Source organism: Streptomyces sp. NPDC048565 (genome assembly GCF_040650935.1).
GTDB lineage: Bacteria > Actinomycetota > Actinomycetes > Streptomycetales > Streptomycetaceae > Streptomyces.
Window position 1 is genome coordinate 1 of record NZ_JBEZIH010000032.1, and the last position, 55,863, is coordinate 55,863.

The window sequence follows — 55,863 nt, forward strand, 5'->3', positions numbered from 1 at the left end:
TGCCTGTGCTTCCCCCCGGGCCCACCCCCCCCTCGCGCGCCCGCCCCCCCCCACACGCCGCCGCCCCCCCCCCCCCCCCCCGGGGGGCCCCGGGCCACAGTCCTTGTGCGGCTCCCTGACGGCTCCTAGCTGTTGCCGCCGGTGAAGTAGTTCTGCAGTCCGGGGACCTTGAGCGAGCCGCCGAACTGGCCTGCCTGCTTCACCGTGGCGTTGGTGAAGAAGGCGAAGGGCACATTCAGCGGCGGCGGGGTCTCCGGGCTGAAGGTGACGGGGATGAGGCCGAAGAGGTTGCCCTTCAGCTCTTCCGTGTACATCGTCACCGTGCCGTTGCGGATCGTGGAGGTGGAGCCCTCCTCCGCCTTGACGTGGCCGGTGGAGCCGGCCGGCCCCTTCGTCAGCTGGTGAAGGTCCTTGATGTCGACGGTGTCGGCGGTGAACTTCAGCACCTTCTTGACCGTGCCGTTGTACGTCTTCACCTCGACGATGCCCGCGTAGTCGAGCCCGGTGAGCGTGAGCTTCGACGTCTCCAGCGTCCACGGGTCGTCCGGGAGCAGCGGGACGCCCTGCTCCAGGTCGGCCGCGGCGAGCGCCTCGGGGTCGGCGGTCGGGCAGGGGAAGCGCTCCTTGGCGCCGTCCGGGATGTCCTCGTCCTTCACGGGGTCGAGGCCCTTGACGTCGTCGTCGAGCTCCTCGACGTCCTCGCCCGCCTTCCCCGCGGCGTCACGGATGGCGTCGGTGGTCTTGTCGACCGTGCCCTTCACCGCGTCCGTGGCCTTCTTCGCGGGCTTGGTGGTGGCGCTCTCCGACGGCTTCGGGGACTCGGTGGTGGCACTGGCACTGGGGGACGGCTCGGCCGTCTCCTTGTCCTTGTCCTTGCCGCCGCCCAGGAGGTCCTTGAGCGCGTCGCCGACACCCAGCGGGTCGAGGGGGTTCTTCGACTCGGTGGGCGTGGGGGTCGCCGACGAGGCGGCCTTGTCGTCAGAGGACTCCTGGGAGGACTCCGTGGAGGACTCCGTGGACTTGTCCGCGTCGGAGGCACTCGCACTCGCGGAGGGCTTCGGGGTCGTAGCCCCGTCGTCCTTCCCCTTGTCACCCTTGTCGTCCTTGCCGCCCTTGTCGGCCTTGCCGTCCTCGGACGCCGTGGCGCTCGGGGTCGGATCCTGCGACTCGGACGGCTCGTCGGAGCGGGTCACACAGGGCCCGGGCGCGAAGGGGATGTCCGAGTTGTCGTCGGCCATGGCCAGCTTGGGGGTGAGCCCCATACCCACGAAGACGGCCGTCGGCATCGCGGCGAGCGCGAACGCCTTCTTGCCCGCGGGCATGTGCAGCTTCGTCAGGAGTGACTTCCTGGGCGCCGCGTGACGGCGCCCGCCTCGCCCTGGAATGTCCTCCGGGCCGAGGTCGTTCATCTGCCCGTCGTCACCCGGCACGATGCCTCCCACCGTCGGCCTCCACCGCCGCCTTGAACAGCAGAGGCCTTCGCGGGGCCTCAGCCGTGTCCTGGGACTCCCGACGGGGCTCAGGCACCTCGGCGGCGTCGTCAGCCGTCCGCTGGGCCTCAGCACCCTCCGGGGCCGGTGCCGCTGTCGCCTCGGCCGGAGCCCAGGAGACCGAGAGTGCTCCACCGAGGAGGGAGAACAGGAAGCCGACGATGAAGCCGCCTATGTTGGCGACGGGGATGGAGATGAGCGCGAGCAGGATCGCGGCGATACCGGCGAACACCCGCACGATGTGGTGGAACCACATCGTCAGGCCCAGCGTGATGAGCAGGACCCCGATGATCAGCGACCCCGCACCCGCGGTGGTGGACATCGCGATCGTCATGTTGCCGAGGTGCATGTTGGCGTACGGGAAGTACGCGATGGGTAGACCACCCAAAATGGTGAACAGTCCCGCCCAGAACGGCCGGTTACCCCGCCAGGTGCGGAATCCCCGCCGGTAGACGGTGAGGTAGTGCTCGTTCTGCCCTGTGGACTCGGGGCTCATGGAAAACAGCTCCCTGGAACCGGTACTGCTGTGAGAAGAGAAGGGGTGGGCAGCCGGAGGCCTCACGAGGCTCCGGCCACCCGGGCGAGTACTAGAAGCACTCCTTGACGCCCTTGTGCAGCTTCAGGCTCAGGTTGCTGAGCTTGAAGGTGCCGGCCGTGGTGGCCCACGCCGTCTGCTCCACGTTGGACAGCGTGGCCGTGTCGGCACGCTGCGAGAAGCCGTTCGGGTTGACGGACTTCTCGGTACCGGACTGGATGCCGGGCTTCCCCATCGAACCGGCGGCGACGCCGATGTCGATGTTCTCGAAGTACGCGTCCGCGTCGAGCTGAGCGACGTCGAGGTACAGGTTCGTCGCCTCGACGGGCTTCTTCGGGTCGGTACCGGCCTTCAGCTCCAGGCTGACGCTGCCGAGACCGAAGGGAAGGTCAGGCGTGACCACCGACTGGCACATGTTGGTGATCGTCGCGCTGCTGAAGCCGGAGACGGCGACCGGGTGCGCCGCGTCCTTGCCCTTGAGGTCCTTGCCGACAGCGACGCTGCCGTACTGGACGAAGTCCTTACCGACGAGCTTGTCGGTGCTGACCTTGAAGCTCTGGCCGGAGACGCTGAACGACGCGGCGAGCGCACCCTGCGCGAGGCCGACGCCGACTGCGGCGGTCGCGACGACGCTCGGCACCATGACCAGAGCGAAACGCTTCCATCTGGTACCACCGCGAACCTGCGAACTCATAAATTTCCTCCTTCTCGGACGTACATCTCCGGTACGGGCATGGTGCCCGTCCTGGGATGGGAGAAGTGCTACGTCCTCGGGAAGGAGAGCGCCCTGACCGGAGGCGCGTACCGCATCCGAATCACCGGCGATCACCCCCGAGCGACAACCACTGGCCGCGCGTCTGCGCGACCGGTTCGGACAGGCCCTGCCAGGGCAGGAACCCCCCTGTCCGCGATCGGCGCCACTGCCGCCGACCACCCGGTGGGGACCCAAGAAGCCCACCTGCGCCGACTGGCCGTCGGGCTGGCGGGTATTGGACCGAGCGTGGCCGATCGTGGTGCATTCGCGGCCGTGACACAAGGGGGGTCGTTACCGGCTAGTAACGACACGATAACCAGGATGCGACAGGCGGGCACCGCGCGGCCACACAGGGTGGCCTCGACGGGACGTGCGAACGGCGGGATTACAGCCCGAAACCGGACAGACCTCCGTAGACGATTTACTGCGAGTAACAGCGCGTACTTTTATCAAGTTTTGGTAAAGCGGAGGTGTTTCCCGGCGTTCGCCCGCGAAAACGGCCGTGGGGCCCGATGGGGGCCACCCGGGGGGGTGTGACAAAAGAACAACACACGCGCCAGGGCGGTCCGGGCGGCGGCGACCCGTGGATCGTCGGGGCCGATCACCTCGAAGAGCTCCAGGAGCCGCACCCGGACGGTGTCGCGGTCGTCGCCGAAGTTACGGCGGACGGTCTCGACGAGCCGGCCGAAGGCATCCTCCACATGGCCGCCCACGAGGTCCAGGTCCGCGGCCGCCAGCTGCGCCGCGGGATCGGCCGGCTTCTCCGCCGCGTCCTTGCGGACCTGCTGCGGGTCCAGGCCGGAGACACGGCCCAGCAGTTCGGCCTGGGCGAGGCCCAGCTTCGCCTCGGTGTTCAGCGGGTCGTCGGCCAGGACGCGCTTGTACGCCTTGACGGCACCATCGAAGTCGTTGGCGTCGAGCGCCTGGGCGGCGGCTTCGAGCTGCGCGTCGTAGGGCCCGGCGGGCACCTCGGCGGGGGCGCTCTCCGCGCCTTCGGCCCCTGCCTCGGGGTCGACGACGATCCCGGTGAGGCCGAACCGCTCCTCACCGACCTGGATCAGCTGGTCCAGCGTCTGGCGGATCTGGCTCTCGGGGGCCGCGCCCTGGAAGAGCGGAAGCGCCTGTCCCGCCACCACGGCGAAGACGGCGGGGATGCCCTGGACCCCGAACTGCTGCATCAGCATCTGGTTGGCGTCGACATCGACCTTGGCCAGGACGAAACGGCCGTTGTACTCGGCGGCGAGGCGCTCGAGGAGCGGGCTGAGCTGCTTGCACGGCTCGCACCACTCGGCCCAGAAGTCGATCACGACGGGGACTTCGGAGGAGCGCTGGAGGACCTCGGCCTCGAAGCCGGCCTCATCGACGTCGATCACCAGGGAGGCGGGTGCCACGGCACCGCTTCCCCCCTGTCGGGCGGACTCCGCGCGGGCCTGCTCCGCCTTCGCCTTGGCGTCGCCGGCCGCCTTCACAGCGGCGAGGTCGACGACGCCGCTCATGGACATGTTCCTAGGCTGCATACGTACATCCTCCCCCCTGCGCGCACTGTTCCGGAAAGCGATCCGCGAACCGCTTCCGCCCACAGCCACGCCGGTGTGCGCGGCGGGTGGACGGAAACGGCCCAGGGGCCCTGAAAAACCCCGAGATCGGCACCGGATCCCCACCCGGCGCCTGTGGCTGTCGATCAGTGTGGCGTGGACGACGGAAGATCCGTCGCTCCTTACGCTACGACCCGTAGCGTAACTGCCAGGACCCCCTGCGATGCAAGAGTGCGCGGTGATCTGTCTCACGAGCTCCAGGGCCGGTCAGCACTACTTACCGGCCGGTATGGTCGCCGCATGCTGAGCCGCAGCCACACCGAACCCTCCCGGTCCGGACGTCCCCGCAGTGCCGAAGCGGATGCCGCGATCCTAGAGGCGACCCGTGCCTCGCTGGTCGACCTCGGCTGGTCGAAGCTGACGATGGGCGATGTGGCGACGCGCGCGGGGGTCGCCAAGACGACGCTCTACCGCCGCTGGGCCGGCAAGAACGAGCTGGTGGTGGACGCGGTCGCCGTCCTCTTCGACGAGCTCGAACTGCCCGACCTCGGCAGCCTCTCGGCCGATGTGGAGGCCGTGGTCCTCCAGTTCGCGGCCCTGCTGGAGCGCCCCGAGACCAAGACGGCGCTGATGGCCGTGGTCGCCGAGTCGACGCGGGACGAGGCCCTGCGGGACCGGATACGCGACTCCATCGTGGCCCGCCAGAAGCGCCTCGTGCTCCAGGGGCGCGAGCGTGCGCAGGAGCGCGGCGAACTGCCCGCCGAGCCTGACGCGGTGATGGCGGCCCGCACCGCGGACCTGGTCTTCGACGTGATCGCCGGCGCGGTGGTGCACCGCGCGCTGGTGAGCGCCGAGCCCGTCGACACCGACTGGGCCAGGCGCTTCACCCTGCTGCTGCTCCTGGGCCTGGGAGCGGCCTCCGCCCAGGAGGAGCAGCCTCAGAAGCCCGGCGGCTCCGTGTAGACGCCCCACTCGTCGCGCAGCACCCCGCAGATCTCGCCGAGCGTCGCCTCCGCCCGTACGGCCTCCAGCATCGGCCCGATCATGTTCGAGCCGTCGCGCGCGGCGGCCAGCATCGCGTCCAGCGCGCCCTGCACCTTCGCGTCCTCGCGGCCCGTCTTACGGCCGGTGAGCTCACGCACCTGATCGCGCTCGACCTCGTGACTGACCCGCAGGATCTCCAGGTCGCCGGTGACCGACCCGTGGTGGACGTTGACGCCGACGACCCGCTTCTCGCCCTTCTCCAGCGACTGCTGGTAGCGGAAGGCGGATTCAGCCGTCTCACCGGTGAACCAGCCGTCCTCGATGCCGCGCAGGATGCCGGAGGTCATGGGCCCGATGGGGTGCCTGCCGTCCGCGTGCGCCCGGGTGCCGCGCTCCCTGATCTGCTCGAAGATCTTCTCGGCGTCGGCCTCGATGCGGTCGGTGAGCTGCTCGACGTACCACGAACCGCCCAGCGGGTCCGCGACGTTGGCGACGCCGGTCTCCTCCATGAGCACCTGCTGGGTGCGCAGCGCGATCTCGGCGGCCTGCTCGGACGGCAGGGCGAGGGTCTCGTCCAGGGCGTTGGTGTGCAGGGAGTTGGTGCCTCCGAGTACGGCGGACAGCGCCTCCACGGCGGTGCGTACGACGTTGTTGTACGGCTGCTGGGCGGTGAGCGAGACACCGGCGGTCTGGGTGTGGAAGCGGAGCCACTGGGCCTTGTCGGTCTTCGCGCCGTACGTCTCCTTCATCCAGCGCGCCCAGATCCGGCGGGCGGCACGGAATTTGGCGATCTCCTCGAAGAAGTCGAGGTGCGCGTCGAAGAAGAAGGAGAGCCCGGGGGCGAAGGTGTCGACGTCCATGCCTCGGGAGAGCCCGAGCTCCACGTATCCGAAGCCGTCGGCGAGGGTGTAGGCGAGCTCCTGCGCGGCCGTGGCCCCGGCCTCTCGGATGTGGTAGCCGGAGACCGACAGCGGCTTGTACGCGGGGATGTCGCGCGCGCAGTGCTCCATCAGGTCGCCGATGAGGCGCAGATGGGGCTCTGGCTGGAAGAGCCACTCCTTCTGTGCGATGTACTCCTTGAAGATGTCGGTCTGGAGCGTGCCGTTGAGCACACCCGGATCGATGCCCTGGCGCTCGGCGGCGACCAGGTACATGCAGAAGACGGGGACGGCGGGCCCGCTGATCGTCATCGAGGTGGTGACGTCGCCCAGCGGGATGTCCTGGAACAGCACCTCCATGTCGGCGGCGGAGTCGATGGCGACGCCGCAGTGGCCGACCTCGCCGAGCGAGCGCGGGTCGTCGGAGTCGCGGCCCATCAGGGTCGGCATGTCGAAGGCGACGCTGAGCCCGCCCCCGCCGTTGGCCAGGATGGTCTTGTACCGCTCGTTGGTCTGCTGGGCGTTGCCGAAGCCGGCGAACTGTCGGATGGTCCAGCTGCGGCCCCGGTAGCCGGTGGGGTGGAGTCCCCGGGTGAAGGGGTACTCGCCCGGCCAGCCGATCCGTTCGAAGCCCTCGTACGTGTCGCCCGGCCGGGGCCCGTACACGGGCTCCACCGGGTCACCGGAGAGCGTGGTGAAGTCCGCGTCACGCTTGCGGGCCTTGTCGTAACGGGCCTGCCAGCGGCGGCGGCCTTCCTCGATCGCATGAGCATCCATGCTTCAAATTTACTAGGACGTCCTAGTAAATGTCGACGGCAAACCGCCCTGCGCTTCACGCGGGGCGGTCGGGTACTGCCTGGATCAGGCCTTGACGGTCTGCGGGGAGCCGTCGGTGATCAGCGGCTCGACCTCCTGGACCACCTTGCGCTCGACGAAGAACGCGGCGGTCGGGATCGTGCCGGAGATCAGCACCCAGAGCAGCTTGCCGACCGGCCACTTCGCCTTGGAACCGAGGTCGAAGGCGAAGATCAGATAGATGATGTAGAGGACACCGTGGATCTGCGAGACGACGAGCGTCACACCCTCACCGGTGTCGAAGCCGTACTTGAAGACCATGGAGACACACAGGATCAACAGCATCACGGCGGTGACATAGGCCATCACCCGGTAGCGGGTCAGCACACTGCGTTTCATGGCATCGAGCGTAACCGGACGACCTGGGCGATCTTGCGGCGCCCCGCTCCCCCCACGGGACAGCCCTCAGGCGTCGTCGAAGTCCTGGGCGGCCACCCGCAGCGGGCGCAGCATCGCGAAGATCTCGGCGCACTCCTCGGCGTCGTACGCCCCGAGCCCGAAGTCCATCGCCATCAGGTCCTGGCTGGCCGCCTCGACGACCTCACGGCCCTTGTCCGTGATGGAGGCGAGGGTTCCGCGGCCGTCGTTGGGGTTGGGTCGCTTGTCGACGAGCCCCGAGCGCACCAGCCGGTCGACGGTGTTCGTCACGGAGGTGGGGTGCACCATCAGACGCTCGCCGATCTTGGACATCGGCAGCTCGCCGGCCTGCGAGAAGGTCAGCAGGACCAGCGCCTCGTAGCGGGCGAACGTCAGCCCGTACGGTTTCACCACCGCGTCCACCTCGGCGAGCAGGATCTGCTGCGCACGCATGATCGAGGTGATGGCGCCCATGGAGGGCACCGGCCCCCAGCGCCGGTGCCAGAGTTCCTCGGCACGGGCGATGGGATCGAAGGGGAGGCTGAGCGGCTTCGGCACGGCACGACCTTACCCACTGGTCACATGACGGTCAGCACCGTCTCGCACTTCGGTACCGGACACGTGTTCCATGCACCTCCACGACGAGCAGAAGCGTGCAGACCGTGCCGAGCACTCCCGAGTACGCGACGACCTGGTGCACCGGAACGAACTCGGCGGCCAGCCCCGCGAGGGCCATACCGATCCCCTGGAACGTCATCAGTCCCGCGGTGAGCAGGGTCATGGCCCGCCCCCGCAGGTGCTCGGGGACCGCCTCGACGAACCACTGGTCGAGCCCGATGACGTACGCCGCCCCCGCCCCGGCCAGCAGGAGGGCGCCGACGGCCAGGGCCGTCCCCGGGCGGAACGCGTACAGCAGGAGGGGCAGCAGCCCGAGAGCGGCGACCGGCAGCACGATCCGGGAGCGGGTGAGCGGGCCGAGCGCGGTGCCGACGTACAGCTCGGCGCCGATGTGGCCGACGGCCATCGCGCACATCAGCAGCCCCACCGCGGCGGGGCCGGCGCCGATCGCGTCCGCGTACGGCGCCGCGAGCGCCTCGGGGGCGACCACGAAGAAGGCCGGCACCCAGAAGAGCAGCAGCAGCCCCAGGATCCGGCGGTCGCCGAGTACGGCCCTGGTCCCGGCGAGCGACTCCCGGACCAGCGCGCCACGGGTGCCCCCCGTCGCACGGGCGGGGCGGTCCAGGGTGCCCACGCGCAGCAGCGTCGCCGAGCAGAGGAACGTCACCACGGTGATCGTGATCGCCCCGCGCGGGGACAGCACGGTGAGCAGCACCCCGCCCGCGCCGAAGCCGATGAGCATGGCGCTCTGGGACACCAGGCGCAGCAGCGAGCGTCCGAGTACGTAGAGGTCGCCGTCGCCGAGGATGTCGGTGAGGGCGGCCGTCCGTGTCCCGGTGAAGACGGGGGCGACCGCGGCCACCGCACAGCGCAGGGCCAGCAGCCAGCCGACCGGGGTGCCGGGGAACACCATCACGGCGACGCAGCCGGCGCAGATCAGGTCGCAGGTGACGAGGACACGGCGGGCGGGGTAGCGGTCGGCAGCCCCGGCGAGGAGTGTGCCGCCGACGATGTACGGGAGGAAGCCGAGCGCGAAGGTGAGGGCGGACAGCAGGGGTGAGCCGGTGAGGTCGTAGACGAGCAGGGTGAGGGCCAGCTCGCTGACGGTCACCCCGAGCAGGGAGAGCAGATGCGCGGCGAAGACCGCGCGGAACTCCCGTACGGCGAACACCGCACGGTATCCGCCGGACGTGGGGCCCGCCCCCGGGGCTGAGCCCGGGTCGGACGAGGAGGCGTGCTCCGGGGGCGGGATCCGCCGAATCGTGGCCATCGCATCGGCGGCGGGCTCTTCGCGGGGTGTACCCGCCGGGACGGTGGTGTCACTCGGCATGGACGCAGCTTGACCGAACAGGCGGGCCCCTCCGTAGACTTTCGGCTCACCCCGAAAGTTGGCCTCGTCCCCCATGCCCTTCCATCTGCACTTCGACGAGAGCGACCTGCTCCGCTGCCGCTTCGCGCTCTCCCCGCTCTTCGAGACGCAGGAGGCCGTACGCACGCTCCACCGCCCCGCACGGCACGGCTACCACCTGCCCTGGCTACGGCGGATCAGGGAGGGCGCCGCCGGACTCGACCTCACCGCGTTGTGGCTGCTGATGCCGGACCCCGGCCACAACCCGGACTTCATCTGTCCGCCGCCGCTCGGTCCCCTCGCCACCTTCGCCGAGGAGATCGAGGTCGTACGCGCGACGGATCCGGCGACCGCCCGCGACGACATCGCGCTCGCGCTCGCCGACACCCCCGGCGGCCTCCGCTCCCCCGCGGGACAGCGGATGCTGGCCGAGCCCGACCGGGCGGTCCAGGAACTGGCCGACCTGCTGGAGCGCGCCTGGGAGGTGATGGTCGCACCGCACTGGCCCCGGCTGCGCGCCCTGCTGGAGGCGGACATCGCCTACCACTCGCGGCGCCTGGCCGAGGTGGGCTTCGAGCGGCTGCTCGGCGAGATCAGCCCACGGCTGCGCTGGGCGGACTCGACCCTGACGGTGGCCGGCACCAGCGGGAACCACAGCCGGGTCCTGGGCGGGCAGGGCCTGGTCCTGATGCCCTGTGTCTTCGTCTGGCCGGATGTGGTCGGGGGCTACGAACCTCCGTGGCAGCCCGCCGTGATCTACCCCGCGCGCGGCATCGGCGGGCTGTGGACGGAGTCCGGTGACCGGACCCCGGACGCGCTCGCCCGGCTGCTGGGCAGGGCCCGCGCCGATGTGCTGTGCGCCCTCGGTGAACCGGCAGGGACGAGCGCCCTGGCGCACCGGCTCTCGCTCGCCCCGTCCTCCGTGTCCGCGCATCTGTCGGCACTGCGCGCGGCGGGCCTGCTCACCTCGCGGCGGTACGGGCATCAGGTGCTGTACGAGCGCACCCCGCTCGGGATGGCGCTGGCCGCGCAGGACCACTGAGCGCAGGGGCCTCCCGCGCCCCGCGCCCGCGCAGCAGCGCGAAGGAGCGCACCACGGCAGGCGCGAGGGCGGTCGCCAGGGCCGCGTACGCCCAGCCGCGCATGTCGGCCTGGGTGAAGGCCAGCAGACAGCTGAGCACGCCGAACAGACAGGTCGCGGCCACCAGGGGGCGGCGGACCAGCGCCAGTGTGTAGCCGGCGGCCCGTCCTGGCTCCACCCGGAACAGCGCCGTAGCGTACTGCCGCGTCAGCGCCTCGTACGTCCCCCGGGGTCGGCGCGGCGGCCGGGCGAGCCCGTCCGTCCGGGCTGCGGGGGCGTCCGGGGTGTGGACGGAGCGCCAGTGCTCTCCGGTCAGGGGATTGCGCAGGCGGTGGATCTCGAAGCCGGTGGCGATGTCGCCGGTGACGGAGTCGTGGAAACCGCCGGCCTGGCGCAGGGCGGCGACCCGTACGACGTGGGCGGTGCCGGCCAGCACGGGCGCACCGTAGCGGTTGCCCGCCCGCTGGCCCAGCGCGTGCAGAAGGCCGCGGGCCGTCCCCTTGCCCGCGGGTGCGTCTCCCGCGTGGAGCGGCGGGCCGACGACGAAGGCGATGTCCGGGTCGCGGAAGTAGCCCGTCGTCCGGCCCAGAAAGCCCGGCCGCGGGATCCCGCCGGTGTCCACGCGGGCGACGAGGTCGTAGGCGTCACCGTGCTTGGCGAGCCAGGCGTTGTGGTTGCCGTGCCTCGTCCCGGCCTCGTGCGGACCCTGGTCCCGGTTCCACTCGGGCACCCCGAGGCGGGTGAAGTGGTGCACACCCAGCTCGGCGCAGAGCATCCTGGCCTCCGGGTCGTCGCCCTCGTCGAGCAGCCAGACGTCCAGCGGTCCGGGGTGCCGCACCCGTACGGCACCCTCCAGGGCGGCCCGCACCGTGGTGAGGGGTTCCGCGCCGGGCACGTACGTGAGCAGGAAGGCGAGCGCGGTGCCGGGCTCGGGCGTCACCGGCACCGGGTCCCTGGCCACGCACACGGCGTGGGCGACGGCGGCCACCCCGACGAGCACGAACAGTTCGATCACTCCGACGGAGACCAGTGCCAGGGAGTCGGCGAGCACCAGCCACCTCCGGCCTTCCCCGCGCACGGCCCAGTGGCTGGGCCACAGCACGTGGAGCAGCAGCAGTCCGGCGACCGCGGGGGCGAGTGCCATCAGGAGGACCGCTCGTATTCGGTACCTCTCGGTGCGCCGGGGGCGGCGGAACCGCACCCGGTACCGCGTCGCCGGCGGCTTCGCGAGCGGACCCGCGAGACGGCTGCGGCTGTCGTGACCCTCCGACGGCATCACGCCTCCCATGGTCGGATATGCCGGTGTTCCCGCATGTCCCCACAGAAGGGGAGACGGGACCACCTGTCGACCCGGCAGGTCCGACCGAGGGCGTTCTTCGCCCGAACGGCAAGAGCCCCCGCGTACGGGGGCTCTTCGTGAGTGTGGGCGGGTCAGCCCGCCAGGTGTCGCTCCACCGTCTCGACCTTGAAGGTCAGACCGTCGGTGACACCGGGCCTGATGTCGGCCTTCAGCACCAGGGAGACGCGGCCCGCACGGGCCTCCACGGCGGCGACGGCGCGCTTCACGACGTCCATGACCTCGTCCCACTCACCCTCGACGGAGGTGAACATCGCGTCGGTGCGGTTGGGCAGCCCGGACTCACGGACGACACGGACGGCGTCGGCGACGTACTCACCGACGTCCTCGCCGACACCCAGGGGGCTGACGGAGAAGGCGACGATCATGCGCTGACCGTCCCCTGAGCACGGGCACGGGCGGCGATGACGCCGTCGCTCTCGTACCTCTTGAGCAGCTTCTCGCCGTAGAGACCGCCGAAGGGCAGGACCGCCAGGAGGAAGAACAGCGCGACGCGCTTGAACGGCCACTTGGCCTTGGACCACACGTCCAGCAGGAACACCAGGTAGATCGTGAAGAGGATGCCGTGCAGCATGCCGAGCGGCATCATCAGGAAGTCGATGTCCGAGACCCGGCTGAGCACCGAGCCGAAGATGATCAGCGCCGGGAAGGACAGCGCCTCGGGGAGCGAGATGAGGCGCAGCCGGTGCAGGGCGGAAGCGGTCTTGATGTCCACGAGGGCACCTTCGGTGGGAGGGGGCATAAGGCTTGTGAACGCAGGCACAAGCACTGCCATTGTGGCATCGCTCCCGGGCCCACCGGGCAGCGGGTCGGGCCGCCGGGCCCTGTGCGCGGGACGCGACTGCCGCTAACGTCGCACCGTGGCGATGTTCCGACTCCAAGGCAGCAAGATGCTCTCCGTCGACCTGACGGGTGATGCCGTCAAGGCGAAGAACGGCTCGATGGTCGCGTACGAGGGCCGGATGACGTTCAAGAAGATGACCGGCGGCGGTGAGGGTCTGCGCGGCATGGTGACCCGCCGGCTGGCCGGCGAGCGGATGGTGATGATGGAGGTGAAGGGGCAGGGCACCTGCTATTTCGCCGACCGGGCGAGCGAGATCAACCTCGTCTCGCTGCACGGCGACAAGCTGTACGTCGAGGCGAGCAATCTGCTGGCCACCGACGCCGGGCTGCGCACCGGCACCACCTTCACCGGGCTCCGTGGCGGGGCGAGCGGCAACGGCCTGTTCACCACGACCGTCGAGGGCACCGGACAGGCTGCGATCATGTCGGACGGCTCCGCCGTGGTGCTGCGCGTGTCGCCCCAGTACCCGCTGAACGTCGACCCCGGCGCCTACATCGCCCACCAGGGCAGACTCCAGCAGCACTTCCAGTCCGGGGTGAACTTCCGCACGTTCATGGGTGAGAGCTCGGGCGAGTCCTTCCAGATCCGCTTCGAGGGCGACGGCCTGGTCTACGTACAGCCCAGTGAGCGGAACACCATCGGGGGCGATGTCTGATGCCGTTCCGCGAGATCAACTCTCGGATGGTCGAGGCCGTGGTGGAGCCCGGCCGGACGATGTACAGCCAGCGGGGCGCGATGCTCGCGTACCGCGGTGATGTCTCGTTCACCCCCAACATCCAGGGCGGACAGGGCGGCCTCGGGTCGATGATCGGCCGGCGGGTGACGAACGAGGCCACCCCGCTGATGACGGTCGAGGGGAACGGCACGGTGATGTTCGGCCACGGCGGCCATCACATCCAGGTGATCAATCTGTCCGGCGACACCCTCTACGTGGAGGCCGACCGGCTGCTCGCCTTCGACGGGACCCTTCAGCAGGGCACGATGTTCATGGGCTCGCAGGGCGGTGTGATGGGCATGGTGCGCGGCCAGGTGACCGGGCAGGGGCTGTTCACGACGACGCTCAAGGGGCACGGCGCGGTCGCCGTGATGGCGCACGGCGGGGTGATCGAGCTCCCGATCGCGCCGGGCCGGCCGGTGCATGTGGACCCGCAGGCCTACGTCGCCCACCACGGGGACGTGACCAACAAGCTCTCCACTGCGCTCGGCTGGCGCGAGATGGTGGGCCGCGGTTCAGGTGAGGCGTTCCAGCTGGAGCTCAGCGGCAACGGAGCGGTGTACGTCCAGGCGTCGGAGGAGAAGCTGTGAGCACACCGGTGATCCACGACCCGATGACGCTGCCGTCCGACGACAGCGTCGACTCGTACACCTTCTGCGTGGAGCTCAAGGGGAGCCAGTGGTTCCTGCAGAAGGGCAAGATGATCGCCTACTACGGGCAGATCGAGTTCAACGGCATCGGGCACGGCCGCTTCGAGCGGCTGATCCGTTCGAGCTTCCACTCACCGCTGCACGCGAGCGACTGGGTGGTGGCCGAGGGCAGCGGCAAGATGCTGCTGGCCGACCGGGCCTTCGATGTGAACTCCTTCGACCTGGACGACGGCAATCTGACGATCCGCTCCGGCAATCTGCTGGCCTACCAGCCGACGCTGGCGCTGAAGCAGTCGATCGTGCCGGGCTTCCTGACGCTGATCGGGACGGGGAAGTTCGTCGCCGCGTCCAACGGCCCCGTGGTCTTCATGGAGCCGCCGCTGCGGGTGGACCCACAGGCGCTGGTGGGGTGGGCCGACTGCCCGTCGCCGTGCCACCACTACGACCACGGCTATATGACGGGCGTGCTCGGCGGGCTGCGCTCGCTCACCGGGATCGGCGGCACCTCAGGGGAGGAGCACCAGTTCGAGTTCGTCGGGGCGGGGACGGTGCTGCTCCAGTCGACCGAGGCGCTGCTGCCCGACCAGGCAACGGGCGCGGTCCCGCACGAGGCGGGTGTGCCCGGCGGCGGTCAACAGCGTCCGTCCCGCTAGCCCGGGGACCTGCGCCGTCACTCCGGGCCGTGAACGGTAGTCTGCGGAGTGTGACGTCCGGCAGGCGCGTGCGCGGGGTCACATCAGCAGAATTCGTCCGGCTTTCAACATCTTAGGTAGAATCCATACATGGAGACCGAGACGGCCACACGCTGGCTGACCGATGCGGAGCAGTGCGCCTGGCGCACCCACCTGGACGTCAGCAGGCTGCTGACGCATCAGCTGGAGAAGGACCTTCAGCCGTTCGGCCTGACCATGAACGACTACGAGATCCTGGTCAACCTCTCGGAGTCGGAGGACCAGCGCATGCGGATGAGCGATCTGGCCGCCGCCACCCTGCAGTCCAAGAGCCGGCTCTCGCACCAGATCACCCGCATGGAGAACGCCGGCCTGGTCCGCCGCGAGAACTGTGAGTCGGACCGGCGCGGACTGTTCGCGGTCCTCACCGATGTGGGCGGCGAGACGATGCGCAAGGTCGCCCCGCACCATGTCGAGTCGGTGCGCAGGCACTTCATGGATCTGCTCTCCCCCGAGGAGCTCACCCAGCTGCACGCGGCGCTCACCCCGATCGCGGAGCATCTGCGCGGCCGGCGCGGCAAGCCGTAGCGCCCAGGGCCCTTCGTCCGGATCGTGCCCAGGGCCCTTCGTCCGGATCATGCCCCGGGCCGCCGCCCCGGCAGCCGCAGGGTGAACCGCGCCCCGCCGCCCGGCCCTTCGCCGACCGTGAGTGTGCCTCCGTGCCGGGAGGCCACATCACGGGCGATGGCCAGGCCGAGCCCGGCCCCGCCGTCGTCCCGGCTGCGGGCGTCGTCGAGGCGTACGAAGCGCTCGAAGATCCGCTCCTGTTCGGCCTCGGGCACGCCCGCCCCGTCGTCGGTGACCTCCACCAGTACGTCGCCCCGGTCCGCCCGCACCGAGACGGCGACCGAACACTCCGCGTGGCGCTGGGCGTTGTCCAGCAGATTGCCGACGACCCGGGCCAGCTGACCGCGCGAGCCCGTGACGTCGAGCGACCCGGTGTCCGCAACCGACACCTCAGGACCGATCCGGTCCGCCGCGCGCTGGGACACCTCCTCGCGGACCAGCGCTCCCAGATCGACCGCCGTACGCCCCGGCCGCTCCCCCGCGTCGAGCCGGGCGAGCAGCAGCAGGTCGGCGGCCAGCACCTGCAGCCGTACGGTGTCGGCGACCGCTCCGGGCACGTCCAGCAGCTCCGGGTGGGCGTCCCCCACCTCCAGCTGGATGCGGAGGGAGGCGATGGGGCTGCGCAGCTCGTGCGAGGCGTCGGCGACGAAACGCCGCTGCCGGTCGACGGAGGCCTCCAGGACGGTGAGGGTCTCGTTGGTCGTGCGCGCCAGCCGCGCGATCTCGTCCCGCGAGTCCGGCTCCGGCACACGCCGCCCGAGATCCTCGGACGCGGTGATCGCGGCCAGCTCCCGTCTGATGCCCTCGACCGGGCGCAGCGCGCGCCGGGTCACCAGCCAGGTGATCCCCGCGACGACGAACAGCAGGAAGGGCAGCCCGGTCAGCATGGTGGTGCGTACGGAGCCCACGGCCTCCTGTTCGGCGGCGAGCGGGGCGCCCGCATGGACGATCACCGGGAGGCCCGCCCGTGTGACGGCCTCGACGGCGGCGAAGCGGAAGTCGGCCGTGTAGCCCTCGACGGTGGCGCTGCCGTTGCTGAAGTCGGGGTCGTCGGACGACACTTCACCGCGGTCCGTGTCGTCGCCGTCGTCGCCGTCGTCGCTGTCGTCGCCGTCGCCGTCGCCGTCGCCGTCGCCCGAGTGGTCATCGGGGCTCCCGACCGACCCCGATCCCGAGCGCCCCGGGGTGACGTCCGACGTCGCGGTCCCCGAAACGGCCTCAAGACCCTCCGAGACGAACAGCACGTGCTCTTCCTCGTCGGTCACCTGGACCGGGTGGACGTCCTCGTCGCTCAGGTCGAGATCCTCGTACGGCACATCCAGAGCGACCTGCCCGGCCACCTCGCGCGCCACGACCTCCGCCTCAAGACCGGCCCGGTCCGTCAGGTTGTCGCGCAGCACCTGGAGCACGACAAGCCCGGCGGCCACCAGGGCCACGGTGACCACCAGGGCCGCGCCTAGGGCGGCCCGGGCCCGTACGGACCTCACGACGACTCCAGGCGGTAGCCGGCACCGCGCACCGTACTGATGGAATCCGCGCCGAGTTTGCGGCGCAGGGCGCTGATGTAGACCTCGACGATGTTCGGGTCGCCGTCGTAGGCGAAGTCCCAGACGTGCTCCAGTATGTCGGCCTTGCTGACCACCTCACCGGCCCGCAGCGCGAGCTGCTCCAGTACGGCGAACTCCTTGTTCGTGAGGGCGACTTCGTCGTCCTCACGGTGAACCCGGCGGGCGGCGGTCTCCACCCGCAGCGTGCCCACGGTCAGCACCGGAGAGGCGGTGCTGCTGCCCCGGCGGCGCAGCAGCGCCCGCACCCGGGCCACGAGCACGACGTACGAGAACGGCTTGGTCAGATAGTCGTCGGCGCCGGTGTCGAGGCCCTCGGCCTCGTCGTACTCCCCGTCCTTGGCGGTCAGCATCAGGATCGGCACGTCGTGGCCGGCGGCACGCAGCTCGGCACAGACCCGGTAGCCGTTCATGCCGGGCAGCATGATGTCCAGGACCACGAGATCGTGGACGCCCTCGCGGGCCCGGTACAGCCCTTCGAGGCCATCGTGCACGACATCCACGGCGAAGCCCTCGGCGGTGAGTCCCCTGGCCAGGGACACCGCAAGACGCTTCTCGTCCTCCACGATCAACAGGCGCATGGGGACAGCCTCCCAAAGACAACCTGAAGACGACTTCAGCGTGATCTTGCGAGGAACCCCGGACACCCCCTTCCGGGCGCTCCGCGCCCGGAAGGGGGTGTCCGGAAGGGGGTGTCCGGCGGAGCCGGAGAACGCCGGGGTCGAACAGGTGGTCGCTGGTTCGCTGGAAGGTGGGACTGGTTTACGGAAGTCGCCCACATGTCCGGTGAGGTTTGTACGGTCATCGTTATGAAGCTCGTGGTGCAGGTCAAGCTCGTGCCGGATGCCGTGCAGGCGTCGGCTGTCGAGTCGACCCTGCGCGCGGCGAACGAGGCGGCCTGTTGGGTGTCGGAGGGCTCCTACCGGCATTTCGGGTTGAAGGGATCGGTCCGTGAGCTGCGCGGGCTGTGCTGCGGGCTCGAAGCGGCGCGTGAAGGCGGAGTCCAAGCCGATCGTGTTCCGACCGGATGCGGCGCACACCTACGACGACCGGTGTCTGTCGTGGAACTACGACACGCGAACGGTGTCGATCTGGACGCTCACGGGCCGGATCAAGAACATCCGCTTCGCCTGTTCGGCTGGGGCGCTCAAGCAGCTCGCCGAGCACCGCCAGGGTGAGTCCGACCTGGTCCAGCGGGACGGAAAGCTGTTCCTGGTCGCCACCATCGACATCCCCGAGCCGGAGGTGTTCGAGCCCAAGGGCTGGATCGGAGTGGACCGCGGTATCGCCAACCTCGCCACCACCAGCGACGGCGACAACCACTCCGGGCGCCGCCTCGGCCGATACCGCAGGTGGCAGGCACGCAAGAAGGCCGAGATCCAGGCCAAAGGGACACGGTCCTCCAAACAGCTGCTGAAGAAGCGGGCGCGCCGGGAGGCCCGGCACGCCACGCACATCAACCACAAGATCGCCAAGACAGTCGTTGCTGTCGCCCAACGCACCGAACGCGGCATCGCTCTGGAAGAACTGAGGGGCATCCGCGAGCGGGTCACGGTTCGACGCGACCAGCGAGCACGACTGTCCTCCTGGCCCTTCCACCAACTCGGCACCTTCATCGAATACAAGGCGCGCCGCGCCGGGGTGCCCTACCTGGAGGTGGATCCGGCCTACACCTCGCAGCGCTGCCCGCGCTGCGGGAACACCGAACGGGTCAACCGGCCCACCCGGGACCACTTCTCCTGTCGGCGGTGCGGCCTCGCTGGGCCCGCCGACCACGTCGCCGGGGTCAACGTGCGCGACCGCGCACGCTCGGCGTGGGTATTCGTCAACATGCCCGACCCGGTCCCCGCATAACGCGCCGACCGGTGGATGTGCCCCGTGACCACCCTGCCGTAGGGGGTAGCCGGGAGCATAAGCAACGCCCTGACAAGGACTCAGCCCCCAAGCTCGGTCCCTTCAGGGCCGAGTTAGTTGACGTGACTTCAGGCTGCGTTCAGCATCGGTGGGGCAGTGTGTACCCCATCGGACCGCACATCCTCGGGGAGCCCCTCATGCAGCGCAACATCGCCGTCATCGCCCTCACCGCAGCCGTACTCATCGGCGGCCTGGCCGGGTGCAGCGACAAGAACGGCGGCGGCGACAACGACAACGACAGCGGCCGCGGCGACTCGGCCCCGGTCTCGGTGACGAGCGACTCGGTCACCGTCGACGACGCCGTGGCCGCCGCGCTGAAGGCCGTCCCGGGCCGGGTGACCGAGGCGGAGCTGGAGGACGACGACAGCGACGGGCTTGTCTGGGAGCTCGATGTGTACGGCTCCGACAAGGTCTGGCACGACGTGAAGATCGACGCGGACGACGCGAAGGTGCTGTCCGACCGTGGCGACTCCAACAACCGGCGCCCGGTGCCCGGTTCGAGCCCCGTCTCGGTGATCGACGCGGTGGAGGCCGCACGCAAGGCGGAGCCCGGCACGGTGACGTCCGTGGACCTGGACGCCGACGAGAACACGCTGGTCTGGGACGTCGTCGTCAGGGGCAAGGACGGCGGCAACCACGAGCTGGACGTGGACGCGGAGACCGCCGAGGTGTCCGGGAACCACGGCGGCGACGACAACTGACGGACCCCACGCGACGCGCTGGCGTGCTCGGCGGCCCCGGGCGGCCCGCACGCCGCCCGGGAGCCGTCAGCTTCCGCCGGTGAGTCCCGCGATCAGCTCGTCCGCCGCCGTGTACGGGTCGAGGCCGCCGGCCACGATCCGTTCCGCCAGCGCGTCCAGCCTGCGGTCGCCGTGCAGATCGGCGATCCGCTCACGGAGCGCCGTGACGGTGATCGTCTCGACCTCGCGGGCCGCCCGCGCCGTACGCCGCCGGGCCAGCACGCCGTGCTCCTCCATCCACGCCCGGTGCTTCTCCAGGGCCTCGACGACCTCGTCGAGGCCCTGCCCACGGGCGGCGACCGTCTTGACGATCGGTGGCCGCCAGTCGCCGGGCCCCCGGGACTCCCCGAGACCCAGCATGTGGTTGAGCTCGCGCGCGGTGGCGTCGGCGCCGTCCCGGTCGGCCTTGTTCACCACGTACACATCGCCGATCTCCAGGATTCCGGCCTTCGCCGCCTGGATGCCGTCGCCCATGCCGGGGGCGAGGAGGACGACGGAGGTGTCGGCCTGGGAGGCGATCTCCACCTCGGACTGGCCGACCCCCACCGTCTCCACGAGGATCACGTCGCAGCCCGCCGCGTCCAGCACCCGGATCGCCTGGGGCGCCGACCAGGCGAGGCCGCCCAGGTGGCCACGGGTGGCCATCGAGCGGATGTAGACGCCCGGGTCGGAGGCGTGGTCCGACATCCGGACCCGGTCGCCGAGGAGCGCGCCCCCGGAGAACGGCGACGACGGGTCGACGGCCAGCACCCCGACGCGCTTGCCGGCCTTGCGGTAGGCGGAGACCAGCGCCGAGGTCGAGGTGGACTTGCCGACACCCGGCGATCCGGTCAGGCCGACGACGTAGGCGTGGCCGGCGAGCGGTGCCAGGGCGGCCATCACCTCACGCAGCTGCGGCGAGGCGCCCTCCACCAGGGAGATGAGCCGGGCCACCGCACGCGGCCTGCCCTCACGCGCCTGCTCGACCAGGGTGGGGACGTCCACCTTCACGCTCGGCCTCCTCGCTCCTCGCTCGTACGACGTACTACTTGCCCGGTACGCGGATGATCAACGCGTCGCCCTGACCACCGCCGCCGCACAGCGCCGCCGCCCCGGTGCCGCCGCCGCGCCGCTTCAGCTCCAGCGCCAGGTGCAGCACCACCCGGGCGCCCGACATCCCGATGGGGTGGCCGAGCGCGATGGCGCCGCCGTTCACGTTCACCTTGTCGGAGGTGACGCCGAGGTCCTTCATCGACTGGACCGCGACAGCCGCGAAGGCCTCGTTGATCTCGATGAGGTCGAGGTCCTCCACACCGATGCCCTCCTTCTTCAGGGCGTGCCGGATGGCGTTGGACGGCTGCGACTGGAGCGAGTTGTCCGGGCCGGCCACATTCCCGTGGGACCCGATCTCGGCGATCCACTCCAGGCCCAGCTCCTCGGCCCTGGCCTTGCTCATGACGACGACGGCGGCGGCACCGTCGGAGATCTGCGACGAGGTTCCCGCGGTGATCGTGCCGTCCTTGGTGAAGGCGGGGCGCAGCTTGCCCAGGGACTCGGCGGTCGTCTCGGCGCGGATGCCCTCGTCCTGGGAGAAGAGGACCGGGTCGCCCTTGCGCTGCGGGATCTCGACCGGGGTGATCTCGGCCTCGAAGATGCCGTTCTTCCGGGCGGCGGCGGCGCGCTGGTGGGACAGGGCCCCGATCTCGTCCTGGTCGGCGCGGGCCAGGCCCAGACGGGTGTTGTGCTTCTCGGTGGACTCACCCATCGGGATGTTCTCGTAGGCGTCGGTGAGGCCGTCGTGCGCCATGGAGTCGAGCAGCTCGATCGCGCCGTACTTGTATCCCTCGCGGGACTTCGGGAGCAGATGCGGGGCGTTGGTCATGGACTCCTGGCCGCCCGCCACCACGACGTCGAACTCGCCCGCACGGATCAGCTGGTCGGCCAGCGCGATGGCGTCGAGTCCCGAGAGACACACCTTGTTGACGGTGAGCGCGGGGACGTTCAGCGGGATGCCTGCCTTGACCGCCGCCTGGCGTGCCGGGATCTGCCCTGCCCCGGCCTGGAGCACCTGGCCCATGATCACGTACTCGACCTGGTCCCCTCCGATCCCGGCCCGGTCCAGCGCCGCCTTGATGGCGACACCTCCGAGGTCGGCTCCGGAGAAGCTCTTCAGCGAGCCGAGAAGACGGCCCATGGGCGTCCGCGCGCCCGCGACGATCACTGAGGTGGTTCCGGTCGTTCCTGACATGAGGCGCAGCCCCTTGGGATCGGTTGTGAACGAGGGTTTACTTGAATGTACTGAGCAGTACGCCCCCAGTCATCCGGCAGTCGGTGTGATCGCGCGCACGTTGCGTAACCATCCCGGGGGCGCTGCACTGGTTCCATGCTGACGCGAATCGACCACATCGGAATCGCCTGCTTCGACCTCGACAGGACGGTGGAGTTCTACCGTGCGACGTACGGCTTCGAGGTGCACCACACCGAGATCAACGAGGAGCAGGGTGTGCGGGAGGCCATGCTGAAGATCAACGACACCTCGGACGGCGGGGCTTCGTACCTCCAGCTGCTAGAGCCGACCCGCGAGGACTCCGCGGTCGGCAAGTGGCTGGAAAAGAACGGTGAGGGCGTGCACCACATCGCGTTCGGGACGGCGGACGTCGACGGGGACGCCGCGGACATCCGCGAAAAGGGCGTACGGGTGCTGTACGACGAGCCCAGGACCGGTTCGATGGGCTCCCGGATCACCTTCCTCCACCCCAAGGACTGCCACGGCGTGCTGACCGAACTGGTCACCTCCGCGACGGAGCACTGACCTGACGCATACCCGGCCCGGTAGAGTGGGCGGTTCCGGGCCGGGGCCGGGTCGGGGCCGCGCCGCGTCCCCACCTTTGATCTGTCACCATTCCCCGGAGGACCGCTCGCCGGCGGGCGGTCCTCGTATGGAGAATTGCGACCAGGGTCGGGGTATCCCCTGCTCGAACGATGTTGAGAGCTTGGGGAAGGATGGGACCGCGCAGTGCGGGGCTACGAGAGCCAGCAGAGCCACCGAGCTGACGACGACCATCTCTCGCGGTTCGAAGCCGAGATGGACCGGCTGAAGACCGACCGGGAGAAGGCCGTCCAGCACGCCGAGGACCTCGGTTACCAGGTCGAGGTCTTGCGCGCCAAGCTGCACGAGGCACGGCGCAGTCTGGCGACCCGTCCCGCCCACGACAGCGCGGACATCGGCTACCAGGCCGAACAGATGCTGCGTAACGCCCAGGTCCAGGCCGACCAGCTGCGTACGGACGCCGAGCGTGAGCTGCGCGAGGCCAGGGCACAGACGCAGCGGATCCTCCAGGAGCACGCGGAGCACCAGGCCAGGCTTCAGGCCGAGTTGCACACCGAGGCCGTGCAACGGCGCCAGCAGCTCGACCAGGAGCTGGCGGAGCGCCGCCAGACCGTCGAGTCCCACGTCAACGAGAACGTCGCCTGGGCCGAGCAGTTGCGGGCCAGGACCGAGTCCCAGGCGCGCCGGCTCCTGGACGAGTCACGCACCGAGGCGGAGCAGTCGCTGGCCGACGCCCGAGCCGAGGCCGCCCGGCTCGCCGAGGAGACCCGCCGACGCGTCAACTCCGAGGCGGAGTCGGCCCGTGCGGATGCCGAGGCCGCGCTGCTGCGCGCCCGCAGGGACGCCGAGCGGCTGCTCGACGCCGCGTCCACGCAGGCCCAGGAGGCGACCAGCCACGCCGAGCAGCTGCGCTCGACGGCCACCTCGGAGACCGAGGAGACCCGGCAGCGGACCGCGGAGCTGAACCGCACCGCCGAGCAGCGCGTGCAGGAGGCCGAGACCCGGCTGCGCGAGGCCCGTCTTGAGGCCGAGAAGGTAGTCGCCGACGCGAAGGAGGCCGCGGTCAAGCGGCTGGCCGGCGCCGAGTCGCAGAACGAGCAGCGCACCCGTACGGCCAAGTCCGAGATCGCCCGTCTGGTCGGCGAGGCGACGAAGCAGTCCGAGTCGCTCAAGGAAGAGGCCGAGCAGGCTCTCGCCGATGCCCGGGCCGAGGCCGAGCGGGTGGTCGCCGAGGCGGCCGAGAAGGCCCGCACCGTGGCCGCCGAGGACGCCGCGGCCCAGCTCGCGAAGGCGGCGAGGAGCGCCGAGGAGGTCCTGACCAAGGCGTCCGACGACGCCAGGTCGACCACCAGGGCCGCGAGCGAGGAAGCCGACCGGATCCGCCGCGAGGCCGAGGCCGAGGCGGAGAAGCTGCGCGGCGAGGCCGCCGAGCAGGCCGACCAGCTCAAGGGCGCGGCCAAGGACGACACCAAGGAGTACCGGGCCAAGACCGTCGAGCTGCAGGAGGAGGCCCGCCGGCTCCGCGGCGAGGCCGAACAGCTGCGCTCCGAGGCCGTGGCCGAGGGCGAGCGGATCCGCGGCGAGGCCCGCAGGGAGGCCGTCCAGCAGCTGGAGGAGGGCGCCCGCACCGCCGAGGAGCTGCTCACCGAGGCCAAGACCGACGCCGAGGAGCTGCGGACCTCCGCAGGCGCCGAGAGCGAGCGCGTCAGGACCGAGGCGGCCGAGCGTGCCGCCACCCTGCGCAAGCAGGCCGAGGAAGCGCTGGAGCGCAGCCGCGCCGAGGCGGAGAAGCTGCGCGCCGACGCCGAGGAGCAGGCCGCAGCCCTGACCGCCGCCGCCGAGACGGCGGCCGAAGAGCTGCGCGAGGAGAACGAGCGCGGGATAGAGGAGCGCAAGGCCGAGGCGGCCGACGAGCTGACCCGGCTGCACACCGAGGCCGAGTCGCGGGTCACCGCCGCGGAGGAGGCGCTCGGCGAGGCGCGTGCGGAGGCGGAGCGGATCCGCCGCGAGACGAGCGAGGAGTCCGAGCGGCTGCGTTCGGAGGCCGCGGAGCGGATCCGGGCGCTCCAGGAGCAGGCCACGACGGAGGCCGAGAGCCTGCGCACCGAGGCCGCGGCGGACGCCGCGCAGTCCCGCGCCGAGGGCGAGACCGTGGCCGTACGGCTGCGCACCGAGGCCGCGACCGAGGCGGAGCGGCTGAAGAACGAGGCGCAGGAGAGCGCCGACCGGGTCCGCTCGGAGGCGGCGGCAGCCGCGGAGCGGGTCGGCACCGAGGCGGCCGAGGCGCTGGCCGCCGCCCAGGAGGAGGCCAACCGCCGGCGCCGTACCGCCGAGGAGACACTCGGCTCGGCGCGTGCCGAGGCGGAGCAGGAGCGCGAGCGCGCCCGCGAGCAGAGCGAGGAACTCCTCGCCTCCGCCCGCAAGCGGGTCGAGGGTGCCCAGGCCGAGGCCGAGCGGCTGGTCGAGGAGGCGGAGATCCGGGCCGCCGAGCTGGTGTCGGCGGCCGAGCAGACCGCCCAGCAGGTGCGGGACTCCGTCGCCGGGCTTCAAGAGCAGGCCGAGGAGGAGATCACCGGCCTGCGGTCCGCCGCCGAGCACGCGGCCGAGCGGACGAGGACCGAGGCACAGGAGGAGGCGGACCGGGTCAGGTCCGACGCCTACGCCGAGCGCGAGCGGGCCACCGAGGACGCCAACCGCGTCCGCCAGGTCGCGCACGAGGAGGCGGAGGCCGCCAAGACCCTGGCCGAGCGGACCGTGTCCGAGGCCATCACCGAGTCGGAGAAGCTGCGCTCGGACACCTCGGAGTACAGCCAGCGCGTCCGCACGGAGGCGTCGGACGCCCTCGCGTCGGCGGAGCAGGACGCCTCGCGTGCCCGTGGCGAGGCCCGTGAGGACGCCAACCGGATCCGCTCCGAGGCCGCGGCGCAGGCCGACCGGCTCATGGCCGAGGCGACGACCGAGAGCGAGCGGATCCGCACCGAGGCCACCGAGCAGTCGGAGCGCTTCGTGTCGGAGGCGACCGACGAGGCGGAGCGGCTGCGTGCCGAGGCGGCACAGACCGTCGGTTCGGCCCAGGAGCACGCGGCCCGCACCCGCGAGGAGTCGGAGAAGGTACGCGCCGAGGCCGAGTCCGTGGCCGAGCGGTTGCGCGCCGAGGCCCGCCAGGAGGCGGACCGGCTGCTCGACGAGGCGCGCGAGTCCGCGGCGAAACGCCGTGCCGACGCCGCCGAACAGGCCGACCAGCTCATCAACAAGGCCCAGGAGGAGGCGCTGCGCGCCGCCACCGAGGCCGAGCAGCAGTCCGACAGCATGGTCGGCGCCGCGCGCAACGAGGCCGTCCGGATCACCTCGGAGGCGACGGTCGAGGGCAACTCCCTGGTGGAGCGGGCCCGTACGGACGCGGACGAGCTGCTCGTCGGCGCCCGCCGGGACGCCACCGCGACCCGGGAGCGTGCGGAGGAGCTCAGGGCACGGATCGAGAGCGAGGTCGAGGCGCTGCACGAGCGCGCCAGGAGCGAGACCTCCGAGCAGATGAAGACGGCGGGCGAGCGCGTCGACAAGCTGATGAAGGCGGCCACCGAGCAGCGGGCCGAGGCGGAGGCCAAGGCCAAGGAGCTGCTGGCGGACGCGAATTCGGAGGCGAGCAAGGTGCGTATCGCCGCCGTGAAGCGCGCCGAGTCGCTCCTCAAGGAGGCCGAGACCAAGAAGGCCGAGCTGACCCGGGTGGCCGAGAAGCTGCGCGCCGATGCCGAGGCCGAGGCGGAGCAGATGGTCGACGAGGGCCGTCGGGAGCTGGATCTGCTGGTCCGCAGACGCGAGGACATCAATACGGAGATCTCCCGTGTCCAGGATGTTCTGGAGGCGTTGGAGTCTTTCGAGACTCCGGGCGGAGCGGGCAAGTCCGCCGGCGGCGGCGCGGGGGGCGTCAAGGCCGGCGCGGCAGCCGGTACCCGGTCGGGTGGCAAGGCGTCGGACGGATAGCCGTACGCGGACCTCGCCATGAACATTCAAACCTCCGAGTCGCAAGCGCTTTCGGGGGGCAGCCACTCAAAAGGGGTGTCATTCTCCATACCAAAGCGGCATCTTCACGCTGACACGCCGCTTCGGCCCCTAGGATTCCCTCTAACACCTCACCGGTCTCATTCGACAGGAACCCCATGAGCGACCCTTCCTCCCCCTTCGGCTTCGAGCTCGTGCGACGTGGATACGACCGCGGTCAGGTGGACGACCGCATTACCAAACTCGTCGCCGACCGTGACAGCGCCCTCGCCCGTATCACCTCTCTGGAAAAGCGCATCGAGGAACTCCACCTCGAAACGCAGAACGCCCAGGCCCAGGTCAACGACGCCGAGCCGTCGTACGCCGGGCTCGGCGCCCGCGTGGAGAAGATCCTCCGCCTCGCAGAGGAGGAGGCGAAGGACCTGCGTGAGGAGGCCCGTCGCGCGGCCGAGCAGCACCGTGAGCTGGCCGAGTCGGCCGCCCAGCAGGTGCGCAACGACGCGGAGACGTTCGCCGCCGAGCGCAAGGCGAAGGCCGAGGACGACGGTGTCCGCATCGTCGAGAAGGCCAAGGGCGAAGCGAGCACGCTGCGCTCGGACGCCCAGAAGGACGCCCAGCAGAAGCGCGAGGAGGCGGACGCGCTCTTCGAGGAGACCCGGGCCAAGGCCGCCCAGGCCGCCACGGACTTCGAGACGAACCTCGCCAAGCGCCGTGAGCAGTCGGAGCGCGACCTCGCGTCCCGTCAGGCGAAGGCCGAGAAGCGTCTCGCCGAGATCGAGCACCGGGCGGAGCAGCTCCGCCTGGAGGCCGAGAAGCTCCGTACGGACGCCGAGCGCCGGGCCCGTCAGACGGTGGAGACGGCACAGCGTCAGGCCGAGGACATCGTGGCGGACGCCAACGCCAAGGCCGACCGGATCCGCAGCGAGTCGGAGCGCGAGCTGGCGGCGCTCACCAACCGCCGCGACTCGATCAACGCCCAGCTGACCAACGTCCGCGAGATGCTGGCGACGCTGACGGGTGCCGCGGTCGCCGCCGCCGGTTCCCCCGCGGAGGAGGACGCCGCAGCCCCCGGCGTCCCGGCCCAGCAGACCCGCTGAGCCACGGTACGTACATCGGCCGTACTCTTCGCGCGCCCGGTTCCGCCTTTGTGGTGGCGCCGGGCGCGCGGGCGTTCTAGCGTGAGCGCATGATCGAGCTCGACGGCCTCACCAAACGCTACGGCAACAAGGTTGCCGTGGACCATCTGTCATGCCGGGTCAGACCGGGGGTGGTGACGGGGTTCCTCGGCCCGAACGGGGCGGGCAAGTCCACGACCATGCGGATGATGCTCGACCTCGACAACCCGACCAGCGGCACGGTGCGCATCGACGGCCGTCACTACCGCGATCTCCAGGAGCCGCTCAAGCACATCGGGGCGCTGCTGGAGGCCAAGTCGATGCACGGCGGGCGCAGCGCGTACAACAACCTCCTGTGTCTCGCCCAGAGCAACCGCATCCCGGCGAGCCGGGTCTCCCACGTGCTGGACACGGTGGGCCTGAGCGCGGTGGCGAAGAGGAAGTCCAAGGGCTTCTCGCTCGGCATGGGCCAGCGGCTGGGGATCGCGGCGGCGCTGCTCGGCGACCCGGAGATCCTGATGTTCGACGAACCGGTCAACGGTCTCGACCCCGAGGGCATTCACTGGATCAGGAACCTGATGAAGACCCTCGCTTCGGAAGGCCGGACGATCTTCGTCTCCTCGCACCTGATGAGTGAGATGGCCCTGACGGCCGATCACCTGATCGTCATCGGACAGGGCAGGCTGCTCGCCGACACCTCGATGGCCGACTTCATCCACGAGAACTCCCGCAGCTTCGTGCGGATGCGCTCCCCCGAGCAGGAGCGCCTGCGCGACCTGCTGCACGCCGAGGGCATCATCGCGGTGGAGTCGGGCAACGGCACCCTGGAGATCGACGGCCAGGCCCCGGAGCGGCTCGGTGAGCTCGCCGGCCGGAACGGGATCGTGCTGCACGAGCTCAGTGCCCAGCGGGCCTCCCTGGAGGAGGCCTTCATGCAGATGACGGCGGGCTCCGTCGAATACCACGCCCACTCCGACGCCGGCGGTGCACAGCCACCGCCGGTGGGACCGCAGTGGGGCGACCAGTGGAACCAGCAGACCGGCGGCGGCGCGGCCGACGGCCGCACGAACGGGGTGTGACGGCGATGACATCGGTACCCGCGGTCCTGAATTCCGAGTGGACCAAGATCCGTACGGTCTCGTCGACCACCTGGACGCTGATCTCGGCGTTCGTCGTCACCGTCGCCATGGGCGCGGGGCTGAGCGCCCTGCTGAAGAGCCAGTTCGACGATCTCTCCACCGCCGAGCGTGCCACCTTCGACCCGACGTACGTGAGCTTCTCCGGAATGATCCTGGGGCAGCTCGCGATGGTCGTCTTCGGTGTCCTGGTGGTGGGCACGGAGTACAGCTCCGGCATGATCCGGGCCTCGCTCGCGGCCGTGCCGAAGCGCGGGATGTTCCTCTTCAGCAAGATCGCGGTGGCGGGCGTCCTGGCGCTGGTGGTGGGCCTGCTCACCAGCTTCGTGACCTTCTTCCTCGGCCAGGCCCTCCTCGGTGACCACGGCACCGACATCGGCGCGGAGAACGTGCTGCGCGCGGTGTTCGGCGGTGGCCTCTACATGGGCCTGATCGCGGTCTTCTCCATGGGCGTCGCCACGATGCTGCGCAGCTCCATGCTGTCGCTCGGCATCCTGATGCCGTTCTTCTTCCTGGTCTCCCAGATCCTGACGGCGGTCCCGGGTGCCAAGAGCGTGGCCCGCTACTTCCCCGACCAGGCCGGTTCCAAGATCATGCAGGTGGTCCCGGACGCCATGAACAGCAACCCCGGACCGTACGGGCCGTGGGCCGGGATGGGGATCATGGCACTGTGGGTGGTGGCATCCCTGCTCGGCGCCTACCTCGTGCTGAAGAAGCGGGACGCCTGAGCGGTCGGGAAGGCTCCGACGCTCCGCACGACGGCTTGGCCGGAACCATGCACGGCTGGTTATCCTCCTTACTCTTACGGGGGCGTGCGGCCGCGGGCCTGGGCCCCGACGGAAAAGATGTCGATGGGGCTGGAGAATGATCGAGGCAGTCGGCCTGACCAAGCGCTTCGGCGCGAAGACGGCCGTGCACAACCTTTCCTTCCAGGTGCGGCCCGGCGCCGTCACGGGATTCCTCGGTCCCAACGGATCGGGCAAGTCCACCACCATGCGTATGATGCTCGGCCTCGACCGGCCCACGTCCGGACATGTCACGATCGGCGGTCACGCCTTCCGCGGTCTCCCCAACGCCCCGCGCCAGGTCGGGGCGCTGCTCGACGCCAAGGCCGTGCACGGCGGACGCAGCGCCCGTAACCACCTGCTGAGCCTGGCCCAGCTTGCGGGTATCCCGGCGGCCCGGGTGGACGAGGTCCTGGGCGTCGTCGGGCTCCAGGACGTCGCGAAGAGGCGCTCCAGCGGCTACTCCCTCGGGATGGGCCAGCGGCTGGGGATCGCGGCGGCACTGCTCGGCGACCCGCAGGTGCTGCTCTTCGACGAGCCGGTCAACGGGCTCGACCCCGAGGGCATCCTCTGGGTGCGCAATCTGATGAAGCAGCTGGCGTCCGAGGGCCGCACCGTCTTCGTCTCCAGCCACCTGATGAGTGAGATGGCGGTCACCGCCGACCATCTGATCGTGATCGGCCGCGGGCAGCTGCTCTCCGACATGAGCATCAAGGAGTTCATCTCCGCCAACTCCGCGGACTTCGCACGGGTGCGGGTCCCCGCCGACCGGCCCCAGGAACGGGAGAAGCTGACGTCCTCGCTGACGGAGGCGGGCGGCGGGGTCATGACGGAGCCGGGCGGTGCCCTGCGCGTCACCGGGCTGCCGCTCCCCAGGATCAGCGATCTGGCGCACGCGGCGGACGTCCGGCTGTGGGAGCTCTCCCCGCACCAGGCGTCACTGGAGGAGGCGTACATGCGGATGACGCAGAGCGCCGTGGACTACCGCTCGACAGCGGACGCCAAGGAAGGGCTCCAGCCGCCGCCACCCCCCTTCGGACAGCCCGGTCACGAGCTGCTGCCGGGCGACGAGCAGTACGATGACGCGCCCGGGCCCCCGCCCCAGGTCCCGCAGCAGGGCTGGTACGCGCCGCCGCCCCCGGGGCACGGGCCGCCGGCCGGTGCCCCCCAAGCCGGGCAGGCGCCCGCGCCCGCCGCGGACCGTACCGAGCGCAGGAGCAGTGAGGACACCCGATGACGATGCCGCCGCCCCAGGCGCACCGGACTCCCCCGGAGCCTCGGCAGGACCAGGATGTCCTGCCCGGCCTGTACGCTTCACCCATCCCCGTGCGTACCCCCGGCCTCGGTGACGCGATCGCATCCGAGTGGACGAAGATCCGCTCCGTGCGCTCCACGATGTGGACGCTCGGCGTGATGATCGTGCTCCTGGTCGGCGTCGGACTGCTCGTCGCGCTGGCCGTGAACGCGTCGGACGCGCCCCTGGGCGACACCCCCGTGCTCAGCATCGGCTTCTTCGGCGTGCTCCCCGCGACGATCTGCGTGATCACGCTCGGCGTGCTGACCATCTCGTCCGAGTACGGCACGGGAATGATCCGTACGACGCTGACCGCGTGCCCGAGCCGGGTGCGGATGCTGACCGCGAAGTCGGTCGTCTTCTTCCTGCTCACCTTCACGATCACGACCGTGACCACCGGGATCGTCGGCGTCCTGCAGACGGCCATCCTGGGCGGCGCCACACCCGAGACCGGCTACTGGGTGCGCTCCACGGTGGGGATCGGTCTCTACCTCGCGACGCTCGGGCTGCTGGCACTGGCCCTGGGCACCCTCGTCCGGCACTCCGCGGGTGCCATCACGGTCATGATCGCGGTGGTGCTGCTCCCGCTCGTGCTGGCGATGTTCATGTTCTCGCGGTCGCTGGCCGCTGTGCAGCAGGCGCTGTTCGAGTACTCGATCCCCAACCAGATCGGCGCGATGTACGGGGTGTCGATGACCACCTCCGGCCCGGCCGGCTGGGAGCCGCTGTGGATCATCGCCGGCGTGACCGTGGTGGTCATGGCCGGCGCCCTGCTGTCGCTGGACCGGCGGGACGTCTGAGCCGTAACGGCGGACTCCCGGCTCAGTAGCGCGGAGCGTTCCTGGACCGCTGCACCCGTGTGGTGCGGCGGTCCCTCGCGTTCCAGCAGGCCTTGTGCCAGTGTCTGCGGTCGTCGACCCCGCCGAACTCCGGCCAGGCGACGAGGTGCGGGACCCCGGACGGGATCTCCTGGTCGCAGCCGGGGCAGCGGTAGCGCTTGCCCGCCGCGCTCGCGCCGCTCACCGGGCGCACCGACCACTCCTCGCCCTGCCAGCTCTCGGTGGCCCCTCCCCCGCCGTACCGCTCCGCCGCCTCTCGTGCGTTGCCGGTAGGACTCTCGCCGCCTCGGGGGCGGTTGCGGCGCGGGGACACGGGACACCTCACGGGGCGGGCACGGGCAGACTGTTCCGACCAGCCTAGAGGCACCTGCGGACACCCTGTGTCTGGAGTGACGGATGAGCACCTCCGTGGCGGGTGGGTTACCGGAAAATCGCAACAACTTCACCGTGGACCGTGCCTTTGGCACGTGTCAGACGTTGTTGCCGGTGGAGGGAAAGCCGCGTCGGCCGTAAGGAGGCACAAGGCGATGCGCGTAGGAACGTTCGTTCTGGCAGCTCAGTTCCCGGGCCAGGGACAGGGTGAGGCCCTGCACCGGGCCGTCCGCTCCGCCGAGGTCGCGGAGGGGGCCGGACTCGACTCCGTCTGGCTGGCGGAGCACCATTTCGTGCCGTACGGGGTGTGCCCGTCCGCCACGACGCTGGCCGCCCTGCTGCTCGGCCGCACCCGCAGGATCCGCGTGGGCACGGCGGTGAGCGTACTGCCGAACCAGCACCCGGTCATGCTCGGTGAGCAGGCCGCGCTCCTGCATCTGACCAGCGGCGGGCGCTTCTCCCTCGGGGTGGGGCGCGGCGGTCCCTGGGTCGACCTCGAAGTGTTCGGAGGCGGGCTCCCGGCGTACGAGCGGGGCTTCCCGGCGGCTCTGGAGCTGCTGCTCGACTGGCTGGACAAGCCCCGGGTGGCGGGTCGCGGAGAGCGGTTCGGCTTCCGCGAGGTGGCCGTGGTGCCCCGCACCGACGAGCTTCTCGGGGACGGTCCGCGGGGCCCCGAGGTGATCGTCGCCTGCACGTCGCCGAAAAGCGTGAAACTCGCCGGTGAAAAGGGTTTGCCGATGCTCCTCGGCATGCATTGCGGCGACGAGGAGAAGGCCGCCATGGTCGCTCTGTGGCGATCGGAGGCCCGCGAGGCCGGTCAGCCGGCGGAGATCGCCGAGCGGGTAGCACATGTGTCCGCAGGGGTGGCCCAGATCGCCGACGGGACGGCGGACGCCGTGGAGACGCTGGTGAAGGCGATGCCGGGGTGGCTGCGGCAGGGGCTCGACGCCCATGTGACGGTCGATGGCCGCCACCGGGTGATGCGCGACCCCGTCGCGTACACGGAGTTCCTCTGCGGCCTGCATCCGGTGGGCACGCCTCGCTTCGCCGCAGACCGGCTGGCGGCCACGGCGGAGCGCACGGGCATCACCCGCTTCGCCCTCATGGTCGAGGGGTCGGGCGATCTCGCGGCGACGGAGACGAATGTCGAGCGGCTGGGCACGGAGGTGCTGCCGTTGCTGGAGTGACCGGTTCACGCAGGTGTTCCGTGGTGGGGGGAGCTGCCGCCCCGGAGCCAGTTGCACCTCCCGCGGCCCGAAGCGGCAGCAGCGTCGTTCAGCAGTCCCGGAGTTCGGGCGACTGGTTGAGCAGCTGCCCCCTCACCGAAGTGAAGCGGGCCAGCCGCTCGTCGACCGAGGCGTCCAGCGGGAACACCGCGACGCGGTGGCAGTTCTGGAATGCCAGACGCACTCCGAAGTGCCGCTGCAGTGCGCCGCGTATCGCATCACTCGCGAGCGCACGCAGCAACTGACCACGTGCCTGCTCGTCCGGCGGGGGCGTCTGGTTGTCGGCGAATTCTCCGCCGTCCACCTTCAGCTGGGCCGCCAGGGAGCTGATCATCTCCCATGCGTAGGGCAGGGAGGTCCGGACGCAGTCGACGAAGTCGGCTTCGTCGACCTCGCCTCGCTCGGCCTGTTCCAACAGCGCCGGTGAGACGTCGAGCGACATGGGTTCTCCTCTCGCGACCCCGACAGGTGGCCGGGGCCTTACGGGCAGGGCAGGATGGCGACGCTGCGTACACAGACGGCGACCTCCTGCTTCCACGGTAAGCGCGCAGTCCGGGCCGCACCAGGAGATTGGGACCACAACCGGCCAAAATCGAACGGTCGCAAAGAGGGGCAAGCCAGATCGGCCGCCCTTCGGGGGGTCAACCGGACCGGGGGCGGGAATCGCGTGGACCACGGGTCGTCGAGTAGCGTTGCCGACCATGCGTCTCGTCATCGCCCGTTGCTCCGTCGACTACGCGGGCCGGCTCACTGCCCACCTGCCCTCCGCCCCCCGTCTGATCCTGGTGAAGGCGGACGGCAGCGTGTCGATCCACGCCGACGACCGGGCGTACAAACCCCTCAACTGGATGTCCCCGCCGTGCACCCTGAAGGAGGGCGCCGACGACAGCGAGGGCGTCTGGACCGTGGTGAACAAAGCGGGCGAGAAACTGATCATCACCATGGAGGAGATCCTTCACGATTCCTCCCATGAGCTGGGTGTCGATCCCGGACTCATCAAGGACGGTGTGGAGGCGCACCTCCAGGAGCTGCTCGCCGACCGCATCGAGACGATGGGCGAGGGCTACACCCTGATCCGTCGCGAGTATCCGACCGCGATCGGCCCGGTCGACATCCTGTGCCGGGACGCGGACGGTGCGACGGTGGCCGTGGAGCTGAAGCGGCGGGGTGACATCGACGGTGTGGAGCAGCTGACCCGCTATCTGGAGCTGCTCAACCGCGATCCGCATCTGGCGCCGGTGCGGGGCGTGTTCGCGGCGCAGGAGATCAAACCACAGGCCCGGGTGCTGGCGACGGACCGCGGTATCGGGTGTCTGGTGCTCGACTACGACGCGATGCGCGGCATCGAGGACGACAAACTCCGGCTGTTCTGACCTGGGGCGGCGTGCCCGCCCCCGATCGCCGTACGGGCCCGCTTTCCGGGACCGTACGGCGATTTTCGTTCGCAGGCGGACAGCCCTCAGGCCACCGTCGGTGAGGCCGAGGGGCTCTCCGTCGCCGAAGCGCTGACGGTCTCCGCCGGGCCGCTCGCCGAGTTGGAGGTGTCCGGCTCCGTGGTGGTCTCCGTCGGGTCGGGCGGCGTGGGCGTGTCGCTCGGGGTCTCGCTCGGGGAATCGGTCTCGGTGGGCTCGGTGGTCGGGGTCTTCGTCGGCTTCTTGGTCGGCGATGGACTGTGCGTCGGCGGGTCGTCGCTGCTGGGACCGTCGCTGGACGGCGTGTCCGTTCCCGGGCTCGTACCGGGGTCGGAGGTCTCGGGGGACGGGCTGTCGCTCGTGGACGGGGAGTCCGAGGAGGACGCCGACGGCGTACCCGGGCGGCCGTCGTCCGTGCTCGCGCCGGTGGCGGGGTCGTCGGCCGGCTCGTCAGCGGGCAGGCCGTTGTCGTTGTCGTCCTCGTCCGCCGACTGTTCGGTGGTGACGTTCTGCCCGTCCGGGTCCTCGCTTCCCGAGGTGGCCCCCAGGGTCACCACGGTGCCGAGCACGGCCGCGAGCAGCGCGCCCGCGCCCACCGCGACGAGATTGCGTCTGGCGCCCCTGAGCACCCCCGGGCGCCCGCCGGACGCGGAGCCGGGCGGCGGGGACTGACGGGTGACCAGTGTCGCGGAGGCATCGGTCCGGGGGAAGAGGGGCTTGGCCGCCGGGATCCCGCCGGGCGGTGAGACCGACGCGTCGTGCCGCAGGCCGGGCAACTCCTCGCCCGCCATGGCGCTGTGCACCGGTTCGCCCGAGAGGTCGGCGACGAGGGCGAGCGCCCGGCGCCCGGCCACGGCGCCCGGCTTGTCGGCGAGCGCCCCGCGCATGCCGATGGACGCCTCCAGTTCGGCCCTGGCCCGGTCCAGATGACCGGTGCACAGGGCGAGGACGCCCAACTCATGGTGGAAGTACGCCTCTTCCGCCACCTCACCGGCGATCCGCGCGGCCTCCTGGCCGGCTCTGAGGGCCTTTTCCCAGGCACCCCACTGCATCCCCGCCGCGAAGCCGGGAGCGGCGCTACGGGCCAGCAGGACGGCCACGCTGGCCTGTCCGGGGGCCTCGCCGGGGATGAGCCGGGTCATCGATGCCAGGAGGGCGTCCGCCTCGGCGACCGCGCGCTCCGGAGTGACGGAGGGATGCCCGGCCCACCAGGCGTAGTGCTGGGCGGCGCTGCGTGCGTGGGCGTCCGCGCTCTCGTCGTATCCGCTCGCCTCCAGCTGGGCCAGCGCCCCGGCTGCCAGCCGGTAGCGGGAACCCGCCGGGGAGAGCAGTCCGCTGAGAGCCAGCTCGCCCAGGGCTGCGTCGGCGTGGGTGTCCCCCACGAGCGCCGGCAGATGCGCCTGGTGCGGCACCTCGCCGCCGAGCGCGACGGCGAAGCGCAGGGTCTCACGGGCGGACTCGCTGAGCCGGGAGGCGAGCAGGGCGGCGGGCGCCGCGCCCTCACCGAGGCTGGGCAGCGGGAGACCGGCGGACTCGGCCCGGCCGAAGGGGGCTTCGGCGGGATCGTCCTCGTAGCCGTCGAACTCGTCCTGGCCGGCACGCAGGTCGTCGCGCTGGCGCAGCAGGGCGCCCGCCTGGACGAAGCGCAGCGGCAGCCCTTCGGACTCGAACCAGAGGTCTCCCGCCCAGTTCGCCTCCTCGTCGGTGAGCGTGCGCTCCACGACGTGTTCCATCAGCTCGATGGAGGCGCTGCGGCCGAGACCGGTGAGGAAGACCTCTTCGAGATTCGCCTCGGCACCGGGCGCGGACACCTCGGGGGTCGCGGCCAGGAGGAACGCGCACTCCGGGGTGGCGTCGAGCAGTTCCTGGAGCGCGGCGCCGCCGAGCTCCAGGTCGTCGACGACGACGACGGCGCCGATGCCGCGGACGAGCGCGAGGAGCCCTTCACGGTCGGGGCGGTGCAGCGGGGCACTGCAGACGGCCTCGAAGAGTCCGTGCAACAGCTCGGTGGCGGTCCGCTTGTAGCCGGAGAGCCGTACGACTCCGTCCGGGGCGAGGGTGGTGCAGTCCGCCGCGACGGCGTCCAGGAGAGCCGTACGGCCGGAGCCACCGGGCCCGGTGAGGCACACCGAGCGCCCCCGGGCCAGCAGTCGCACCAGCCGCTCGCGCTCCTCCCCGCGCTCCAGCAGGGGCATCTGCGGCGCGGGGGGACCCGGAGGGACGGGCGGCGCGGCGGCCCGCTCGCGCTCCACGCGCTGGGCGGCGGTGTGCCGTACGGGCGCGGCGGGCCGCTCCCCGGGGCGGCAGGGCTCGATCTCGCTGCCGTCGACCGGATTGACGGTGAGCAGGAAGTCGCCCGATATCAGCCGCACCGTGCGCGCCTGCGGCGCCTGATGCCCGAGGTCGGGCGTCAGCGGATCGCGCGACTGCCGCCGCCGCCCGGCGTCCTCGCCGGGACGGCCGGTGCCATGGCCGTAGTCTTCCGGTCCCCGGTTGGTCGGGTCCATCGTCACAGTCCCCCAGACGCGCAGTGCGCTGTTGCCCCCTCCGGCCGCGCACGCCGCGCTGTCGCTCCCGGTCCGGTGTCCGCCAGTGGGTCCCAGTCGTCGATCGGCAGACGGCCGAACCCTAAACCTTCGCACAGTATCTACGACTCGGCGGGGGGCCGTGCGGCCCTCGACATCACATTCTCGTGAGGATCGGGGAGAGCGCTCAGACGCGCGGCAGGGACTCCGCGGCGATTCCGCCCTCGATGGCCAGGATCCTGTGCAGTCTCGTCGCCACCAGCAGGCGCTGCATCTGCGGCGGCACACCGCGCAGCACGAGCCGCCGGCCCGCCCGGCCGGCTCTTCGGTGCGCGCCCATGATGACGCCGAGTCCCGTGGCGTCCCACGAGTCGAGTTCGGTCAGGTTCAGCACGAGGTCGCCGGCTCCGTCGTCGACGGCCGAGTGCAGAACCGTACGGGCGTCCGCCGCGCTTCGGACGTCGAGGCGGCCCCCGACGACCAGCTCGGCGTGGTCGCCCCTGATGTGCATATGCGCTCCCCGGATGTACTCCGCAGCAAGGTCTGTCTGTCCGTTTTTCTCTTTCTGTCTCTGCCACAACTGACTGCCGCAGCGACAGGGAAGTTGCCGTCTGTAAGCGAACCGATACCGAATTCACCCCGAGGGGTGAAGCAGGTCCGGCGGCACCCGCCGGATCCGCGCGCCGGACGGCGCCGGATCCCGGGGCCCCGGGCTTCGACTGACGGCACATCAGAAAGCCGGGGACCCGGAAAGGATCAGTAGGTGTAGAAGCCCTGCCCGCTCTTGCGCCCGATGTCACCTGCGTCGACCATCCGGCGCATCAGTTCAGGAGCGGCGAACTTCTCGTCCTGGGACTCGGTGTAGATGTTGCCCGTCGCGTGCAGGAGGATGTCCACCCCGGTCATGTCGGCCGTGGCGAGCGGGCCCATGGCGTGCCCGAAGCCCAGCTTGCACGCGGTGTCGATGTCCTCGGCCGAGGCGACACCCGACTCGTACAACTTGGCCGCCTCGACGACCAGCGCCGAGATCAGCCGGGTGGTGACGAAGCCCGCGACGTCGCGGTTGACGACGATACAGGTCTTGCCCACGGACTCGGCGAACTCCCGTGCGGTGGCAAGCGTTTCGTCGCTGGTCTTGTAGCCGCGCACCAGCTCGACGAGCTGCATCATCGGCACCGGCGAGAAGAAGTGCACCCCGACGACCCGCTCCGGGTGCTCCGTCACGGCCGCGATCTTGGTGATCGGGATGGCGGAGGTGTTGGAGGCGAGGACGGCGTCCGGGCGTACGACCTTGTCGAGCGTCCGGAAGATCTCGTGCTTGATGTCGAGCTTCTCGAAGACGGCCTCGACGACGACGTCCGCGTCGGCCACGGCGTCGAGGTCGGTGGTCGTGGTGATCCGGGCGAGCGCGGCTTCGGCGTCGGCCGCCTCCAGCTTGCCCTTGGCGACGAACTTGCCGTAGCTGGCCTCGATACCGCCGCGCCCGCGGGCCAGGGCCTCGTCGGTGACGTCACGCAGTACGACGTCCCAGCCCGCCTGGGCGGAGACCTGCGCGATACCGGACCCCATGAGTCCGGCGCCGATGACGGCGAGCTTCCTGGCCACGTTTCGCACCCCAATGCTTCTCGGTTGTTCGCATGCTCTCCGGCGGAGGTTAGTACCCGTGAGGGTCGTTACGGCCCTGAAGAGATGCGCGTCACGTCTCACATGACGGACATCACACCGTCCGGTGTCACGCGGCGGCGCGTCGGGCGTAGTTGAGGACCTTCTCGCCGAGGAGGTCCTCCATGTCGTCGAGCAGGACGAGCGCGTCGCGCGAGACCTCGTTCGTCCCGCGTCCGGTGACCATCTCGCCGCCGACGTACGCCATGAGCGTGCTGTGCACCCAGGAGAGCTGACCGGCCACCAGGGCCGGAGCCCAGTCGTCCGGCCCCGCCCCCGCCTCCTCGCGCAGGGTCTCCTCCAGATGGAGCTGGGCCTCCTGCCCGATGTGCCAGAGGCGGGCCTTGAGGGTGTCGGCGCCCTCGATGACGCGCATGAAGCTCGCGTACCCGGCGATGAGTCCGACGGTCGGCGAGACGCCCTCCACCTGGATCCGCAGTTCACGCAGGACGGCGTCGGCGGCGGACTCCCCCTTGTCGCGGCCGCGGACGTAACGCGAGAGCCGGTCGACGATGCCGCGGCTGCGGTCCAGGAAGAGGTCCTCCTTGGCCGGGAAGTAGTTGTACACCGTGTTCACCGAGACATCGGCGGTCTCGGCGATCTCGGCGATCGTGACCGCGTCGAAGCCCCGCTCCACGAAGAGCCCGGTGGCCACGTCCGAGAGGTGCTGCCTCGTCCGGCGCTTCTTCCGCTCCCTCAGTCCCTCTGCCATGCGCCCATCCTACGGATCCCGTGGTGTCTCTGAAATTTTGGAGGGATTGCAATTTTTAAGTCGCTCTGTTTTTGTGGTCACCATGCCAATCATCAGTACGTCCGGGCTCGCCCGGACCTTCATGACCAAGGCAGGACCGGTCCACGCGGTGCGCTCGGTCGATCTGGCCGTCATGCCCGGCGAGATCGTCGGCCTCCTCGGACCCAACGGCGCGGGCAAGACCACCACCCTGCGGATGCTGACCACACTGCTCGCCCCCACCGGCGGCGCTGCCACCGTCGCCGGCCACGACCTGACCGCCGACCCGGCGGGGGTCCGGGAGAAGTGCGGTTACGTCGCCCAGTCCGGCGGGGTGGACCCGCACATCACCGTGCGGGAGGAGCTGGTCACCCAGGGGCGGCTGTACCGGCTGAGCAAGGCGGACGCCGTCGCGCGGGCCGCGGAACTGGCCTCGCACCTTGGTCTGGGCGACCTCCTCGACCGCAGGACGGCCGCGCTCTCCGGCGGCCAGCGCCGCCGGCTCGACATCGCGATGGGTCTGACGCACCGCCCCGCCGTGCTCTTCCTCGACGAGCCGACCACCGGGCTCGACCCGGGCAGCCGCGAGGACCTGTGGGACCTGGTCCGCGGACTGCGGGACGACTTCGGCACCACGGTCGTGCTCACCACCCACTACCTCGACGAGGCCGACGCCCTGGCGGACCGGCTGGTCGTCATCGACGGCGGCCTGGTCGTCGCCGAGGGCGCGCCCGCCGCGCTGAAGACCGAGCACGCCGGCTCGCCCGACGCCTCGCTCCACGAGACCTTCCTCGCGATCACCGGGCGGACCCCGGCCGCCGCCGAGGCCGCCCCCGTCGCCGTTTAGGACGTCCCATGCTTCTCCACGACACCTCGCTGATCTTCAGCCGGTATGTCCGCCAGACCCTGCGCTCCCGGTTCCAGATCTTCTTCGGGATCCTGATGCCGCTGCTCTACCTGCTCTTCTTCGGCCCGCTCCTCACCAGCCTCCCGCTCGGCTCCAACGGTGACTCCTGGCAGGTCCTGGTGCCCGGCCTGTTGCTGCAACTCGCCCTGTTCGGCGCCTCGTTCACCGGCTTCTCGATCATCATCGAGAAGGGCACGGGGGTCGTCGAGCGGATGCGCGTCACCCCTGTCAGCCGGCTGGCACTCCTGCTGGGCCGGGTGCTGCGGGACGCCCTGCTCTTCATGTTCCAGGCCGTGCTGCTGGTGATCGCGGCGCTGGCCATGGGGCTGCGCGCGCCCCTGCCCGGGGTGCTGATCGGCTTCGCGTTCGTCGGCCTGCTGACGATCTCGCTGGCCTCCCTGTCGTACGCCCTGGCCATGAAGGTGCGTACGCCGCAGGAGTTCGGGCCGGTGATCAACTCGCTGACCATGCCGGCCATGCTGCTCTCCGGCCTGATGCTGCCGATGACGCTCGGCCCCGCGTGGCTTGATGTCCTGTCGCACTTCACCCCGTTCCGCTACCTCGTGGACGCGGTGCGCGACGCGTACGTCGGCTCGTACGCCACGGCGCACATGCTGTACGGGGTGCTGGTGGCGCTCGCGTTCGCCCTTCTCGCTGTGACGGCCGGCACGCGTGTCTTCCGCAGCGCCGGAGCGTGACCAAGAGGGTCCGGCAATCGGCGGCACTCTAATCTGGCCCCATGGTCAATCTGACGCGCATCTACACCCGTACCGGCGACAAGGGCACCACCGCCCTCGGCGACATGAGCCGGACCGCCAAGACCGATCTGCGGATCTCGGCCTACGCCGACGCCAACGAGGCCAACGCCGTCATCGGCACGGCCGTCGCGCTCGGGAATCTCTCCGAGGACGTCGTGAAGGTCCTCGTCCGGGTCCAGAACGACCTCTTCGACGTGGGCGCGGACCTGTCCACTCCGGTGGCGGAGAATCCGAAGTACCCGCCGCTGCGGGTGGAGCAGTCCTACATCGACAAGCTGGAGTCGGACTGCGACACCTTCCTGGAGGAGCTGGAGAAGCTCCGCAGCTTCATCCTCCCGGGCGGCACTCCGGGGGCGGCGCTGCTGCACCAGGCCTGCACGGTGGTGCGCCGCGCGGAGCGGTCCACCTGGGCGGCGCTGGAGGTGCACGGCGAGGTGATGAACGCACTGACGGCGACCTACCTCAACCGCCTCTCCGACCTCCTGTTCATCCTCGCCAGGACGGCGAACAAGGAGGTCGGGGACGTGCTGTGGGTGCCGGGCGGCGAGCGCTGAGTCAGCGGCCCGCGCCGACCCCGCTCCGGGGCTCCCGCTTGGGGAACACCGTGTAGCCGACGCCGATGATCAGGTTGATCCCGATCACCCACAGCATCTTCTGCTGCCACATCCGCAGCGAACCGGTGTCCCCGTCCCCGCCGACGTACCAGATCGCCGCCTGGAGCAGGGCCATGGCCGTCGCGGCGGCCACGGTCCAGCGGGCCGCGACACGCCACTCGTGGACGGCCCGCGCCATCCCGTACTTCGGGGGCCTCTCCGGCGGCGGGCCGCCCGCGAAGCGGTGGGCGATCCTGGCGTCGACCCACGTGATGGTGGAGTGGCCGAGTCCCACGGTGAAGCCGATGTAGACGGCGGCCAGTCCGTGCTTCCAGTCGGGTTCGGCGCCGTTCTTCAGGTCGATGGCCGTCACCACCAGGAGCACGACCTCAAGCAGCGGCTCGCAGAGCAGGACGGCGACGGCAGGTCCTGGCTTCTTCGCGAGGTAGCGCAGGGCGAGCCCGGCGGCCAGCAGGACCCAGAATCCGACCTCGCAGAGCACGATCAGTGTGACGATCACGGCACTTCTCCCCTTCCGGTCCCTTCCAGGCTCCCTGCCGGGCGCCGCCGGATCGTCGTCAGCAGTGACGAAACGTGACTGCATACTTCGATGTACTCGCGCCTCACTCCGCATGAGGACGTGACGCGCGCGGGCGCCGTGTTGGATGGATCCGTGTTCACCTCACTGCGACCGCACCGCCACGACGTACTGATCGCGGTGATCGGGCTGGCCGGCGGACTGGCGCTCTGGGGCGCCGGGCTGCACACCCAGGGCGGCCGGGCGTTCGGCGCCCACTGGGTCGCTCTCGTGCCCCTCGCGGTCACGGCCGGCCTGGAGCTGCTGCGCCGGAACCGGCCGCAGACCGCGGTGGCCGTCGGGACGCTCATGCTGGTCGCCGACCAGTTCACGACGGGCAGCCTGGCGACCGTCCTGATGTACACCGATCTGATGTACGCGGCCGTGGTCTACGGGACTCCGGCCGCCGCCCGGCGGATCCCGGTGTCCACGTTCCTGGTCACCGTCGCCGCGACCCTCGGTGCCCTAGCCTGGTTCCGCGGCCCCGAGGCGCTGTTGTTCGGTGTGGTGACCGGGCTGGTCTCCTTCGTCCCCGCCCTCACCGGAGTCAGCGTGCGCAACCACCGGGAGGCCGCGGACGCGGCCAGGCTGCGCGCCGACCAGACGGCGCTGCTGGCCGAGATGGACCGGGTGCAGGCGGTGACGGCCGAGCGTTCCCGGATGGCCCGCGAGCTGCACGACATGGTCGCCAACCATCTCTCCGCCATCGCCATCCACTCCACCGCCGCGCTCTCCATCGACGATCCGGGCACGTCCAGGGACGCCCTCGGGGTGATCCGGCAGAACAGTGTCGACGGGCTGGCCGAGATGCGCCGGCTGATCGGGCTGCTGAGGGAGAGCGGCGCGGCGGAGCCGCCGAGCGCGGCCCCGACCCTCGCCTCCCTTGACGCCCTCGTCGGGCAGGCCGGCGCGAACTCCGCGTCCAGCGGGCTCACCGTCACCCTTCAGGACAGCCGCGAGGAGTCCGGGCCGCTGCCGGCACCGGTGGAGCTGGCGGCGTACCGCATCGTCCAGGAGGCGCTGACGAACGCGCTGAAGCATGCGGCGCCCGGCCCGGTGACGGTCCGTCTCGGACGGTCGGCCAAGGTGCTGACGGTGGAGGTGAGCAGTGCGTTCGGTGACCGTCCCGGACCGCGCGCGCCCGGTTCGGGGGCCGGTCTGGTGGGGATGCGGGAGCGGGTGGCGCTGTTGGGCGGGTCCATCGAGGCGGGTCCTGAGCCCCGGGGCGACGGCACGAAGATCTGGTTGGTGCGGGCCGAACTGCCCGTTGAGGAAAGGACGTGGCGGACATGACGATCCGGGTGCTGGTCGCGGAGGACCAGTCGGCGGTGCGGGCGGGACTCGTGCTGATCCTGGGAAGTGCTCCGGACATCGAGGTCGTCGGCGAGGCGCCCGACGGTGAGGCCGCCGTTCGCCTGGCCCGTGAGCTGCGCCCGGATCTGGTGCTGATGGATGTACAGATGCCCCGGCTCGACGGGGTGTCCGCGACCCGGCAGGTGGTGGCGGAGCAGCTGGCGGACGTGCTGGTGCTGACCACCTTCGACCTGGACGAGTACGTCTTCGGCGCGCTGCGCGCCGGAGCGTCGGGCTTCCTGCTGAAGAACACCGACGCGGCGGATCTGCTCGACGCCGTACGCACGGTGGCACGCGGCGAGGGCCTGATCGCCCCGGCTGTCACACGGCGGCTGATCGAGGAGTTCGCCGGGACCACCGCCCCGCGCAGGGCGGACGGTCCGGGCACCGAGGCGCTGGACACGCTGACGCGCAGGGAGCGGGAGGTGCTGGGCTGTCTCGGCGAGGGGCTGTCGAACGCGGAGATCGCCGTCCGGCTCCGGATGGCGGAGGCGACGGTGAAGACGCACGTCAGCAGGGTGCTGGGGAAGCTGGATCTGCGCAGCAGGGTCCAAGCGGCAGTGCTCGCGCAGGAGTTGCGGCTCTGAGGTCCGGGACGGGTCTTTGGTCCAGACCTCTTGACGATTGGTCCAGACCTTCCTAATCTCACCGGACACACTGCGGTGAGTACGCGTCAGAACACAGCGGGCTCAGGGCGACGCAGGGTTTGACGGATCATCCCGATTGCCGGACCTCACCCGAGGAGCACCGTTGAGCACTGACAACCCCGCACGCCTCACCCGGCTCAGACGGAGACGAGGAGCAACAGCCAGCAGATCCAGACTCGTCGCGGGCCTCACCGCACTGTTGCTTCCCCTGGCCGCGATGGTGGGCCTGGCCTCCCCCGCCGAGGCGGCGACCTCCGCGACCGCCACCTATGTCCAGAAGTCCGACTGGGGCACCGGCTTCGAGGGCGGATGGACGATCACCAACACCGGCACCACCGCACTCTCCTCCTGGACCGTCGAGTGGGACTTCCCCTCCGGCACCGCGGTCGGCTCCGCCTGGGACGCCGACGTCACAGGATCCGGAAACCACTGGACCGCCAAGAACCTCGGCTGGAACGGCACAATCGCCCCGGGCGCCGGCATCAGCTTCGGCTTCAACGGCACCGGCACCGGCTCCCCCACCGGATGCACGCTGAACGGCGCCTCCTGTGACGGCGGCGGCAGCGTCCCCGGCGACAACCCGCCCTCAGCGCCCGGCACCCCCACCGCGAGCGACATCACCGACACCTCGGCGAAGCTCAGCTGGAGCGCCGCCACCGACGACAACGGCGTCAAGAACTACGACGTCCTGCGGGACGGCGCCAAGGTCGCCACGGTCACCACCACGACGTACAGCGACACCGGCCTCGCCAAGGGCACCGACTACTCGTACACCGTGCAGGCCCGTGACACCGCCGACCAGACCGGCCCGGTCAGCGCCCCGGTGGCCGTCCGCACCACCGGCACCACCGACCCGGGCCCCGGACCGGGCACCGGCGACAAGGTCAACCTCGGCTACTTCACCGAGTGGGGCGTCTACGGCCGCAACTACCACGTCAAGAACCTCGTGACCTCGGGCTCCGCCGAGAAGATCACCCACATCAACTACGCGTTCGGCAACGTCCAGGGCGGCAAGTGCACCATCGGTGACGCCTACGCCGACTACGACAAGGCCTACACCGCGGACCAGGCGGTCGACGGTGTCGCCGACACCTGGGACCAGCCGTTGCGCGGCAACTTCAACCAGCTGCGCAAGCTCAAGGCGCGGTACCCGGACATCAAGGTCCTCTGGTCCTTCGGCGGCTGGACCTGGTCCGGCGGATTCGGTGAGGCCGCACAGAACCCCGCAGCCTTCGCCCAGTCCTGCTACGACCTGGTCGAGGACCCCCGCTGGGCCGATGTCTTCGACGGCATCGACATCGACTGGGAGTACCCGAACGACTGCGGACTCACCTGTGACACCAGCGGACCCGACGCGCTGAAGAACCTCTCATCGGCGCTGCGCACGAAATTCGGCTCGGACAACCTGGTCACCGCCGCGATCACCGCGGACGGCTCGGACGGCGGCAAGATCGACGCCGCCGACTACGCCGGCGCCTCGGCGCACCTGGACTGGTACAACGTGATGACGTACGACTTCTTCGGCGCCTGGGACGCCAAGGGTCCGACGGCCCCGCACTCCCCGCTGAACGCGTACGACGGCATCCCGCTGGACGGCTTCAACTCCGCGGCCGCCATCGCCAAGCTGAAGGCCAAGGGCGTCCCCGCCTCGAAGCTGCTGCTCGGCATCGGCTTCTACGGGCGCGGCTGGACCGGCGTCACCCAGGCCGAACCCGGCGGCACGGCGACCGGGGCGGCCCCGGGGACGTACGAGGCGGGCATCGAGGACTACAAGGTCCTGAAGAACAGCTGCCCGGCCACCGGCACGGTCGCCGGCACCGCCTACGCCCACTGCGGCACCAACTGGTGGAGCTACGACACCCCGGCGACGATCACCTCCAAGATGGCCTGGGCGAACAGCCAGGACCTCGGCGGGGCGTTCTTCTGGGAGTTCAGCGGCGACACCGCGAACGGTGAACTCGTGAGCGCGATGGACAGCGGCCTCAACTAGGGCGTCGAAGCAGTCGCACCCCGAAAAGCGCCGGGGAGACAGGTCCGCCCCCTGTCTCCCCGGTTTTCGCATGTCCGCGGGCCTCAGGCCCTCAGGCGATTGTCTAGGCCACGTTCACTCTCTGGCCGGGCGGTGCCGCCTCCAGCCAGGCGAGGAAGCCGGTCAGGGCGTCCTCGCTCATCGCCAGCTCCAGGCGCGTCCCCCGGTGGAGACAGCCGAGCACGACGGAATCGGACAGGAGCGCCAGCTCCTCCTCGCCCTCGGGCAGCCGGCGCGCGACCACCTCGATGGCGGAGCGCTCAAGACCGCGGCGCGGACGGGGCGAGTAGGAGAAGACCCGGAACCAGTCGACGCGGTCACCGCTGTACCGCGCGACCCCGTACACCCAGCCCTTGCCGGACGGGTCAGGTTCCTCGGACACATCCCAGCGCAGACTGCAGTCGAAGGTCCCGCCGGACCGCTGGATCAGCCGCCTGCGGAGGCCGAAGACGAACAGACCCACCGCGACCAGTACGACGACCAGACCGCCAACCCACAGAGCGAGGACCATCTCCACCGACCTCCTCGCATCGTCGATTAACGGATACCGAACCCAGCCGAACCACACCGCATCTGCATCGCCTCAGCCGCGACACGGTCTGGATCGCTCCAGCTCGGGCCGCGGCTGAGTAAAAAACTCCTCGTGGGGACGCTCAGTGCGCCGCCACCGCACGCAGTCGCACGTCGGCACGCCTCTCGGCGCCCGCGTCCGTGTCCGACTTCGCACGCTCCAGCGCACGCTCGGCGCGCTGGACATCGATCTCGTCCGCAAGCTCAGCGATCTCCGCAAGCAGCGAGAGCTTGTTGTCCGCGAACGAGATGAAACCGCCGTGCACAGCGGCGACCACGGTCGCGCCGTCGCTCGTACGGATCGTCACGGGGCCCGATTCCAGCACACCCAGGAGCGGCTGGTGACCGGGCATGACGCCGATGTCGCCGGACGTGGTACGTGCGACAACGAGGGTGGCCTCGCCGGACCAGACACTGCGGTCCGCGGCGACCAGCTCGACATGCAGCTCAGCAGCCAAGGGTGGCTCCTCGGGTCACCACCCGGCGGTCGTGCCGGGTGTCGGTTCAATTCTACGGGGCGTGGTGAGGGGGGCGGGACACACCCACCCCCCTCGGTGAGCCGGAGGCTCAGGAGACGCCGAGCTCCTTGGCGTTGGCCTTGAGGTCCTCGATGCCACCGCACATGAAGAACGCCTGCTCGGGGAAGTGGTCGTACTCCCCGTCACAGATCGCGTTGAACGCGGCGATCGACTCGTCGAGCGGCACGTCCGAACCGTCCAGGCCGGTGAACTGCTTGGCGGCGTGGGTGTTCTGCGACAGGAAGCGCTCGACGCGACGGGCACGGTGGACAACGAGCTTGTCCTCCTCGCCCAGCTCGTCGATACCGAGGATCGCGATGATGTCCTGGAGGTCCTTGTACTTCTGCAGGATCCCCTTGACACGGCTGGCCGTGTCGTAGTGGGCCTGCGCGATGTAGCGCGGGTCCAGGATGCGGGACGTGGAGTCCAGCGGGTCCACGGCCGGGTAGATGCCCTTCTCGGAGATCGGACGGGAGAGAACCGTCGTCGCGTCGAGGTGGGCGAACGTGGTGGCCGGGGCCGGGTCGGTCAGGTCGTCCGCGGGGACGTAGATCGCCTGCATCGAGGTGATCGAGTGACCACGCGTCGAGGTGATGCGCTCCTGGAGCACACCCATCTCGTCGGCCAGGGTCGGCTGGTAACCCACCGCGGACGGCATGCGGCCGAGCAGCGTGGAGACCTCGGAACCGGCCTGCGTGAAGCGGAAGATGTTGTCGATGAAGAGCAGCACGTCCTGCTTCTGCACATCGCGGAAGTACTCCGCCATGGTCAGGGCGGACAGCGCGACCCGGAGACGGGTGCCCGGCGGCTCGTCCATCTGGCCGAAGACCAGCGCGGTCTTCTCCAGGACGCCCGACTCGGTCATCTCGTCGATGAGGTCGTTGCCCTCACGGGTGCGCTCGCCGACACCAGCGAACACCGACACACCGTCGTGCAGCTTCGCCACACGCATGATCATTTCCTGGATGAGGACCGTCTTGCCGACGCCCGCACCACCGAACAGACCGATCTTGCCGCCCTTGACGTACGGGGTCAGCAGGTCGACGACCTTCAGGCCGGTCTCGAACATCTCGGTCTTGGACTCGAGCTGGTCGAAGGCCGGGGCCTTGCGGTGGATCGGCCAGCGCTCGGTGATCTGCGCCTCGGCCTCCGGCTCGTTCAGGATCTGACCGAGGGTGTTGAACACCTTGCCCTTGGTGATGTCACCGACGGGCACCGTGATGCCCGCGCCCGTGTCGGTCACCGCGGCCTGGCGGACCACACCGTCGGTCGGCTGCATCGAGATCGCGCGGACCACGCCGTCACCCAGGTGCTGGGCGACCTCGAGGGTCAGCGTCTTACGAGCGCCGGCCTCGGCCGGGTCGTCGACATCGACGTGCAGGGCGTTGTAGATCTCCGGCATCGCGTCGACGGGGAACTCCACGTCGACGACCGGGCCGATGACCCGGGCGACGCGGCCCGTGGCAGCGGCCGTCTCAACTGTCGTCGTCATTACTTGTCACTCCCCGCGGACGCGTCGGCCAGCGCACCTGCACCGCCGACGATCTCGCTGATTTCCTGGGTGATTTCGGCCTGTCGGGCCGCGTTGGCAAGCCGGGAGAGGCTCTTGATCAGATCCCCGGCGTTGTCGGTCGCCGACTTCATCGCACGGCGTCGGGCGGCGTGCTCGGAAGCGGCGGCCTGGAGCAGTGCGTTGTAGATACGGCTCTCGACGTAGCGCGGCAGAAGGGCGTCGAGGACGTCCTCGGCCGACGGCTCGAAGTCGAACAGCGGAAGGATCTCGCCCTTCTCCGTGCTCTCCTCCTGGACCTTGTCGAGCGACAGCGGCAGCATCCGGCCGTCGACCGCGTTCTGCGTCATCATCGACACGAACTCGGTGAAGACGATGTGCAGCTCGTCGACGCCGCCCTCGGCCGTGTCCTTCTGGATGGACGCGATCAGGGGCTCGGCGATCTTCTTGGCGTCCGAGTACTCGGGGCTGTCGGTGAAGCCCGTCCACGATTCCGAGACCTTGCGCTCCCGGAAGCCGTAGTACGCGACACCCTTGCGGCCGACGATGTACGTGTCGACCTCCTTGCCCTCGGCTGCCAGCCGCTCCCTCAGCCGCTCCGCCGCCTTGATGGCGTTGGAGGAGTAGCCGCCGGCCAGACCGCGGTCGCTCGTGAGGAGCAGGACCGCCGCCCGGGCCGGGGACTCGGCCTCGGTGGTGAGGGGATGGTTGGTGTTCGAGCCGGTCGCGACCGCGGTCACCGCACGGGTGAGCTCGTTCGCGTACGGCATCGACGCCGTCACCTTGCGCTGCGCCTTGACGATGCGCGAGGCGGCGATCATCTCCATCGCCTTGGTGATCTTCTTGGTCGCGGTGACGGCTTGGATGCGGCGCTTGTAAACGCGAAGCTGAGCGCCCATCGATCAGCCCTCGCCCAGGAGCTTGCCGTCCGAGGTCTCGAACTGCTGCTTGAAGGCGGCGATCGCGTCGGCGATCGACTGCAGCGTGTCGTCGGACATCTTGCCGCCCTCGGCGATGCTGGTCAGGAGGTCCTTGCGCTCGCGGCGCAGGAACTCGAGCAGCTCGCTCTCGAAGCGGCGGATGTCCGCGACCGGGACGTCGTCCATCTTGCCCGTGGTGCCGGCCCAGACGGAGACGACCTGCTCCTCCATCGGGAACGGCGCGTACTGCGCCTGCTTCAGCAGCTCGACCATGCGCTTACCGCGCTCCAGCGACGCCTTGGAGGCCGCGTCCAGGTCGGAACCGAAGGCGGCGAACGCCTCCAGCTCACGGAACTGGGCGAGGTCCACACGCAGTCGGCCCGAAACCTGCTTCATGGCCTTGTGCTGGGCGGAGCCACCGACTCGGGAGACCGAGATACCGACGTTGAGCGCCGGACGCTGACCCGCGTTGAACAGGTCGGACTCCAGGAAGCACTGGCCGTCGGTGATGGAGATGACGTTGGTCGGAATGAACGCCGACACGTCGTTCGCCTTGGTCTCGACGATCGGGAGGCCCGTCATCGAACCGGCGCCCATGTCGTCGGAGAGCTTGGCGCAGCGCTCCAGCAGACGCGAGTGCAGGTAGAAGACGTCGCCCGGGTAGGCCTCACGGCCCGGCGGACGGCGCAGCAGAAGCGACACGGCGCGGTAGGCGTCGGCCTGCTTCGAGAGGTCGTCGAAGATGATGAGGACGTGCTTGCCGTCGTACATCCAGTGCTGGCCGATGGCCGAACCGGTGTACGGCGCCAGGTACTTGAAGCCGGCCGGGTCGGACGCCGGGGCGGCGACGATGGTCGTGTACTCGAGCGCGCCGGCCTCTTCGAGGGCACCGCGCACGGAGGCGATGGTGGAGCCCTTCTGACCGACGGCGACGTAGATGCAGCGCACCTGCTTGTTCACGTCGCCCGAGCGCCAGTTGTCACGCTGGTTGATGATCGTGTCGACGGCCAGCGCGGTCTTACCCGTCTGACGGTCACCGATGATCAGCTGACGCTGACCCCGGCCGATCGGCACCATGGCGTCGACGGCCTTGTAGCCGGTCTGCATCGGCTCGTGCACCGACTTACGGACCATGACGCCAGGGGCCTGCAGCTCGAGGGCGCGACGGCCTTCGGTCGCGATCTCGCCGAGACCGTCGATCGGGTTGCCGAGCGGGTCGACGACGCGGCCGAGGTAGCCCTCGCCGACGCCGACGGAGAGCACCTCACCGGTGCGCTGCACCGGCTGGCCCTCCTCGATTCCGCTGAACTCGCCGAGGACGATCGCGCCGATCTCGCGCTCCTCGAGGTTGAGGGCGAGACCGAGGGTTCCGTCCTCGAACTTCAGCAGCTCGTTCGCCATGGCGGAGGGCAGGCCCTCCACCTTCGCGATGCCGTCGCCGGCAACGCTGACCGTTCCGACCTCCTCGCGCGAGGCCGCGTCCGGCTGGTACGACTGGACAAAGTTATCCAGTGCGTCCCGGATCTCCTCCGGCCGGATCGTAAGCTCCGCCATCTGGGGTTCCCTGCTCTCCTTGTTGGGCCCGAAGTTTCTCAAAGGGGTCTGGGGGCGACCCCCAGGAATCTTCTGCAATTTCTGCACGGCCCAACCGGGCCGCAATCCTTGCTCGTTCAGTTGGTGCTGTGCGGGCGCTGCGCGCTGTCAGCCGGCCATCCTGCGGGTGACCTCTTCGAGGCGCTCCGCGATCGTGCCGTTGATGACCTCGTCACCGACGCGCACCGAGATCCCGCCGAGGACCTCGGGGTCCACGTCCAGGTTCAGGTGCATCTGCCGGCCGTAGATCTTCGCCAGAGCGGCGCCGAGGCGCTGCTTCTGCCGATCCGACAGCGGCACCGCCGAGGTGACGACGGCGACCATGCGGTCCCGGCGCTCCGCGGCGAGCCTGGACAGGGAGTCGAGTCCCGCTTCCAGGCTACGTCCTCGGGGCTGCGTCACGAGGCGCGTGATCACACGCTCGGTGACGGGCTGGGCCTTGCCGCCGAGCAGGCTGCGGAGCAGCGCGCCCTTGGCGGTGGCCGTGGCCTTCCGGTCGGTCAGTGCGGAGCGCAGGGCGACGTCGGAGCCGACGATCCGGCCGAACCGGAAGAGCTCGTCCTCGACGTCGTCGAGCGCACCGGCGCGCTGAGCCGCGGTGAGGTCCGCGGTGTTCGCCAGTTCCTCGACCGAGTCCACCAGGTCACGCGACTGCGACCAGCGGGAACGGACCATGCCGGAGACCAGGTCCACGGCTTCGCCGCCCACCTGCCCGCTCAGCAGTCGTCCGGCCAGCTCGGCCTTGGCCTCGGCGCCCTGCGACGGGTCGGTGAGGACCCGGCGCAGCGATACCTCGCGGTGGAGCAGCGCGGTGACGGCTGCCAGCTCCTCGGCGAGCTTCGCCGCGTCGACCGACGTGGAGTCGGTCAGTGCGTCGAGGCGCTCGCGTGCGGCGGCCAGCGCCTCGCGGCTCGCTCCGTTCATCGGACGGCCTCGGCCTTCGCCTCGAGCTCGTCGAGGAACCGGTCGACGGTGCCGCTCTGCCGGGCGTGGTCCTCGAGGGACTCGCCGACGAGCTTGCCGGCCAGGGCGGTGGCGAGGGTGCCCACGTCCTGACGCAGCGCGGACGCCGCGGCCTTGCGGTCGGCCTCGATCTGGGTGTGGCCGGCGGCGATGATCTCTTCGCGCTGCCGCTGACCTTCCGCCCTCATCTCCTGGATGATGACGGCACCCTGCTCCTGCGCCTCCTGGCGCAGCCGGGCGGCCTCGTGCCGGGCTTCGGCGAGCTGAGCCTTGTACTGCTCAAGAACGCTCTGGGCCTCGGTCTGGGCCGCGTCGGCCTTCTCGATCCCGCCTTCGATGGCCTCGCGGCGCTCTTCCAGAACCTTGTTGATGTTCGGGAGGAGCTTCTTGGCGAGGAAACCGAAGACGATGACGAAGGCGATCAGGCCGATGATGATCTCGGGGATCGCCGGGATCAGCGGGTTCTGGATCTCTTCCTCGGCCGCCAGCTGTAGGGCGTTCACATCAATGCCTTTCGTCGAATCGGGCGGGAAATGCCGCGATTAGAACGGGTAAACGAAGGGCATGACGAGGCCGATCAGGGCCAGCGCCTCACAGAGCACGAAGCCGAGGATCTGGTTCGAGCGGATCAGGCCGGCAGCCTCGGGCTGACGGGCCAGCGCCTGCGTACCGTTACCGAAGATGATGCCGACGCCGATGCCGGGGCCGACTGCGGCGAGGCCGTAACCGATGGAACCGAGGTTGCCCGAGATGTTGACTTCGGCGAGGGTCTGGAGAGCGGACATGCCGTTTCTTCCTTCTCTTTCAGAACCGGTGGGGGTTGGCCACCGGACGACTATCGGGGGTGGGGCGGGGCTGGTCAGTGCTCCTTGGCGAGCGCGCCCTGAATGTAGTTGCAGGCCAGAAGGACGAACACATAGGCCTGCAGCGCCTGGATGAAGAGCTCGAAGGCGGTCATCAGGATGGTCATCACGAACGAGACACCGGCGTATGCGATGCCGATGCCGCTGAGCAGGTACCAGCTGGCGATCGTGAAGATCAGGAGCAGCACGTGGCCGGCGAACATGTTGGCGAAGAGTCGCACGGCGTGGGTGAAGGGCCGGATCAGCAGGTTCGACATGAGCTCGATGATCATGACGAACGGGAGGGCCGCGCCGAGCGACTTGTCGAAGCCGGAGATGTTCTTCCAGCCACCGACGAAGCCATGACGCTTGAAGGTCAGGCTGACCCACAAGATGTAGACGATCGCGGCCAGCCCGGCCGGGAATCCGATGACCGAGACCACCGGGAACTGGGCGAGCGGAATGATCGCCCAGAGGTTCATGATCCAGATGAAGAAGAACAGCGAGACCATGAGGGGTACGTACTTCTTGCCCTCACGCTTGCCGAGCGTCTCGTACACCACACCGGTGCGGATGAAGTCGTAACCCATCTCCGCGATCATCTGGAGCTTTCCGGGCACCAGCTTCGGCTTGTTGAAAGCGGCCCAGAAGAAGCCGACGACGACAACGGTGCTCAGGACCGCCAGCAGCATCGGCTTGTTGATCTCGACGCCGCCGACGGTGAACATCGGCTCGAAAACAAAGGAGTGCAGGCCAGGAGCCGGGAAGCCACATCCACTGAAGATGTGGCAGTCGGTCTCGAAGGCGAGCACCGTTGTCGGGTCAGCACTCACCGCGGGCTCCTTCAGCGTGGCGCATAGGTACGGCAACCTCGTTGTGTCGGCGCGGCAAGCAGCCGCTGGTCGGCACTGGACTGGTGTTACGGATGGGGGGCGGCTCAGGCATGACGCCTCGCGATGAAACAGGCGCCGATCTTGGTGCCCGCGTCCGCAGTGCCGCAGTTGGAACCGGACGATAGCAGGGTCTCGAACGCGTGCTTATCCCGGGCCTACCCGTCACGTCGAAGACCCCGACTTCTGGGGCGCCTTGGCCACGGACGAGTCCGGTTCGACGTAAAGAATCTTGGTCTTCATGTGCACGCGGATCTGCGCCGCGACCCAGGTCAGGGTGGCGACCATCACCGCGGCCGCGAAGGCACGGGGGTTGAACAGCGTCGTGTTCTTGAACGCGGCGACGAAGACGAAGAGCAGCAGCAGTTCGGTCGTGTACAGCAGCAGTCCCATTGACTGGAACAGGTGCGGCAGCGACCTTGCCGTGCGCTGCAGGACGCCGAGCCCGAGCCCCATGAAGAGGATGACCACCAGCGTCCCCGCCGTCGCACCGATCGCTCCCTTGCCACCGGCGACCGCGGCGCTGACGGCGACGGTGACCACACCGACGGCAGCGGTGGGCACGGCGGTGTGGAGGAGAGTCCGGGCGTCGTTGGACGGCATGGCGGTTACTCCGCGTTGCAGGGGGTGGGCGGTGATCGTCAGGGACGAGCGTAGGCCCGGTCCGAGTCGATGCTGCGGGCCAAAAGACCGTGCTACTCAGGTCCTTCGGCCTCCTCACCGGGCTTCGTGAACGGTATCACAAACTATTTGATGAGGTCTTTACTCGAAAGTGTGCCAGCTGTCACACCAGAGGGTTACCTCGCTCGTGTGTGCAGAACATCACGACGCATTGTCTGGTATGGGGATGTCTGTGCCGTCGGGTCAACGCGGTGAATCGGCACGGTCCCGGTCCGTGAAGCGCGAACGGGGGCCTACCGCGGTCGCTCCGTTGACGCCGGAGACGCCCACGGACACCGGGGGGCAGTCCGAGCCCGGCGAGGCCATCCGGGAGCCCTCGGGCCCCTGTTGGGCGTGCGGGGAGCCTTCGGCGTCCCCCTCGTCGTCGGCGGCGTCCGTGTCATCCGTGTCGTCGAGCGCACGACGCCGGTAGCGCGGCGGTACGAAGCCCTCGGCCCAGCGCGGGGCGCGCGGGGTGAAGCGCGGCATGAGCAGCAGGACGAGGCCCACGGCGCTGAGTCCCACGATCACCAGCACGATCCAGAGCGACGCGGAGTGCACGGAGTAGCCGACGGCGCCGAAGGCGATCAGCGCGGACCAGAAGTACATGATCAGGACGGACCTGCTGTGCGAGTGCCCGATCTCCAGCAGCCGGTGGTGCAGATGGCCGCGGTCGGCGGCGAACGGCGACTTCCCGTTCCAGGTGCGCCGGACGATCGCGAGGACCAGGTCAGCGGCCGGAATGGCGATGATCGTCAGCGGCAGCAGCAGCGGGATGAAGACCGGCAGCATCGCGTGGGTCGCCTGCCGCTCGCTGCCCTCGAAGAGCTTCATCGCGTCCGGGTCGACCTGGCCGGTGACGGAGATGGCGCCGGCCGCCAGCACCAGCCCGATCAGCATCGATCCGGAGTCCCCCATGAAGATCCGGGCGGGGTGCATGTTGTGCGGCAGGAAGCCGAGGCACATGCCCATCAGGATCGCGGCGAAGAGCGTCGCGGGGGCGGCGGCCTCGATGCCGTACCCGTACCAGAGGCGGTAGGTGTACAAGAAGAACGCCGCCGCGGCGATGCACACCATGCCGGAGGCGAGGCCGTCGAGGCCGTCGACGAAG

Annotated in this window: 55 protein-coding genes and 1 pseudogene (1 of these 56 only partly in view); 23 read left to right on the plus strand and 33 right to left on the minus strand. The window is 70.0% G+C overall.

The window, feature by feature from the left end; genetic code table 11:
• Positions 1-125 precede the first annotated feature (125 nt).
• From AB0C75_RS30770 to AB0C75_RS30785, 4 genes and pseudogenes are all read right to left on the minus strand, one after another.
• The gene (locus AB0C75_RS30770) at positions 126-1,430 is read right to left on the minus strand and encodes a hypothetical protein (RefSeq protein ID WP_362895114.1); all 1,305 of its coding nucleotides are present in this window, start codon (positions 1,428-1,430) and stop codon (positions 126-128) included.
• Complete coding sequence (locus tag AB0C75_RS30775) at positions 1,420-1,986, minus strand: DUF6114 domain-containing protein (RefSeq protein WP_362895028.1); 567 nt, start codon at positions 1,984-1,986, stop codon at positions 1,420-1,422. Before AB0C75_RS30775 ends, AB0C75_RS30770 begins: the two co-directional genes overlap by 11 nt.
• Positions 1,987-2,077: 91 nt before the next feature.
• Complete coding sequence (locus AB0C75_RS30780) at positions 2,078-2,719, minus strand: DUF6230 family protein (RefSeq protein ID WP_362895029.1); 642 nt, start codon at positions 2,717-2,719, stop codon at positions 2,078-2,080.
• Positions 2,720-3,321: 602 nt separating this feature from the next.
• Positions 3,322-4,296: pseudogene (locus AB0C75_RS30785) on the minus strand (tetratricopeptide repeat protein); the annotation flags it as partial.
• 318 nt (positions 4,297-4,614) lie between these two features.
• Between AB0C75_RS30785 and AB0C75_RS30790 the strand changes: the two are divergent.
• The gene (locus AB0C75_RS30790) at positions 4,615-5,277 is read left to right on the plus strand and encodes a TetR/AcrR family transcriptional regulator (RefSeq protein WP_362895030.1); all 663 of its coding nucleotides are present in this window, start codon (positions 4,615-4,617) and stop codon (positions 5,275-5,277) included.
• Here AB0C75_RS30790 and AB0C75_RS30795 read toward each other — a convergent pair.
• The 4 genes from AB0C75_RS30795 to AB0C75_RS30810 all read right to left on the minus strand — a co-directional run bounded on the left by AB0C75_RS30795 (position 5,253) and on the right by AB0C75_RS30810 (position 9,336).
• Positions 5,253-6,953, minus strand: coding sequence for a methylmalonyl-CoA mutase family protein (locus tag AB0C75_RS30795; RefSeq protein ID WP_362895031.1), 1,701 nt, complete (start codon positions 6,951-6,953; stop codon positions 5,253-5,255). The genes AB0C75_RS30790 and AB0C75_RS30795 overlap by 25 nt on opposite strands.
• A gap of 84 nt (positions 6,954-7,037) precedes the next feature.
• The gene (locus tag AB0C75_RS30800) at positions 7,038-7,370 is read right to left on the minus strand and encodes a DUF3817 domain-containing protein (protein WP_362895032.1); all 333 of its coding nucleotides are present in this window, start codon (positions 7,368-7,370) and stop codon (positions 7,038-7,040) included.
• Between the two features lie 66 nt (positions 7,371-7,436).
• Positions 7,437-7,946: a MarR family transcriptional regulator gene (locus tag AB0C75_RS30805; protein ID WP_362895033.1), complete on the minus strand. Its 510-nt coding sequence runs from the start codon at positions 7,944-7,946 to the stop codon at positions 7,437-7,439.
• Between the two features lie 31 nt (positions 7,947-7,977).
• Positions 7,978-9,336, minus strand: coding sequence for an MFS transporter (locus AB0C75_RS30810; protein ID WP_362895034.1), 1,359 nt, complete (start codon positions 9,334-9,336; stop codon positions 7,978-7,980).
• Positions 9,337-9,409: 73 nt separating this feature from the next.
• Here AB0C75_RS30810 and AB0C75_RS30815 point away from each other — a divergent pair, with 73 nt between their 5' ends.
• A complete protein-coding gene (locus AB0C75_RS30815) occupies positions 9,410-10,396 on the plus strand; it encodes a DUF5937 family protein (protein WP_362895035.1) in 987 nt (328 codons plus the stop codon).
• Here AB0C75_RS30815 and AB0C75_RS30820 read toward each other — a convergent pair.
• The 3 genes from AB0C75_RS30820 to AB0C75_RS30830 form a co-directional block, all read right to left on the minus strand.
• Entirely contained in the window at positions 10,317-11,711 is a 1,395-nt protein-coding gene (locus tag AB0C75_RS30820) for a glycosyl transferase (RefSeq protein ID WP_362895116.1), read from the minus strand. The two genes, AB0C75_RS30815 and AB0C75_RS30820, sit on opposite strands and share 80 nt — an antisense overlap.
• A gap of 155 nt (positions 11,712-11,866) precedes the next feature.
• A complete protein-coding gene (locus AB0C75_RS30825; RefSeq protein ID WP_362895036.1) occupies positions 11,867-12,160 on the minus strand; it encodes an MTH1187 family thiamine-binding protein in 294 nt (97 codons plus the stop codon).
• Positions 12,157-12,507 (minus strand): DUF3817 domain-containing protein, encoded by a 351-nt coding sequence (locus AB0C75_RS30830; RefSeq protein ID WP_362895037.1) that lies wholly within the window; start codon positions 12,505-12,507, stop codon positions 12,157-12,159. Before AB0C75_RS30830 ends, AB0C75_RS30825 begins: the two co-directional genes overlap by 4 nt.
• Positions 12,508-12,658: 151 nt before the next feature.
• Between AB0C75_RS30830 and AB0C75_RS30835 the strand changes: the two genes are divergently transcribed.
• The 4 genes from AB0C75_RS30835 (at position 12,659) to AB0C75_RS30850 (ending at position 15,260) form a co-directional block, all read left to right on the plus strand.
• Positions 12,659-13,291 (plus strand): AIM24 family protein, encoded by a 633-nt coding sequence (locus AB0C75_RS30835; protein WP_362895118.1) that lies wholly within the window; start codon positions 12,659-12,661, stop codon positions 13,289-13,291.
• Positions 13,291-13,941: an AIM24 family protein gene (locus AB0C75_RS30840; protein ID WP_362895038.1), complete on the plus strand. Its 651-nt coding sequence runs from the start codon at positions 13,291-13,293 to the stop codon at positions 13,939-13,941. The genes AB0C75_RS30835 and AB0C75_RS30840 overlap by 1 nt, the downstream gene beginning before the upstream one ends.
• Complete coding sequence (locus tag AB0C75_RS30845; RefSeq protein WP_362895039.1) at positions 13,938-14,654, plus strand: AIM24 family protein; 717 nt, start codon at positions 13,938-13,940, stop codon at positions 14,652-14,654. Before AB0C75_RS30840 ends, AB0C75_RS30845 begins: the two co-directional genes overlap by 4 nt.
• Positions 14,655-14,783: 129 nt before the next feature.
• Positions 14,784-15,260 (plus strand): MarR family transcriptional regulator, encoded by a 477-nt coding sequence (locus AB0C75_RS30850; RefSeq protein WP_362895040.1) that lies wholly within the window; start codon positions 14,784-14,786, stop codon positions 15,258-15,260.
• Positions 15,261-15,307: 47 nt separating this feature from the next.
• On the opposite strand, the gene AB0C75_RS30855 is transcribed toward AB0C75_RS30850, so the two are convergent.
• A complete protein-coding gene (locus AB0C75_RS30855) occupies positions 15,308-16,786 on the minus strand; it encodes a HAMP domain-containing sensor histidine kinase (RefSeq protein ID WP_362895041.1) in 1,479 nt (492 codons plus the stop codon).
• A complete protein-coding gene (locus AB0C75_RS30860; protein WP_362895042.1) occupies positions 16,783-17,445 on the minus strand; it encodes a response regulator transcription factor in 663 nt (220 codons plus the stop codon). The genes AB0C75_RS30855 and AB0C75_RS30860 overlap by 4 nt, the downstream gene beginning before the upstream one ends.
• Positions 17,446-17,878: 433 nt before the next feature.
• On the opposite strand from AB0C75_RS30860, the gene AB0C75_RS30865 reads away from it, so the two are divergent.
• Both AB0C75_RS30865 and AB0C75_RS30870 read left to right on the plus strand, forming a co-directional pair.
• Positions 17,879-18,718, plus strand: a complete 840-nt coding sequence (locus AB0C75_RS30865) for a transposase (RefSeq protein WP_362895043.1) — start codon at positions 17,879-17,881, stop codon at positions 18,716-18,718.
• 197 nt (positions 18,719-18,915) lie between these two features.
• Positions 18,916-19,479: a PepSY domain-containing protein gene (locus tag AB0C75_RS30870; RefSeq protein WP_362895044.1), complete on the plus strand. Its 564-nt coding sequence runs from the start codon at positions 18,916-18,918 to the stop codon at positions 19,477-19,479.
• Between the two features lie 66 nt (positions 19,480-19,545).
• Here the strand turns inward: AB0C75_RS30870 and meaB are convergent, their stop codons facing one another.
• Together meaB and AB0C75_RS30880 are read right to left on the minus strand one after the other, a co-directional pair.
• Positions 19,546-20,508 (minus strand): methylmalonyl Co-A mutase-associated GTPase MeaB, encoded by a 963-nt coding sequence (gene meaB, locus AB0C75_RS30875; RefSeq protein WP_362895045.1) that lies wholly within the window; start codon positions 20,506-20,508, stop codon positions 19,546-19,548.
• Between the two features lie 34 nt (positions 20,509-20,542).
• Positions 20,543-21,745, minus strand: a complete 1,203-nt coding sequence (locus AB0C75_RS30880) for an acetyl-CoA C-acetyltransferase (protein ID WP_362895046.1) — start codon at positions 21,743-21,745, stop codon at positions 20,543-20,545.
• A 135-nt stretch (positions 21,746-21,880) separates the two neighbouring features.
• On the opposite strand from AB0C75_RS30880, the gene mce reads away from it, so the two are divergent.
• From mce to AB0C75_RS30915, 7 genes are all read left to right on the plus strand, one after another.
• Entirely contained in the window at positions 21,881-22,309 is a 429-nt protein-coding gene (gene mce / locus AB0C75_RS30885; RefSeq protein WP_362895047.1) for a methylmalonyl-CoA epimerase, read from the plus strand.
• Positions 22,310-22,513: 204 nt separating this feature from the next.
• Positions 22,514-26,308 carry a polarized growth protein Scy gene (gene scy / locus AB0C75_RS30890; protein WP_362895048.1) on the plus strand — a complete coding sequence of 1,265 codons (3,795 nt, stop codon included), beginning with the start codon at positions 22,514-22,516 and terminating at the stop codon, positions 26,306-26,308.
• 176 nt (positions 26,309-26,484) lie between these two features.
• Positions 26,485-27,423 (plus strand): cellulose-binding protein, encoded by a 939-nt coding sequence (locus AB0C75_RS30895; protein WP_362895049.1) that lies wholly within the window; start codon positions 26,485-26,487, stop codon positions 27,421-27,423.
• A gap of 89 nt (positions 27,424-27,512) precedes the next feature.
• Positions 27,513-28,520, plus strand: a complete 1,008-nt coding sequence (locus AB0C75_RS30900; RefSeq protein ID WP_362895050.1) for an ATP-binding cassette domain-containing protein — start codon at positions 27,513-27,515, stop codon at positions 28,518-28,520.
• Positions 28,521-28,525: 5 nt separating this feature from the next.
• Complete coding sequence (locus AB0C75_RS30905; RefSeq protein WP_362895051.1) at positions 28,526-29,305, plus strand: ABC transporter permease; 780 nt, start codon at positions 28,526-28,528, stop codon at positions 29,303-29,305.
• A 136-nt stretch (positions 29,306-29,441) separates the two neighbouring features.
• A complete protein-coding gene (locus tag AB0C75_RS30910) occupies positions 29,442-30,599 on the plus strand; it encodes an ABC transporter ATP-binding protein (RefSeq protein ID WP_362895052.1) in 1,158 nt (385 codons plus the stop codon).
• A complete protein-coding gene (locus AB0C75_RS30915; protein WP_362895053.1) occupies positions 30,596-31,456 on the plus strand; it encodes an ABC transporter permease in 861 nt (286 codons plus the stop codon). The genes AB0C75_RS30910 and AB0C75_RS30915 overlap by 4 nt, the downstream gene beginning before the upstream one ends.
• Positions 31,457-31,478: 22 nt before the next feature.
• Here the strand turns inward: AB0C75_RS30915 and AB0C75_RS30920 are convergent, their stop codons facing one another.
• Positions 31,479-31,808, minus strand: coding sequence for an ATP/GTP-binding protein (locus AB0C75_RS30920; RefSeq protein WP_362895054.1), 330 nt, complete (start codon positions 31,806-31,808; stop codon positions 31,479-31,481).
• Between the two features lie 214 nt (positions 31,809-32,022).
• On the opposite strand from AB0C75_RS30920, the gene AB0C75_RS30925 reads away from it, so the two are divergent.
• Positions 32,023-33,054 carry an LLM class flavin-dependent oxidoreductase gene (locus tag AB0C75_RS30925; protein ID WP_362895055.1) on the plus strand — a complete coding sequence of 344 codons (1,032 nt, stop codon included), beginning with the start codon at positions 32,023-32,025 and terminating at the stop codon, positions 33,052-33,054.
• Positions 33,055-33,142: 88 nt separating this feature from the next.
• On the opposite strand, the gene AB0C75_RS30930 is transcribed toward AB0C75_RS30925, so the two are convergent.
• Entirely contained in the window at positions 33,143-33,535 is a 393-nt protein-coding gene (locus tag AB0C75_RS30930) for an SCO5389 family protein (protein ID WP_362895056.1), read from the minus strand.
• 259 nt (positions 33,536-33,794) lie between these two features.
• On the opposite strand from AB0C75_RS30930, the gene nucS reads away from it, so the two are divergent.
• Positions 33,795-34,466 (plus strand): endonuclease NucS, encoded by a 672-nt coding sequence (gene nucS, locus AB0C75_RS30935; RefSeq protein ID WP_362895057.1) that lies wholly within the window; start codon positions 33,795-33,797, stop codon positions 34,464-34,466.
• An 86-nt stretch (positions 34,467-34,552) separates the two neighbouring features.
• On the opposite strand, the gene AB0C75_RS30940 is transcribed toward nucS, so the two are convergent.
• The 4 genes from AB0C75_RS30940 to AB0C75_RS30955 form a co-directional block, all read right to left on the minus strand.
• Positions 34,553-37,012, minus strand: a complete 2,460-nt coding sequence (locus AB0C75_RS30940; RefSeq protein ID WP_362895058.1) for an ATP-binding protein — start codon at positions 37,010-37,012, stop codon at positions 34,553-34,555.
• 205 nt (positions 37,013-37,217) lie between these two features.
• On the minus strand, positions 37,218-37,541 hold the full coding sequence (locus tag AB0C75_RS30945) for an STAS domain-containing protein (RefSeq protein WP_362895059.1): 324 nt from the start codon (positions 37,539-37,541) through the stop codon (positions 37,218-37,220).
• 245 nt (positions 37,542-37,786) lie between these two features.
• On the minus strand, positions 37,787-38,635 hold the full coding sequence (locus AB0C75_RS30950; RefSeq protein WP_362895060.1) for a 3-hydroxyacyl-CoA dehydrogenase family protein: 849 nt from the start codon (positions 38,633-38,635) through the stop codon (positions 37,787-37,789).
• Positions 38,636-38,762: 127 nt separating this feature from the next.
• On the minus strand, positions 38,763-39,404 hold the full coding sequence (locus tag AB0C75_RS30955; RefSeq protein ID WP_362895061.1) for a helix-turn-helix domain-containing protein: 642 nt from the start codon (positions 39,402-39,404) through the stop codon (positions 38,763-38,765).
• An 82-nt stretch (positions 39,405-39,486) separates the two neighbouring features.
• Here AB0C75_RS30955 and AB0C75_RS30960 point away from each other — a divergent pair, with 82 nt between their 5' ends.
• The 3 genes from AB0C75_RS30960 to AB0C75_RS30970 are packed head-to-tail and all read left to right on the plus strand — an operon-like array spanning position 39,487 to position 41,641.
• The gene (locus tag AB0C75_RS30960) at positions 39,487-40,269 is read left to right on the plus strand and encodes an ATP-binding cassette domain-containing protein (RefSeq protein ID WP_362895062.1); all 783 of its coding nucleotides are present in this window, start codon (positions 39,487-39,489) and stop codon (positions 40,267-40,269) included.
• Between the two features lie 8 nt (positions 40,270-40,277).
• Positions 40,278-41,027: an ABC transporter permease gene (locus AB0C75_RS30965; protein ID WP_362895063.1), complete on the plus strand. Its 750-nt coding sequence runs from the start codon at positions 40,278-40,280 to the stop codon at positions 41,025-41,027.
• 41 nt (positions 41,028-41,068) lie between these two features.
• Complete coding sequence (locus AB0C75_RS30970) at positions 41,069-41,641, plus strand: cob(I)yrinic acid a,c-diamide adenosyltransferase (RefSeq protein WP_362895064.1); 573 nt, start codon at positions 41,069-41,071, stop codon at positions 41,639-41,641.
• Between the two features lies 1 nt (position 41,642).
• Here the strand turns inward: AB0C75_RS30970 and AB0C75_RS30975 are convergent, their stop codons facing one another.
• Positions 41,643-42,200, minus strand: coding sequence for a hypothetical protein (locus AB0C75_RS30975; RefSeq protein WP_362895065.1), 558 nt, complete (start codon positions 42,198-42,200; stop codon positions 41,643-41,645).
• Positions 42,201-42,353: 153 nt separating this feature from the next.
• Here AB0C75_RS30975 and AB0C75_RS30980 point away from each other — a divergent pair, with 153 nt between their 5' ends.
• From AB0C75_RS30980 to AB0C75_RS30990, 3 genes are all read left to right on the plus strand, one after another.
• Positions 42,354-43,550 carry a histidine kinase gene (locus tag AB0C75_RS30980; protein WP_362895066.1) on the plus strand — a complete coding sequence of 399 codons (1,197 nt, stop codon included), beginning with the start codon at positions 42,354-42,356 and terminating at the stop codon, positions 43,548-43,550.
• Positions 43,547-44,197 carry a response regulator transcription factor gene (locus AB0C75_RS30985; RefSeq protein ID WP_362895120.1) on the plus strand — a complete coding sequence of 217 codons (651 nt, stop codon included), beginning with the start codon at positions 43,547-43,549 and terminating at the stop codon, positions 44,195-44,197. The genes AB0C75_RS30980 and AB0C75_RS30985 overlap by 4 nt, the downstream gene beginning before the upstream one ends.
• A gap of 277 nt (positions 44,198-44,474) precedes the next feature.
• Positions 44,475-46,247: a glycoside hydrolase family 18 chitinase gene (locus tag AB0C75_RS30990; protein WP_362895122.1), complete on the plus strand. Its 1,773-nt coding sequence runs from the start codon at positions 44,475-44,477 to the stop codon at positions 46,245-46,247.
• Positions 46,248-46,350: 103 nt separating this feature from the next.
• On the opposite strand, the gene AB0C75_RS30995 is transcribed toward AB0C75_RS30990, so the two are convergent.
• From AB0C75_RS30995 to AB0C75_RS31045, 11 genes are all read right to left on the minus strand, one after another.
• Positions 46,351-46,797, minus strand: coding sequence for a DUF2550 domain-containing protein (locus tag AB0C75_RS30995; protein ID WP_014154045.1), 447 nt, complete (start codon positions 46,795-46,797; stop codon positions 46,351-46,353).
• A 142-nt stretch (positions 46,798-46,939) separates the two neighbouring features.
• The gene (locus tag AB0C75_RS31000) at positions 46,940-47,314 is read right to left on the minus strand and encodes a F0F1 ATP synthase subunit epsilon (protein ID WP_359472776.1); all 375 of its coding nucleotides are present in this window, start codon (positions 47,312-47,314) and stop codon (positions 46,940-46,942) included.
• Positions 47,315-47,423: 109 nt separating this feature from the next.
• Positions 47,424-48,866, minus strand: a complete 1,443-nt coding sequence (atpD, locus tag AB0C75_RS31005) for a F0F1 ATP synthase subunit beta (protein WP_362895067.1) — start codon at positions 48,864-48,866, stop codon at positions 47,424-47,426.
• Positions 48,866-49,783 (minus strand): F0F1 ATP synthase subunit gamma, encoded by a 918-nt coding sequence (locus AB0C75_RS31010; RefSeq protein WP_362895068.1) that lies wholly within the window; start codon positions 49,781-49,783, stop codon positions 48,866-48,868. The genes atpD and AB0C75_RS31010 overlap by 1 nt, the downstream gene beginning before the upstream one ends.
• 3 nt (positions 49,784-49,786) lie before the next feature.
• Entirely contained in the window at positions 49,787-51,358 is a 1,572-nt protein-coding gene (gene atpA / locus AB0C75_RS31015; protein WP_362895069.1) for a F0F1 ATP synthase subunit alpha, read from the minus strand.
• 147 nt (positions 51,359-51,505) lie between these two features.
• Entirely contained in the window at positions 51,506-52,321 is an 816-nt protein-coding gene (locus tag AB0C75_RS31020; RefSeq protein ID WP_362895070.1) for a F0F1 ATP synthase subunit delta, read from the minus strand.
• On the minus strand, positions 52,318-52,863 hold the full coding sequence (locus tag AB0C75_RS31025; RefSeq protein ID WP_362895071.1) for a F0F1 ATP synthase subunit B: 546 nt from the start codon (positions 52,861-52,863) through the stop codon (positions 52,318-52,320). Before AB0C75_RS31025 ends, AB0C75_RS31020 begins: the two co-directional genes overlap by 4 nt.
• 39 nt (positions 52,864-52,902) lie before the next feature.
• Entirely contained in the window at positions 52,903-53,145 is a 243-nt protein-coding gene (gene atpE, locus AB0C75_RS31030) for an ATP synthase F0 subunit C (RefSeq protein ID WP_362895072.1), read from the minus strand.
• Between the two features lie 74 nt (positions 53,146-53,219).
• Positions 53,220-54,035 (minus strand): F0F1 ATP synthase subunit A, encoded by an 816-nt coding sequence (gene atpB / locus AB0C75_RS31035; protein WP_362895073.1) that lies wholly within the window; start codon positions 54,033-54,035, stop codon positions 53,220-53,222.
• A 222-nt stretch (positions 54,036-54,257) separates the two neighbouring features.
• Complete coding sequence (locus tag AB0C75_RS31040; protein WP_362895074.1) at positions 54,258-54,695, minus strand: hypothetical protein; 438 nt, start codon at positions 54,693-54,695, stop codon at positions 54,258-54,260.
• 261 nt (positions 54,696-54,956) lie between these two features.
• A protein-coding gene (locus AB0C75_RS31045; RefSeq protein ID WP_362895075.1) for an MraY family glycosyltransferase crosses the window boundary here: on the minus strand, positions 54,957-55,863 show its 3' portion. Its footprint extends 488 nt past the window's final position; the window shows 907 of its 1,395 coding nt (coding positions 489-1,395); its start codon lies beyond the right edge, outside the window; it ends in the stop codon at positions 54,957-54,959.

Coding starts and splice junctions, on each gene's coding strand:
- AB0C75_RS30775 (WP_362895028.1), bottom strand. CDS start 1,986: ATGAGCCCCGAGTCCACAGGGCAGAACGAGCACTACCTCACCGTCTAC.
- AB0C75_RS30780 (WP_362895029.1), bottom strand. CDS start 2,719: ATGAGTTCGCAGGTTCGCGGTGGTACCAGATGGAAGCGTTTCGCTCTG.
- AB0C75_RS30790 (WP_362895030.1), top strand. CDS start 4,615: ATGCTGAGCCGCAGCCACACCGAACCCTCCCGGTCCGGACGTCCCCGC.
- AB0C75_RS30795 (WP_362895031.1), bottom strand. CDS start 6,953: ATGGATGCTCATGCGATCGAGGAAGGCCGCCGCCGCTGGCAGGCCCGT.
- AB0C75_RS30800 (WP_362895032.1), bottom strand. CDS start 7,370: ATGAAACGCAGTGTGCTGACCCGCTACCGGGTGATGGCCTATGTCACC.
- AB0C75_RS30810 (WP_362895034.1), bottom strand. CDS start 9,336: ATGCCGAGTGACACCACCGTCCCGGCGGGTACACCCCGCGAAGAGCCC.
- AB0C75_RS30815 (WP_362895035.1), top strand. CDS start 9,410: ATGCCCTTCCATCTGCACTTCGACGAGAGCGACCTGCTCCGCTGCCGC.
- AB0C75_RS30820 (WP_362895116.1), bottom strand. CDS start 11,711: ATGCCGTCGGAGGGTCACGACAGCCGCAGCCGTCTCGCGGGTCCGCTC.
- AB0C75_RS30825 (WP_362895036.1), bottom strand. CDS start 12,160: ATGATCGTCGCCTTCTCCGTCAGCCCCCTGGGTGTCGGCGAGGACGTC.
- AB0C75_RS30835 (WP_362895118.1), top strand. CDS start 12,659: ATGTTCCGACTCCAAGGCAGCAAGATGCTCTCCGTCGACCTGACGGGT.
- AB0C75_RS30840 (WP_362895038.1), top strand. CDS start 13,291: ATGCCGTTCCGCGAGATCAACTCTCGGATGGTCGAGGCCGTGGTGGAG.
- AB0C75_RS30850 (WP_362895040.1), top strand. CDS start 14,784: ATGGAGACCGAGACGGCCACACGCTGGCTGACCGATGCGGAGCAGTGC.
- AB0C75_RS30860 (WP_362895042.1), bottom strand. CDS start 17,445: ATGCGCCTGTTGATCGTGGAGGACGAGAAGCGTCTTGCGGTGTCCCTG.
- AB0C75_RS30870 (WP_362895044.1), top strand. CDS start 18,916: ATGCAGCGCAACATCGCCGTCATCGCCCTCACCGCAGCCGTACTCATC.
- AB0C75_RS30880 (WP_362895046.1), bottom strand. CDS start 21,745: ATGTCAGGAACGACCGGAACCACCTCAGTGATCGTCGCGGGCGCGCGG.
- mce (WP_362895047.1), top strand. CDS start 21,881: ATGCTGACGCGAATCGACCACATCGGAATCGCCTGCTTCGACCTCGAC.
- AB0C75_RS30895 (WP_362895049.1), top strand. CDS start 26,485: ATGAGCGACCCTTCCTCCCCCTTCGGCTTCGAGCTCGTGCGACGTGGA.
- AB0C75_RS30900 (WP_362895050.1), top strand. CDS start 27,513: ATGATCGAGCTCGACGGCCTCACCAAACGCTACGGCAACAAGGTTGCC.
- AB0C75_RS30905 (WP_362895051.1), top strand. CDS start 28,526: ATGACATCGGTACCCGCGGTCCTGAATTCCGAGTGGACCAAGATCCGT.
- AB0C75_RS30910 (WP_362895052.1), top strand. CDS start 29,442: ATGATCGAGGCAGTCGGCCTGACCAAGCGCTTCGGCGCGAAGACGGCC.
- AB0C75_RS30915 (WP_362895053.1), top strand. CDS start 30,596: ATGACGATGCCGCCGCCCCAGGCGCACCGGACTCCCCCGGAGCCTCGG.
- AB0C75_RS30925 (WP_362895055.1), top strand. CDS start 32,023: ATGCGCGTAGGAACGTTCGTTCTGGCAGCTCAGTTCCCGGGCCAGGGA.
- AB0C75_RS30930 (WP_362895056.1), bottom strand. CDS start 33,535: ATGTCGCTCGACGTCTCACCGGCGCTGTTGGAACAGGCCGAGCGAGGC.
- nucS (WP_362895057.1), top strand. CDS start 33,795: ATGCGTCTCGTCATCGCCCGTTGCTCCGTCGACTACGCGGGCCGGCTC.
- AB0C75_RS30940 (WP_362895058.1), bottom strand. CDS start 37,012: ATGGACCCGACCAACCGGGGACCGGAAGACTACGGCCATGGCACCGGC.
- AB0C75_RS30945 (WP_362895059.1), bottom strand. CDS start 37,541: ATGCACATCAGGGGCGACCACGCCGAGCTGGTCGTCGGGGGCCGCCTC.
- AB0C75_RS30955 (WP_362895061.1), bottom strand. CDS start 39,404: ATGGCAGAGGGACTGAGGGAGCGGAAGAAGCGCCGGACGAGGCAGCAC.
- AB0C75_RS30960 (WP_362895062.1), top strand. CDS start 39,487: ATGCCAATCATCAGTACGTCCGGGCTCGCCCGGACCTTCATGACCAAG.
- AB0C75_RS30965 (WP_362895063.1), top strand. CDS start 40,278: ATGCTTCTCCACGACACCTCGCTGATCTTCAGCCGGTATGTCCGCCAG.
- AB0C75_RS30970 (WP_362895064.1), top strand. CDS start 41,069: ATGGTCAATCTGACGCGCATCTACACCCGTACCGGCGACAAGGGCACC.
- AB0C75_RS30985 (WP_362895120.1), top strand. CDS start 43,547: ATGACGATCCGGGTGCTGGTCGCGGAGGACCAGTCGGCGGTGCGGGCG.
- AB0C75_RS30990 (WP_362895122.1), top strand. CDS start 44,475: ATGGTGGGCCTGGCCTCCCCCGCCGAGGCGGCGACCTCCGCGACCGCC.
- AB0C75_RS30995 (WP_014154045.1), bottom strand. CDS start 46,797: ATGGTCCTCGCTCTGTGGGTTGGCGGTCTGGTCGTCGTACTGGTCGCG.
- atpD (WP_362895067.1), bottom strand. CDS start 48,866: ATGACGACGACAGTTGAGACGGCCGCTGCCACGGGCCGCGTCGCCCGG.
- AB0C75_RS31010 (WP_362895068.1), bottom strand. CDS start 49,783: ATGGGCGCTCAGCTTCGCGTTTACAAGCGCCGCATCCAAGCCGTCACC.
- atpA (WP_362895069.1), bottom strand. CDS start 51,358: ATGGCGGAGCTTACGATCCGGCCGGAGGAGATCCGGGACGCACTGGAT.
- AB0C75_RS31020 (WP_362895070.1), bottom strand. CDS start 52,321: ATGAACGGAGCGAGCCGCGAGGCGCTGGCCGCCGCACGCGAGCGCCTC.
- atpE (WP_362895072.1), bottom strand. CDS start 53,145: ATGTCCGCTCTCCAGACCCTCGCCGAAGTCAACATCTCGGGCAACCTC.
- AB0C75_RS31040 (WP_362895074.1), bottom strand. CDS start 54,695: ATGCCGTCCAACGACGCCCGGACTCTCCTCCACACCGCCGTGCCCACC.